The organism is Sphingomonas paludis, from assembly GCF_053502515.1.
Genome location: NZ_CP187558.1, coordinates 171,634 through 226,256 on the forward strand (window position 1 = coordinate 171,634; position 54,623 = coordinate 226,256).

60 protein-coding genes and 1 pseudogene (2 of these 61 only partly in view) are annotated in these 54,623 nt (G+C 66.0%); 31 read left to right on the forward strand and 30 right to left on the reverse strand.

What is annotated here, in order from left to right:
* From ACPVPU_RS00785 to ACPVPU_RS00810, 6 genes are all read right to left on the reverse strand, one after another.
* Positions 1–731, reverse strand: partial view of a lytic transglycosylase domain-containing protein gene (locus ACPVPU_RS00785; protein WP_448659010.1) — the 5' portion only. The gene continues 148 nt to the left of window position 1, outside the view; only the first 731 of its 879 coding nucleotides appear in the window; its start codon is at positions 729–731; the stop codon falls past the left edge of the window.
* Positions 732–802: 71 nt separating this feature from the next.
* The gene (locus ACPVPU_RS00790) at positions 803–1,138 is read right to left on the reverse strand and encodes a flagellar protein FlgN (protein ID WP_448659011.1); all 336 of its coding nucleotides are present in this window, start codon (positions 1,136–1,138) and stop codon (positions 803–805) included.
* Positions 1,135–1,422, reverse strand: coding sequence for a flagellar biosynthesis anti-sigma factor FlgM (locus tag ACPVPU_RS00795; protein WP_448659012.1), 288 nt, complete (start codon positions 1,420–1,422; stop codon positions 1,135–1,137). The genes ACPVPU_RS00790 and ACPVPU_RS00795 overlap by 4 nt, the downstream gene beginning before the upstream one ends.
* A gap of 68 nt (positions 1,423–1,490) precedes the next feature.
* Positions 1,491–2,051, reverse strand: coding sequence for a flagella basal body P-ring formation protein FlgA (locus ACPVPU_RS00800; protein WP_448659013.1), 561 nt, complete (start codon positions 2,049–2,051; stop codon positions 1,491–1,493).
* Between the two features lie 41 nt (positions 2,052–2,092).
* Positions 2,093–2,626 (reverse strand): flagellar motor protein MotB, encoded by a 534-nt coding sequence (locus tag ACPVPU_RS00805; protein ID WP_448659015.1) that lies wholly within the window; start codon positions 2,624–2,626, stop codon positions 2,093–2,095.
* Complete coding sequence (locus ACPVPU_RS00810; RefSeq protein WP_448659016.1) at positions 2,623–3,306, reverse strand: motility protein A; 684 nt, start codon at positions 3,304–3,306, stop codon at positions 2,623–2,625. Before ACPVPU_RS00810 ends, ACPVPU_RS00805 begins: the two co-directional genes overlap by 4 nt.
* Positions 3,307–3,508: 202 nt before the next feature.
* On the opposite strand from ACPVPU_RS00810, the gene flgB reads away from it, so the two are divergent.
* The 13 genes from flgB (at position 3,509) to ACPVPU_RS00875 (ending at position 14,198) form a co-directional block, all read left to right on the forward strand.
* Positions 3,509–3,862: a flagellar basal body rod protein FlgB gene (gene flgB, locus ACPVPU_RS00815; RefSeq protein WP_448659017.1), complete on the forward strand. Its 354-nt coding sequence runs from the start codon at positions 3,509–3,511 to the stop codon at positions 3,860–3,862.
* Positions 3,863–3,864: 2 nt separating this feature from the next.
* Complete coding sequence (gene flgC / locus ACPVPU_RS00820; protein WP_448659018.1) at positions 3,865–4,275, forward strand: flagellar basal body rod protein FlgC; 411 nt, start codon at positions 3,865–3,867, stop codon at positions 4,273–4,275.
* Positions 4,276–4,278: 3 nt separating this feature from the next.
* Entirely contained in the window at positions 4,279–4,965 is a 687-nt protein-coding gene (locus tag ACPVPU_RS00825; RefSeq protein ID WP_448659019.1) for a flagellar hook assembly protein FlgD, read from the forward strand.
* Positions 4,966–4,993: 28 nt separating this feature from the next.
* Positions 4,994–6,241 (forward strand): flagellar hook protein FlgE, encoded by a 1,248-nt coding sequence (locus ACPVPU_RS00830; protein ID WP_448659020.1) that lies wholly within the window; start codon positions 4,994–4,996, stop codon positions 6,239–6,241.
* A gap of 26 nt (positions 6,242–6,267) precedes the next feature.
* Complete coding sequence (flgF, locus tag ACPVPU_RS00835; RefSeq protein ID WP_448659021.1) at positions 6,268–7,014, forward strand: flagellar basal-body rod protein FlgF; 747 nt, start codon at positions 6,268–6,270, stop codon at positions 7,012–7,014.
* Between the two features lie 12 nt (positions 7,015–7,026).
* On the forward strand, positions 7,027–7,815 hold the full coding sequence (gene flgG / locus ACPVPU_RS00840; RefSeq protein WP_448659022.1) for a flagellar basal-body rod protein FlgG: 789 nt from the start codon (positions 7,027–7,029) through the stop codon (positions 7,813–7,815).
* A 7-nt stretch (positions 7,816–7,822) separates the two neighbouring features.
* Positions 7,823–8,503, forward strand: coding sequence for a flagellar basal body L-ring protein FlgH (locus ACPVPU_RS00845; protein ID WP_448660565.1), 681 nt, complete (start codon positions 7,823–7,825; stop codon positions 8,501–8,503).
* A 14-nt stretch (positions 8,504–8,517) separates the two neighbouring features.
* Positions 8,518–9,609, forward strand: a complete 1,092-nt coding sequence (locus ACPVPU_RS00850; RefSeq protein WP_448659023.1) for a flagellar basal body P-ring protein FlgI — start codon at positions 8,518–8,520, stop codon at positions 9,607–9,609.
* Complete coding sequence (locus tag ACPVPU_RS00855; protein ID WP_448659024.1) at positions 9,609–9,950, forward strand: rod-binding protein; 342 nt, start codon at positions 9,609–9,611, stop codon at positions 9,948–9,950. The genes ACPVPU_RS00850 and ACPVPU_RS00855 overlap by 1 nt, the downstream gene beginning before the upstream one ends.
* Positions 9,947–11,275, forward strand: a complete 1,329-nt coding sequence (gene flgK / locus ACPVPU_RS00860) for a flagellar hook-associated protein FlgK (RefSeq protein ID WP_448659025.1) — start codon at positions 9,947–9,949, stop codon at positions 11,273–11,275. The genes ACPVPU_RS00855 and flgK overlap by 4 nt, the downstream gene beginning before the upstream one ends.
* 5 nt (positions 11,276–11,280) lie before the next feature.
* Entirely contained in the window at positions 11,281–12,171 is an 891-nt protein-coding gene (flgL, locus tag ACPVPU_RS00865) for a flagellar hook-associated protein FlgL (RefSeq protein WP_448659026.1), read from the forward strand.
* A gap of 121 nt (positions 12,172–12,292) precedes the next feature.
* Positions 12,293–13,156: a flagellar motor stator protein MotA gene (motA, locus tag ACPVPU_RS00870; RefSeq protein WP_448659027.1), complete on the forward strand. Its 864-nt coding sequence runs from the start codon at positions 12,293–12,295 to the stop codon at positions 13,154–13,156.
* Positions 13,157–13,286: 130 nt separating this feature from the next.
* Positions 13,287–14,198, forward strand: a complete 912-nt coding sequence (locus ACPVPU_RS00875) for a flagellar motor protein MotB (protein WP_448659029.1) — start codon at positions 13,287–13,289, stop codon at positions 14,196–14,198.
* 3 nt (positions 14,199–14,201) lie between these two features.
* Here ACPVPU_RS00875 and ACPVPU_RS00880 read toward each other — a convergent pair whose 3' ends face one another.
* The 7 genes from ACPVPU_RS00880 to ACPVPU_RS00910 all read right to left on the reverse strand — a co-directional run bounded on the left by ACPVPU_RS00880 (position 14,202) and on the right by ACPVPU_RS00910 (position 25,877).
* Positions 14,202–16,940, reverse strand: a complete 2,739-nt coding sequence (locus tag ACPVPU_RS00880; RefSeq protein WP_448659030.1) for a TonB-dependent receptor — start codon at positions 16,938–16,940, stop codon at positions 14,202–14,204.
* Positions 16,941–17,120: 180 nt separating this feature from the next.
* On the reverse strand, positions 17,121–17,420 hold the full coding sequence (locus tag ACPVPU_RS00885) for a hypothetical protein (protein WP_448659031.1): 300 nt from the start codon (positions 17,418–17,420) through the stop codon (positions 17,121–17,123).
* 25 nt (positions 17,421–17,445) lie between these two features.
* A complete protein-coding gene (locus tag ACPVPU_RS00890) occupies positions 17,446–20,313 on the reverse strand; it encodes a M16 family metallopeptidase (RefSeq protein WP_448659032.1) in 2,868 nt (955 codons plus the stop codon).
* A gap of 26 nt (positions 20,314–20,339) precedes the next feature.
* Positions 20,340–21,320, reverse strand: coding sequence for a hypothetical protein (locus ACPVPU_RS00895; protein WP_448659033.1), 981 nt, complete (start codon positions 21,318–21,320; stop codon positions 20,340–20,342).
* Positions 21,317–22,147 carry a glycosyltransferase family 2 protein gene (locus ACPVPU_RS00900; protein WP_448659034.1) on the reverse strand — a complete coding sequence of 277 codons (831 nt, stop codon included), beginning with the start codon at positions 22,145–22,147 and terminating at the stop codon, positions 21,317–21,319. Before ACPVPU_RS00900 ends, ACPVPU_RS00895 begins: the two co-directional genes overlap by 4 nt.
* 25 nt (positions 22,148–22,172) lie before the next feature.
* The gene (locus ACPVPU_RS00905; RefSeq protein ID WP_448659035.1) at positions 22,173–24,467 is read right to left on the reverse strand and encodes a TonB-dependent receptor; all 2,295 of its coding nucleotides are present in this window, start codon (positions 24,465–24,467) and stop codon (positions 22,173–22,175) included.
* A gap of 192 nt (positions 24,468–24,659) precedes the next feature.
* On the reverse strand, positions 24,660–25,877 hold the full coding sequence (locus ACPVPU_RS00910; RefSeq protein WP_448659036.1) for an argininosuccinate synthase: 1,218 nt from the start codon (positions 25,875–25,877) through the stop codon (positions 24,660–24,662).
* 132 nt (positions 25,878–26,009) lie between these two features.
* Between ACPVPU_RS00910 and ACPVPU_RS00915 the strand changes: the two genes are divergently transcribed.
* A complete protein-coding gene (locus ACPVPU_RS00915) occupies positions 26,010–26,432 on the forward strand; it encodes a DUF1801 domain-containing protein (RefSeq protein WP_448659037.1) in 423 nt (140 codons plus the stop codon).
* 545 nt (positions 26,433–26,977) lie between these two features.
* On the opposite strand, the gene ACPVPU_RS00920 is transcribed toward ACPVPU_RS00915, so the two are convergent.
* The 4 genes and pseudogenes from ACPVPU_RS00920 to ACPVPU_RS00935 form a co-directional block, all read right to left on the reverse strand.
* Complete coding sequence (locus ACPVPU_RS00920) at positions 26,978–28,204, reverse strand: class I SAM-dependent methyltransferase (RefSeq protein ID WP_448659038.1); 1,227 nt, start codon at positions 28,202–28,204, stop codon at positions 26,978–26,980.
* 37 nt (positions 28,205–28,241) lie between these two features.
* Positions 28,242–29,012: a molybdopterin-dependent oxidoreductase gene (locus ACPVPU_RS00925; RefSeq protein WP_448659039.1), complete on the reverse strand. Its 771-nt coding sequence runs from the start codon at positions 29,010–29,012 to the stop codon at positions 28,242–28,244.
* A complete protein-coding gene (locus ACPVPU_RS00930; RefSeq protein ID WP_448660566.1) occupies positions 29,012–29,740 on the reverse strand; it encodes a cytochrome b/b6 domain-containing protein in 729 nt (242 codons plus the stop codon). Before ACPVPU_RS00930 ends, ACPVPU_RS00925 begins: the two co-directional genes overlap by 1 nt.
* A 57-nt stretch (positions 29,741–29,797) precedes the next feature.
* A pseudogene (locus ACPVPU_RS00935) lies at positions 29,798–30,094 on the reverse strand (4a-hydroxytetrahydrobiopterin dehydratase); the annotation flags it as partial.
* Positions 30,095–30,141: 47 nt separating this feature from the next.
* Here ACPVPU_RS00935 and ACPVPU_RS00940 point away from each other — a divergent pair.
* The 3 genes from ACPVPU_RS00940 (at position 30,142) to ACPVPU_RS00950 (ending at position 31,929) form a co-directional block, all read left to right on the forward strand.
* Entirely contained in the window at positions 30,142–30,555 is a 414-nt protein-coding gene (locus ACPVPU_RS00940) for a metallopeptidase family protein (protein ID WP_448659040.1), read from the forward strand.
* Positions 30,552–31,148: a heme ABC exporter ATP-binding protein CcmA gene (gene ccmA, locus ACPVPU_RS00945; RefSeq protein ID WP_448659041.1), complete on the forward strand. Its 597-nt coding sequence runs from the start codon at positions 30,552–30,554 to the stop codon at positions 31,146–31,148. Before ACPVPU_RS00940 ends, ccmA begins: the two co-directional genes overlap by 4 nt.
* A 142-nt stretch (positions 31,149–31,290) precedes the next feature.
* Entirely contained in the window at positions 31,291–31,929 is a 639-nt protein-coding gene (locus ACPVPU_RS00950; RefSeq protein WP_448659042.1) for a heme exporter protein CcmB, read from the forward strand.
* A 92-nt stretch (positions 31,930–32,021) separates the two neighbouring features.
* On the opposite strand, the gene ACPVPU_RS00955 is transcribed toward ACPVPU_RS00950, so the two are convergent.
* From ACPVPU_RS00955 to coxB, 9 genes are all read right to left on the reverse strand, one after another.
* On the reverse strand, positions 32,022–32,894 hold the full coding sequence (locus ACPVPU_RS00955; RefSeq protein WP_448659043.1) for a class I SAM-dependent methyltransferase: 873 nt from the start codon (positions 32,892–32,894) through the stop codon (positions 32,022–32,024).
* 47 nt (positions 32,895–32,941) lie between these two features.
* On the reverse strand, positions 32,942–34,339 hold the full coding sequence (gene thrC / locus ACPVPU_RS00960) for a threonine synthase (protein WP_448659044.1): 1,398 nt from the start codon (positions 34,337–34,339) through the stop codon (positions 32,942–32,944).
* Between the two features lie 13 nt (positions 34,340–34,352).
* Positions 34,353–34,979 carry an SURF1 family protein gene (locus ACPVPU_RS00965; RefSeq protein WP_448659045.1) on the reverse strand — a complete coding sequence of 209 codons (627 nt, stop codon included), beginning with the start codon at positions 34,977–34,979 and terminating at the stop codon, positions 34,353–34,355.
* A gap of 57 nt (positions 34,980–35,036) precedes the next feature.
* Positions 35,037–35,951 carry a cytochrome c oxidase subunit 3 gene (locus ACPVPU_RS00970; protein ID WP_448659046.1) on the reverse strand — a complete coding sequence of 305 codons (915 nt, stop codon included), beginning with the start codon at positions 35,949–35,951 and terminating at the stop codon, positions 35,037–35,039.
* Positions 35,952–36,112: 161 nt separating this feature from the next.
* Complete coding sequence (locus ACPVPU_RS00975) at positions 36,113–36,622, reverse strand: cytochrome c oxidase assembly protein (protein ID WP_448660568.1); 510 nt, start codon at positions 36,620–36,622, stop codon at positions 36,113–36,115.
* Positions 36,623–36,645: 23 nt separating this feature from the next.
* Entirely contained in the window at positions 36,646–36,783 is a 138-nt protein-coding gene (locus ACPVPU_RS00980; RefSeq protein ID WP_448659047.1) for a hypothetical protein, read from the reverse strand.
* On the reverse strand, positions 36,780–37,694 hold the full coding sequence (locus ACPVPU_RS00985) for a heme o synthase (protein WP_448659048.1): 915 nt from the start codon (positions 37,692–37,694) through the stop codon (positions 36,780–36,782). Before ACPVPU_RS00985 ends, ACPVPU_RS00980 begins: the two co-directional genes overlap by 4 nt.
* A gap of 289 nt (positions 37,695–37,983) precedes the next feature.
* Positions 37,984–39,666 carry a cytochrome c oxidase subunit I gene (ctaD, locus tag ACPVPU_RS00990; RefSeq protein ID WP_448659049.1) on the reverse strand — a complete coding sequence of 561 codons (1,683 nt, stop codon included), beginning with the start codon at positions 39,664–39,666 and terminating at the stop codon, positions 37,984–37,986.
* 3 nt (positions 39,667–39,669) lie between these two features.
* Positions 39,670–40,758: a cytochrome c oxidase subunit II gene (gene coxB / locus ACPVPU_RS00995; RefSeq protein ID WP_448659050.1), complete on the reverse strand. Its 1,089-nt coding sequence runs from the start codon at positions 40,756–40,758 to the stop codon at positions 39,670–39,672.
* 197 nt (positions 40,759–40,955) lie between these two features.
* On the opposite strand from coxB, the gene pyrE reads away from it, so the two are divergent.
* The 11 genes from pyrE to ACPVPU_RS01050 all read left to right on the forward strand — a co-directional run bounded on the left by pyrE (position 40,956) and on the right by ACPVPU_RS01050 (position 50,085).
* Positions 40,956–41,537 carry an orotate phosphoribosyltransferase gene (gene pyrE / locus ACPVPU_RS01000; RefSeq protein ID WP_448659051.1) on the forward strand — a complete coding sequence of 194 codons (582 nt, stop codon included), beginning with the start codon at positions 40,956–40,958 and terminating at the stop codon, positions 41,535–41,537.
* Positions 41,534–42,265 (forward strand): pyridoxine 5'-phosphate synthase, encoded by a 732-nt coding sequence (locus tag ACPVPU_RS01005; RefSeq protein ID WP_448659052.1) that lies wholly within the window; start codon positions 41,534–41,536, stop codon positions 42,263–42,265. Before pyrE ends, ACPVPU_RS01005 begins: the two co-directional genes overlap by 4 nt.
* Entirely contained in the window at positions 42,262–42,588 is a 327-nt protein-coding gene (locus tag ACPVPU_RS01010) for a hypothetical protein (protein WP_448659053.1), read from the forward strand. Before ACPVPU_RS01005 ends, ACPVPU_RS01010 begins: the two co-directional genes overlap by 4 nt.
* Complete coding sequence (gene acpS / locus ACPVPU_RS01015; protein WP_448659055.1) at positions 42,585–42,989, forward strand: holo-ACP synthase; 405 nt, start codon at positions 42,585–42,587, stop codon at positions 42,987–42,989. Before ACPVPU_RS01010 ends, acpS begins: the two co-directional genes overlap by 4 nt.
* A 13-nt stretch (positions 42,990–43,002) precedes the next feature.
* A complete protein-coding gene (gene lepB / locus ACPVPU_RS01020) occupies positions 43,003–43,875 on the forward strand; it encodes a signal peptidase I (RefSeq protein ID WP_448659056.1) in 873 nt (290 codons plus the stop codon).
* Positions 43,872–44,969 carry an AI-2E family transporter gene (locus tag ACPVPU_RS01025; RefSeq protein WP_448659057.1) on the forward strand — a complete coding sequence of 366 codons (1,098 nt, stop codon included), beginning with the start codon at positions 43,872–43,874 and terminating at the stop codon, positions 44,967–44,969. Before lepB ends, ACPVPU_RS01025 begins: the two co-directional genes overlap by 4 nt.
* Positions 44,966–45,598: a maleylacetoacetate isomerase gene (gene maiA, locus ACPVPU_RS01030; RefSeq protein ID WP_448659058.1), complete on the forward strand. Its 633-nt coding sequence runs from the start codon at positions 44,966–44,968 to the stop codon at positions 45,596–45,598. The genes ACPVPU_RS01025 and maiA overlap by 4 nt, the downstream gene beginning before the upstream one ends.
* Positions 45,599–45,656: 58 nt before the next feature.
* Entirely contained in the window at positions 45,657–46,580 is a 924-nt protein-coding gene (locus ACPVPU_RS01035) for a hypothetical protein (RefSeq protein WP_448659059.1), read from the forward strand.
* Positions 46,577–47,113, forward strand: a complete 537-nt coding sequence (locus ACPVPU_RS01040; protein ID WP_448659060.1) for a DUF2141 domain-containing protein — start codon at positions 46,577–46,579, stop codon at positions 47,111–47,113. Before ACPVPU_RS01035 ends, ACPVPU_RS01040 begins: the two co-directional genes overlap by 4 nt.
* A gap of 28 nt (positions 47,114–47,141) precedes the next feature.
* A complete protein-coding gene (locus ACPVPU_RS01045; protein WP_448659061.1) occupies positions 47,142–48,332 on the forward strand; it encodes a glycosyltransferase in 1,191 nt (396 codons plus the stop codon).
* A gap of 133 nt (positions 48,333–48,465) precedes the next feature.
* Positions 48,466–50,085, forward strand: a complete 1,620-nt coding sequence (locus ACPVPU_RS01050; RefSeq protein WP_448659062.1) for an alkaline phosphatase D family protein — start codon at positions 48,466–48,468, stop codon at positions 50,083–50,085.
* Here the strand turns inward: ACPVPU_RS01050 and ACPVPU_RS01055 are convergent.
* Both ACPVPU_RS01055 and ACPVPU_RS01060 read right to left on the reverse strand, forming a co-directional pair.
* The gene (locus tag ACPVPU_RS01055; RefSeq protein WP_448659063.1) at positions 50,082–50,453 is read right to left on the reverse strand and encodes a bleomycin resistance protein; all 372 of its coding nucleotides are present in this window, start codon (positions 50,451–50,453) and stop codon (positions 50,082–50,084) included. The genes ACPVPU_RS01050 and ACPVPU_RS01055 overlap by 4 nt on opposite strands.
* Complete coding sequence (locus ACPVPU_RS01060; protein ID WP_448659064.1) at positions 50,450–51,238, reverse strand: SDR family oxidoreductase; 789 nt, start codon at positions 51,236–51,238, stop codon at positions 50,450–50,452. The genes ACPVPU_RS01055 and ACPVPU_RS01060 overlap by 4 nt, the downstream gene beginning before the upstream one ends.
* Positions 51,239–51,400: 162 nt before the next feature.
* Here ACPVPU_RS01060 and ACPVPU_RS01065 point away from each other — a divergent pair, with 162 nt between their 5' ends.
* A complete protein-coding gene (locus ACPVPU_RS01065) occupies positions 51,401–52,183 on the forward strand; it encodes an ATP-binding cassette domain-containing protein (RefSeq protein WP_448660569.1) in 783 nt (260 codons plus the stop codon).
* On the forward strand, positions 52,180–53,730 hold the full coding sequence (locus tag ACPVPU_RS01070; RefSeq protein WP_448659065.1) for an ABC transporter permease/substrate-binding protein: 1,551 nt from the start codon (positions 52,180–52,182) through the stop codon (positions 53,728–53,730). The genes ACPVPU_RS01065 and ACPVPU_RS01070 overlap by 4 nt, the downstream gene beginning before the upstream one ends.
* Here ACPVPU_RS01070 and ACPVPU_RS01075 read toward each other — a convergent pair.
* Complete coding sequence (locus ACPVPU_RS01075) at positions 53,699–54,196, reverse strand: DUF427 domain-containing protein (protein WP_448659066.1); 498 nt, start codon at positions 54,194–54,196, stop codon at positions 53,699–53,701. The two genes, ACPVPU_RS01070 and ACPVPU_RS01075, sit on opposite strands and share 32 nt — an antisense overlap.
* Positions 54,193–54,546: a thiol-disulfide oxidoreductase DCC family protein gene (locus tag ACPVPU_RS01080; protein ID WP_448659067.1), complete on the reverse strand. Its 354-nt coding sequence runs from the start codon at positions 54,544–54,546 to the stop codon at positions 54,193–54,195. The genes ACPVPU_RS01075 and ACPVPU_RS01080 overlap by 4 nt, the downstream gene beginning before the upstream one ends.
* Positions 54,547–54,608: 62 nt before the next feature.
* Between ACPVPU_RS01080 and ACPVPU_RS01085 the strand changes: the two genes are divergently transcribed.
* Positions 54,609–54,623, forward strand: the 5' portion of a protein-coding gene (locus ACPVPU_RS01085) for an NAD(P)/FAD-dependent oxidoreductase (protein ID WP_448659068.1). Its footprint extends 924 nt past the window's final position; the window shows 15 of its 939 coding nt (coding positions 1–15); its start codon is at positions 54,609–54,611; its stop codon lies beyond the right edge, outside the window.

The window sequence follows — 54,623 nt, forward strand, 5'->3', positions numbered from 1 at the left end:
CAGGCCTTGTCCTGCCCTTCTGCGCCATTGCCCAGCAGCACCTCGACCCCCGGCTCCAGATTCTGGAACGGGTTGGCCGGTTGCGCACCGGGCGAACCAGCCGCCATCGCGCCCTTGTCGAGCTTTGCGGCGAAGCGCTGATAGATTTCGGAAAGGCTGCGGGGTTGGCCGCCGGGGGCATAAAAGATGCCGCGATTGGCACGTGCCGCGGCGGGGAACATCGCCGCGCCGCTGCGGTTGGGATTGGCCTGCATCGCGCCGAGAAACTGTTTCGCCCCGCCCAGGCCCAGGAAATGCGCCATATAGAGGTCAGTGCCGCTGGCCTCGCGCCCCAGCACGTTTTCCAGCGCCGCCTTGTTGTCGGATGCGTGTTCGGCAGCCATCAGCGATGCGACCTGCGGGTCGTTGCGCAGATTGAGGATCGCCCGGCGCGCGGCCGGGTCGGCAACCGTAAAGCGGCCCCCCGCCGTCTGGCCGATGGCATCCGCCGCCCAACCAAGGCCATGCGCGGCACCATGCTGCTTGACGACGCCCAGCCAGCTTTGCTCGATGAACTGATACAGGCCGGTGGCGCTCGACGTGCCCGCACGCGCATCGGCGCGCAGGCCGCTTTCGACCTGCGCCTGGCCCAGCAGATAATGGAAATCCATGCCCGTGCGCTGGCTGGCGAGCGCGATGGCGGAATGGACAGTGGATCGCGATGCGACGGGATTGATCAGATTGTTCGGCATCCGTCCTGCTCGATTGCTCCGTTACCCGGGCAATTCAGCAAGAGCCGTGCCAACTGGCCGGCTGACCGGACCTACCAGCCGTAAGCGGCGGCTACCCGGCCTGCGGCACCCGCCGGACGCAGCGACGTGCCGGCCTGACCGGCAAGATCCTGCAGGCGGCGGCGGACATTTGCCGCCATCAGGTTGACATAGATGCGCGCCGTTTCGTTCAGCCGGTGGGCCTGTTCGGCCAGCGCACGCAGTTCGGGATCGGGCGCAGCGCCATTGTCGTTCGCCGCCACCACATCGAGCGCGCTCAGCTTGGCGATCGTCGCGGCTTCCAGCGCGGCGACGTCGTTCGCCTTCAGCGCATCGATTTCAGCGTGCAGGCAGTCGATGACCTGACACAGGGCCTGTTTGCGGTTCATCGGATTTCAAGCCAGTCGAGGCGCAGCGCGATCAGGTGATCGGCGATCTTGTACGGCAGCACCGGATAATCGCCCCGTTCCAGCGCGCGCTTGATCTGCGACACGCGTTCGCTGCGAACCTCCGGCTTTTCCGCCGCCTCCTTGGCAAGGGTGCGGACGCCCGGCCGGGCGGCGGTCGCGGTTTCGGATGCGGCGGGATCGGGCTTGCGAAGCGGCCGTACAGCCTGCAGCGGCCCCGCCCGTTCGCTGGTCTGGATTGGCTTTACGCCGATCGGGTCCACCATGTCCACGCTCCGAATAAGCAACTGACAAACCGGGAAACGACGGCACGACGAAAACCTTTAGCAAAAAATTACCGGGACCATCCGGGAAGGGCGGCAAGGCCCGGTTCGACGGCGACCGCCTGGATCGGCGGCTTCTTTTCGTCGACACGGATCAGGACGCGCGCGCCCACCGCGGCATCGCCCATGGCAACGCCGTCGCGGCTGATCGCAAAGCCCGATGCAGTCGCCTGCACGCGGACGGGATCGCCGCGCTTGATGACCGGTTCGGCCTTGGCGACCGGTGCGGCCGCGACACCCGCTCCGGCTGCCATCGTTGCGACCTGCGGCAATGGCTGGGCGCGGTTCACCGGCACGAAGATGCGCCAGGCCGGCGCCATGCAGCGCACGATCACGGTATCGCGCGCGGGCGTGAACCATTCCAGCTGCGGCAGCTGGCACGGCGCCAGTTTCAGTCGCGGATCGACCGTCGTGCGTGCGCCGCCCTCCTGCCCGACAGGCACGCCCGTGAACTGGCCGACGGCAATATCCAGCAACTCGGTCGACTGCACTTCTCCCGGTCCGGCCGATGCCGGCACGGCGGCGACAGCCCATGCTGCGGCCAGAATGATGGGAAGGCGAAGGATCCGCATGGCGTTTCTCCTGCTGTGTTGTGACAAGGCGGAACGCGGCTTCATTGCGGCGTTCCGGCAAAACCGATGGTCATCTGCACCTGGGCGCGATCGGGGCGGCCGTCATGCGCGGCGATCCGCACCTGATCGGGGCGGACCGCGCCGGCATCCACCAGCGCGCGGGCCACGGCGACGGCACGGGCCTGCGCCAACACGGCGACGCTGCCCGTATCGGGATCGACGTCATCGCCGCCCGCCGCCGAACCGCTGAGCGTCAGGGTGACGCGCGGATCGGCCGCAGCAGCCCTGGCCCAATCCAGGGCCGGTCGAGCGCCATCCGGCAGCCAGTCGGCCCCGGCGACAAATCCGCTCACACGCGCCGTTTCCAGCGGCATCGGCGGCGCGGCGGGGATCGGCACGGGCTGATCCGCGGCAAATCCGGCCCGCAATCCTGCGGCCAGTCGTTCGCGGTCCTCCGCCTCGGTTGCCATGACCAGCACGAAAAAGCCGAGCAGCAAGAGCGACAGATCGGCCAGCGTGGTCAGCCAGACCGGCCGGCCCTGCGGTTCGCCAAGGACGTCCAGCTGCCCGGTCATGCGCGCTGCTCCGGCGCAAGGCGCAGCCGCGGCTGTTCGCGGCTGGCCAGCGACGCCAGCGGCCCGGCCAGTCTGGCGCGCTCCACCTGTTCGGCCCGCGCCAGCGTGCGCAATCGGCCCGAGATGGGCACGCCGACCAGCGTCGCGATCAGCGCGCCATACAGGGTGGTCAGCAGCGCAATCGCCATCGCGGCACCGATCGCACGGGGATCGCCCATGACGGTGAACATCTTGACCAGGCCGACCAGCGTGCCGATCATTCCCATTGCCGGGGCGATTTCGGCAACACTCGCCCAGACCGCGATTGCCGCCTGATGCCGTTCCACCCGGGCCGTATTGCGCTCGACCAGCAACCGCTCGACCGCAGCCGGTTCGCCCCTGTCCACGATGACGGCGATCGCAGCGGCGACATCATCATCCTCGATGACCGAACGGTCCAGCTGCATGATGCCATGCTTGCGGGCGATACGGCCCAGCGCATCGATCTGAACCAGCAGCGGATCGGCGCGAAACCGGCGGCGGCCCAGCACCCGAAGCGCCGCCACCGCCCGGCCCAGGTCGCCGGCACCATGACGCAACGCCAGCGCCAGCGCCGTGCCGCCAAGGACGATGGCGAGCGATGGCGCATCGAAATAGGGCGCAAGGGCAGCGACGGTCGCGGCAGGATAGGCAATGTCCATGCGCGTAACTGCTGCAAAAGCCGGGCCAACTGACCGGCATCGGCAAGGATGCTAGCCTCTGCGGTCATGTCCGGCAAAGCGGCGCCGCAACCGGCAAGATCTTGCCGCCGGACTTGCCGCTTTACCGCCTCCGTTACCTGATCCGGCAATTGGCACGGCGATTGCTTAGTGGTCGTCGGATACGATTTTCGTGGAGGCCCATATGGCTCAGGATCGGCTTTTCGGGGTGCATGGCGCGGCATTGGCCGTGCGGGCGCAGCGCATGAATGTGCTGGCGTCCAACATCGCCAACGCATCGACGCCTGGCTTCAAGGCCAAGGATATCGACTTTCGCAAGGCTTTGGCGGCGGTGGAACAGCCGGGGGGCAGTTCCGCCGCCGCCATGGCCAATGCGACTCTCTATCGGGTGCCGCTTCAGCCCTCGATGGACGGGAATACGGTGGACCTGTCCACCGAACAGACCGCCTTTGCGGAGAACGCCGTCGCCTATCAGACGACGCTCGCGTTCCTCAACGGCCGAATCGACACGATCAAGCGCGCGCTGAAGGGTGAATGACCATGGCTGACGCTCCCCTCAACATCTTTCAGGTATCCGGCAGGGCCATGTCGGCCCAGCTCGTGCGGATGAACACGACGGCGTCGAACATGGCGAATGCCGGTGCGATCGCCAGCTCGCCGGATGCCGCCTATCGCACGATGAAGCCGGTGTTCCGCACCCATTTCGACAAGGCGACCGGCATGGCCACCGTCGATGTCGAGCGAGTGGTAACCGCGGGCGAAGAACCCACCAAGCGCTACGATCCCGGCAACCCGCTGGCGGATGCCGACGGCAATGTCTGGGAAAGCGCGGTCCAGGAAACCCGCGAGCTGGTCGACATGCTGGAGGCCGCGCGCAGTTATCAGAACAATGTCGAGGTGATGCAGACGGCCAAGTCGCTGATCACCGAAACCCTCCGGCTGGGACGGTAAATCATGGCGACTTCATTCGACACAGCCCTTGCGGGCATGGGCATCAACCGCTCCGGAACCGGCAATGCCGCGCTGGCCAATGCCCAGGGCAAGTCCCAGATGGGTCAGCAGGATTTCCTGGCGCTGATGACGGCGCAGCTGCGCAACCAGGATCCGTTCGAGCCGGTCGACAACACCCAGATGGTCGCCCAGATGGCGCAATTCTCGTCGCTGGCCGGCCAGCAGGAGATGAATACGACGCTCAAGGCCATTGCCGACAAGCTGGGCGCGACCAGCCCGGCAGAGGCACTGAGCTGGGTCGGCCGCACGGTCCTGACCGAGGGATCGGTTGCGCTGGGCCGCACGGGCGGCGGGATCGACGGCGCTGTCGAACTCGACGGCGATGCCGCCAACGTCACCGTCACCATCGGCGATGCCGATGGCAATCCGATCCGCAGCGTCGATCTGGGCGCGCAAAAGGCCGGAACGATCGCTTTCGACTGGGACGGGCTGAATGCCGACGGCACCTCTGCCGGCGAAGGGCCGTTCACCGTCGCGGTCGAAGCGCGCGGTGCCAATGGTGCCGTGCCCGCCCGCACCCTGGTCTGGGCCCCCGTTTCCTCCGTTTCGCTGCCCGCCACCGGCGGGCCGATCCTAAACGTGGCGGGCATCGGTCAGGTGCCCGCATCCGCCATTCGCCGCGTCGGCTGAACCCCCTTAAGTCCAAGGAGCCTTATCCATGTCCTTCTATACCTCGCTGTCGGGCCTCAAGGCCGCGCAAACCGACATGTCGACCATTTCCCACAACCTGTCGAATGTGGCGACCAACGGCTTCAAGAAGAGCCGGGCGGAGTTTGCGGACGTGATGGCATCCAGCCTGGCGCTTTCGCCCAATCAGGCGATCGGGTCGGGCACGGTGACCAAGGCGATCCAGCAGCAGTTCGCGCAAGGCGCGCTCAGCCAGACCGGCTCATCGCTCGACATCGCCATCGCAGGCGACGGCTTTTTCGCGGTCAAGCCCGACCTGTCGGGCCAGCGGGTCAACTTCACGCGGAACGGCGGCTTCCTGGTCGATGCACAGCGCTTCGTCGTCGATGCGCAGGGCAGCCATCTGCAGGTGTTTCCGGTCGACGGATCGGGCACGGTCGTCGCGACCGGCCTGGACCAGACGGTCAGCCTGCGCCTGCCGGAAACCAGCGGGACGCCGGTGCCCACCAGCGGGGTGACGCTGGGGGTGACGCTGAACAGCGGGTCCAGCACGCCTGCCGGCACCTTCGATCGCTTTGACCCGGCAACCTATAACCAGTCGACCCAGACGACGGTCTATGACGCCGCGGGCAATCCGATGACCATGTCGAGCTATTTCGTGAAGACCAGCCCGACCACGTGGAACGTCCACAGCTTCGTCGGCGACACCGCGCTCGGCACGACGCCCGGCGCACCCGGCCCGGTCACGCTGACCTTTGACGCGACCGGCGACCTGGTGTCCCCGGTTGGACCGACCGCCTTTGCCCCCTTCACGCCGGCGGGGGCGGCCGGCGAACAGTCGATCAGCCTGACCATCGCCGACACCACCCGCCAGTCGGCCAGCGCGTTCAGCGTGACGCAGCGCACCCAGGACGGTGTCGCGGTCGGTCAGCTGGAAGGCGTCACCATCGATGCCGACGGCTTTGTCCGCGCCAGCTTCTCGAACGGCGAGAGCGAAGTGCTGGGCAAGGTGGCGCTGGCCAATTTCGCCAACCCCTCGGGCCTGCGCCAGATGGGCAACAGCTATTGGGCGGCATCCGGCCTGTCGGGCGAACCCAGTGTGGGCGAGGCGAACGGCAACGGCTTCGGGTCGCTGATGACCGGCATGATCGAGGGATCGAACGTCGACATCACCGAGGAACTGGTCGGTCTGATCGCGGCACAGCGCAATTTCCAGGCGAATGCCAAGGCGCTCGATACCGCCAGCCAGATTTCGCAGACCATCTTCAACATCAACTGATGATCCGGGTGGGGAGGGCATAAGCGATGGACCGTCTGATCTACACCGCGCTTTCCGGCTTGAAGAGCCGCATGGCCGCGCAGGCGACGATCGCCAACAACATCGCCAATGCCAACACCACCGGCTTTCGCGCCGACCGGGTGTCGTTCGAACAGGCCATGCTGAAGGGCGGCGGCCAGCTCGAATCGCGGCGCCCGGCGGCGGAGGAAGTCACCGATATCGACCGCAAGGCCGGTGCGATCTTTTCCACCGGCCGCGACCTCGACATCGCCGTTGCCAGCGACAGCTGGCTGGCGGTGCAGGCCGAGGACGGCACCGAGGCCTATACGCGGCGCGGCGACCTGCGTGTGTCGCAGACCGGCCTGCTGGAAACCGGTGAAGGACATCCGGTGCTGGGCGAAGGGGGGCCGATCACCGTGCCGCCCTATGAAGATATCGCCATCGCTGATGACGGGTCGATCACCGTCGTGCCGCTGGGCGCTGAAAAGGGCAGCCGGCCCGTCGAGATCGGGCGGCTGAAACTTGTCAGCGATCAGGGGTCGCAGACGGTCAAGGGCCTGGACGGGCTGATGCATGTCGAAGGCGGCGGTATCCTGCCCGCCGACCTGAAGGGCCGCGTAATGTCCCAATCCCTCGAGCAGTCGAACGTTAACCTGACCCAGGCACTGGTCGACATGATCGAGAACCAGCGCGCCTACGAAGTGCAAGCCAATCTCGTCAAGGAAGCGAAGGAAATGGACGAGAAGTCCGCCTCGCTGATGCGAATCCAGTAAGGAGCCAAGACCATGGGCAACGCCGCAATGCACATCGCCCGCACGGGCCTGGACGCCCAGGACATGCGGATGCGCGTCATTTCGAACAACCTGGCCAACGTCAACACGACGGGGTTCAAGCGCGACCGCGCAGCGTTCGAAACGCTCGCCTATCAGGTCGTGACCGCCGCCGGTTCGGCCAGCACCCAGCAGACGCAATATGCAACCGGCCTCAATCTGGGCACCGGCGTCCGCGTCCAGGGCACGGCCCGGATCGATACGCAGGGGTCGCTGGCCACCACCGGCAACGCGCTCGACATGGCGCTGGACGGCCAGGGCTATTTCCAGATCCAGATGCCCGACGGCACCTTTTCCTATAGCCGCGCCGGCAATTTCGCCCGCTCGCCCGAGGGACTGCTGGTCACCAGCGAGGGGTATCAGGTGATGCCCGGCATCACCGTGCCCGAGGGCGCGACCTCGATCACCATTGGCAGCGACGGCACCGTATCGGCGCAGATCGCCGGTCAGACCGAATCCAGCCAGCTTGGCCAGATCCTGGTCGCCAGCTTCGCCAATCCCGCCGGGCTTCAGGCCGGGGGCGACAATTACCTGATCGAGACCGCCGCCTCCGGCCCCGCCAATGTCGGCGTGCCGGGCGAGCTTGGACGGGGCACGATCCGCCAGGGGATGCTGGAGGGATCGAACGTCAACGTGGTCGAGGAACTGGTCAACATGATCGAGACGCAGCGCGCATACGAGGTCAATTCAAAGATGATCTCGGCCACCGACGAGATGCTGCAATATGTCAACCAGAACATCTGAGGCCGTGATGCGCACGCTCATCATCGCCCTGGCCAGCGCCGCGCTGATCCTGCCGGTTCAGGCAGAGGCAGGCATTTTCGGCAAGAAAAAGCCCAAGGAAGACTTCACCGCCGCCCTGCCATCGCCGACGCCACCGGCACCGCCGGTGGTAGCGAACGGCAGCATCTTTCAGCCCGATCACGGCTATGCCGCGCTCCACGAGGGCGCGCGCGCCGCAGCGGTGGGCGATCCCGTCACCATCGTGCTGGTCGAACGCACCACTGCCACCAAGTCGTCGGGCAGCCAGCTCGACAGCAACGGCAGCACGTCGCTAATCCCGCCGTCCACCGGGGCGCTGGCACTGTTCAGCCAGTCCGACGCGACGCTGGGCGGACGCCGGGCGTTCAAGGGCGAGGGGTCGGCCGAACAATCGAACGCATTGTCGGGCGAGATCAGCGTCACCGTCACCCATGTCTATCCCAACGGCACGATGCTGGTTCAAGGCGAAAAGCGGGTGACGCTCAATCGCGGCGACGAGTTCGTCCAGATCAAGGGCCTGATCCGCCGCGCGGACGTGGATGCGAACAACCGCGTCCTGTCCACCCGCGTCGCCGATGCCCGCATCGCCTATACCGGCAAGGGCGACGTCGCCCGCGCCAGTCGCCAGGGGTGGCTCAGCCGCTTCTTCCAGGTCATCAGCCCCTTCTGATGCGGAGCCCAATCATGCGCATTCTCCTGCTTCTTGTCGCCCTGATCGGCCTTGCCCTGCCCGCCCAAGCCGAGCGGGTGAAGGATTTGGGCCAGTTCCAGGGCATCCGCACCAACCAGCTGACCGGATACGGCATCGTCGTCGGCCTGCCGGGCACGGGCGACGACAATCTGGAATACACGATCCAGTCGGTGAAGGCCGCGACCAGCCGGTTCGGCCTGCAATTGCCGCCGGGCATCAATCCGGGCCTGAAGAACGCCGCCGTTGTGCTGATCACCGCCGACCTGCCCGCCTTTGCCAAGCCGGGCCAGCGGATCGACGTGACCGTCGCATCCATGGGCAAGGCGAAGTCGCTGCGCGGCGGCAGCCTGATCCTGACGCCCCTGATCGGTGCCGATGGCCAGATCTATGCGATGGCGCAGGGCACACTGGCCGTGTCCGGCCTTGGCGCGGAGGGGGCGGACGGATCGTCCGTCGTCGTCAACATCCCGTCGTCGGGCCGCATTCCGGAAGGGGCGACAGTCGAACGCACGGTGTCCACCGGTTTTGCCGACACGCCCGCCCTGACCTATAACCTGTCGCGCGCCGATTTCACCACCGCCCAGCGCGTCGCCGACGTCATCAACCTGCGCTTCGGCCAGGGACGCGCCGTTGCGATGGACGCCATTTCCGTCTCGGTCAGCGCACCGCCGGGGGCCGATGTGCGCGCCATGATGATTTCCGAAATCGAAAACCTACCGGTCGAGCCGGCGGAGGCAGCGGCAAAGGTCATCATCAATGCGCGGACCGGAACCGTCGTGATCAATTCCGCAGTGCGCGTCTCGCCCGTCGCGGTCAGCCATGGCAACATGACCGTGCGCGTCGACGAGGCACCGCGCATCAGCCAGCCGGCGCCGTTCAGCCAGGGCCAGACCGCCGTAGAACAGCAAAGCTCGGTGGGCATCAGCGAGGATGCCCGCCCGATGTTCCTGCTGGAGGCCGGACCGAAGCTGGCCGATATCGTCAAGGCAGTGAACGCTATCGGCGCGTCGCCCGGCGACCTGGTCGCCATCCTTCAGGCGCTGAAGGAAGCGGGTGCGCTCAAGGCCGATCTGGTGATCCTGTAATGACGCCGCTGTCCACCCCCACCCCGTCGGTTTCGTCGGGCGGCGTGTCGATCGACACCAGCCGCCTGGCGTCGCGCGGCAACCTGGACAAGGCCGGACAGCAGTTCGAATCGCTGTTCGTCGGCATGATGCTGGCCTCGATGCGCAAGGCAAAGCTGGCCGAGCCGCTGTTCGACAGCGAGGCAATGACCCAGTTCCGCGACCTGCAGGACCAGCAGCTCGCCAAGACGATGGCGACATCGACGCCGCTGGGCATCGGCCGGGCGATGACCGACTTTCTGGCCCGCAGCCAGCCGACCCTGGCTGAACCGGCACCGGATACCCAGGGCACCACGCCATGACCGACCTGCTGAACATCGGCGCCAGCGGCGTTCGCGCTTATCAGACGGCGCTCGGCACCACGTCCGAAAACATCGCCAATACGGGTACCGCCGGCTATGTCCGCCGCACGGCCAACCTGACCGAGGTGGGCGGCGCGCAGGGCATCGGGGGTGCCGGCGTCCTGTCGCTGGGTGTCCAGCGCATGGGCGACATGTTCCGCGACAACGACGTCCGGGTGGCGACGGCGGACCTGTCCCGCACCGAAGTGGGCATCGTCTGGCTGGAACGGCTGGATGCCGCGCTGGCCGGTCCGCAGATCGCCGAACGCATGGGCCAGTTCTTCAACGCCGCGACCCAGGCCGCCGCCGATCCCAGCGCATCGGCGCCGCGAATCGTCATGCTGGAACAGGCGGCAAGCATCGCCGACGCCTTTGCCGCCGCCGCCGATACGCTCGACCGCCTGGCGATCGAGGCCGATGTGGCGGGCAAGGGTGCGGCCGCAGACCTGGAATCGAGCGCCCATGCGCTTGCCCGGGTGAATGCCGCCCTTGGCCGGACCCAGCCCGGCAGCAACGGTCAGGCGCAGCTGCTGGACGAACGCGACCGGCTGATCGATGCGATGTCGGTGATGGTCGACCTGACGGTTTCGACTGACGATTTCGGCCGCGCGACGCTGCGCGTCGGTGGCAGCGCCGGTTCGCTGCTGGTGACCGGCGACCGGGTCGCCAGCGTCCAGTACGACCGCAGCGATACCGGCGCGGCGCAGTTCACCCTGTCCCATGCCGGCGTCACCTATGCCCTGCCGGCGGCGGCCGGTTCGATGGCAGGCATCGTCGAGGGGGCCGGCCGCATTGCCGATGCCCGCACCGAACTGAACCAGCTTGCCGCCCGCTTCACCGACGATATGAACGCGGTTCAGGGCCAGGGGCGCGATCTGGACGGCAATCCCGGCCAGCCGCTGTTCGCGGTCGATGCGGACGATCCCGCCAAGTTCGCGGTCGCAATCGTCAATCCACGCGCCATTGCCGCCGCAGGTGTCGGGGGCGGCCCGCGCGACAACGCCAATCTGCTGGCGCTGTCGGCACTGCGCACGACAGCCGGCTATGAAGGCCAGGCAACCGGGATGGTGGCGCGCAACGGCGCCGCACTGTCGGCGCGGCTGACCGTGGCCGAGGCCCAGGCGTCGATCAAGGACCAGTCGGTCGCCGCCCGGTCCGAGGCATCGGGTGTGGACCTGGACCGCGAGGCCGTGGACCTGATCCGCTTTCAACAGGCCTATCAGGCGTCGAGCCGCGTCATTCAGGTGGCGCGCGACACCATCGATGCCATCCTCCAGATCCGGTAAGCGCCATGTCCATCGCCACCGCCACCTTCTATGACCGGTCGACCGCGCTGATGCTGCGGATGAGCGACCGGGCGGACCAGCTGCAGACGCAGATCGCGACGGGCAAGAAGCTGGTCAGCGCATCCGACGACGCGGCTGGGTATCAGCGACTGGCGACGATCAAGCGGCAGGAAGCCGACGCGACGGCGACCACGGCCAATCTGGCGCTGGCCGGCGGGCTGCTGGCGCAGACCGATACCGTGCTCGGCAATGTCGATGCACGGCTGCAACGGGCGAGCGAACTTGCCGTCCAGGCTAATAGCGGCATCCTGTCCACCAGCGACCGTGCAGCGATCGCCATCGAACTGGATACAATCCGCGACGAACTGGTCAGCATCGCCAACACCCGCGATTCCCGGGGCCAGCCACTGTTCGGCGGCGCGAGCGAGGGGGATGCCTTTATCCGTTCCGCCGATGGTTCGGTCGATTATGCGGGCAGCGCGGCCGTCAGCGTGCCCGTGGGCGATCAGCGCCAGGTACAGGCCACCGAAAGCGGTGCCGATGTGTTCATGCCCGCCGGCGGAACCGATATCTTCGCGGCGCTCGCAACCCTTTCGACGGCGGTGCGCGCCGGCGATTCGGCGGCCATCGGCAGCGCCAACGACGATATTCAGGCGGCGATGGATCATGTGTCCGGGGTTCGGGCGTCCGTAGGCGCTCGTGCGATCCGGGTCGACCTGGAAACGGAGCGCCGCACGGCGGAGGCGGCAGACCGGGAGATTGCCCGTTCGGCCATTGAGGATGTCGACGTGACCGAGACGGTCACCGAGCTGCAAAAGACACTGACGATCCTTCAGGCGACGCAATCCAGCTTTACCCGCCTGTCCCAGCTCAGCCTGTTCGATCAGCTACGGTGATCCTTCGCGCACCTACCTTGTCCGTTGGTAACCATTTTTCAGTGCCTGTTCGTGCAAACAGGACCCAATTGTCCGTCCTTCGTGTCGAAGGGCTGTTCTCAACCGGGGGTTTTGCCAGACCATGTTTCCGCTGATCGGTCTTGTCGTGCTGATCGCCATGGTGTTCGGCGGCTTCGCCATCACTGGCGGCGCGCTGGGTCCGGTGCTTCATGCCCTGCCGCACGAGATGCTGATCATCGGCGGTGCCGCGGTGGGCGCGCTCATCATCGGCAATTCGATGAAGGAGCTGAAGGCGCTGGGCGGCGGCGTGGTGAAGGTGTTCAAGGGGCCGAAATACAAGAAGCAGGATTATCTGGACACGATCTTCCTCGTGTCGAAACTGATGAAGCTGTTGCGGACCGAGGGACCGATCGCGCTTGAGCCGCATGTCGAAGATCCGAAATCCTCCGCCATCTTTGCCGAATATCCGCGTCTGCTCGCCGATCATACGCTGATCAACCTGATCGCAGACACGCTGCGGCTGGTCGTCGTTTCCTCCGGCACGCTGGATGTCCATGCGGTCGAGGAGGTGATGGACAATTCGATCAAGACCCACCACCACGAGGTCCAGGGGCCGCAGACCACCCTGCAGGGCCTGGCCGATGCGCTGCCTGCACTCGGAATCGTCGCCGCCGTGCTGGGCGTGGTGAAGACCATGGGTTCGATCGACAAGCCGCCCAGCATCCTGGGCGCGATGATCGGATCGGCGCTGGTCGGCACGTTCCTGGGCGTGCTGCTCGCGTACGGCATCGTCGGGCCGCTGGCGACCCGGCTGCAACAGGTGATCGACGCCGATGCCGCCATCTATCATGTGGTCAAGCAGATCATCATCGCCTCGCTCCACGGCCATCCCCAGCCGCTGGTGATCGAAGCCGCGCGCAGCGGCATCGCGCACGCCAACCAGCCGGGATTCGGCGAAGTGTTCGACGGATTGCGGGGGCGTTAATGGTTGATCGGCTCACGCCGATGAGCGGCTCCGGCCCGCTCCCCCGCCCGGCCACCCAGCCAGGCTACTCTTGTGGGTGGCCGGGCGGGGGAGCGGGCCGGCGCCGCCGTGCGCCGAGAGGCGCCGCATAATGCCCGCCGCCCGCGCGCCGCACGGCAACAACCAGCCGCCGAAGATCATCATCGTCAAGAAAATCATCGCCGATGGCCATGGCGGCCATCATGGCGGCGCGTGGAAGGTCGCCTATGCCGATTTCGTGACGGCGATGATGGCGTTCTTCCTGCTGATGTGGCTGCTCGGCGCGACCAATGAAAAGCAGCGCAAGGCGCTGGCCGACTATTTCTCGCCGACGCTCATTGAAAAGAAGCAGAACAGCGCCGGTTCCGACGGCCTGCTGGGTGGCAGTGCGCTGAACGAACCCGACAATTATCCCAATCGCGCGGGACAGACGGGTACCCGGTCGATGACGATCCCCATCGATTCGACCGGCGGCGCTCAGGTCGGATCGGGCGACAAGGGCACGCTGAAGGCCAAGCGGGCACTGGCGGCCGAGGACGAAAAGAATTTCCAGCGGATGAAGTCGCGGGTCGAAGCGCAGATCAAGGCGAACCCGAAGCTGGCCAAGCTCGGCAAGCATGTCCGCTTCGTCAAGACGCGGGACGGGATGCGCATCGACCTGATCGACGATGCCGATTATTCGATGTTCGACCTGGGCACGACCGCCTTTGCCGGCGATGCATCCACCCTGATCGGGCTGGTGGCCGGATCGATCGCAGAAGTCGACAACCCCATCATGATCCGCGGCCATACCGACAGCCTGCCGTTCGGCGACCCGCGCGCGATGAACAACTGGATGCTGTCATCGGGCCGGGCAGAGGCGACGCGTCGCCGGTTGCTGGCCGGCGGCGTCAAGGAAGCGTCGTTCGAGCGGATCGAAGGCGTCGCCGACCGCGAGCCGCTGATCCGCGAAAACCCGTCCGATCCGCGTAACCGCCGGGTCGCGGTTACTTTGCTCTATCGCCGGGGCAATTTCGGCGAATAAGGGTCAGAACAGCAATTTCCTGAAGCTGACCCGCACGCTCCTGCCAAGCGCATCGACATAGCCCGGTTGATAATTGAGCGGCACGATCCCGTTCGCATCCGTCACCTGCTGGCGCGTGTTGAACAGGTTGTTGATGCCCAGCGTCACCCGCGATCCGCGCAGCCAGGGATTGGCCCTGACCCAGGATCGCTGAGCGCCCAGATCGGCAAAGAACCGCAGATCGACCGTCGCCAGTTCGGAAAAGTCCAGCTGGTTGCCCCCGGTCGGGCCGCCGTCGACGCTGGTGCCGCTGCGATAATCGGCGTTCAGCCGCACGCCGATGCCGTCGCGCGAATAGCCGGTACGCACCTCCACGACATGGCGCGGCTGGCCGCCATTATTGCCGGTCGCCCCGCCGTTCAGCAGATCGATCGGCGCGAGGCCGTCGCGGATCAGGATCGACTGCTCCAGATACAGCGTGTGATAGGCGCTGAACTGGAACCGGCCGCTGAAATCCGGTCGGCCGCCGCCGCCCCCGAAACGCCCAAAACCACCGCCGGGGCCGCCGCCCGGGCGACCTGCGCCCGGCCCGCGCGGCCGTTCAGGCAGCGGCTGGCCGGATGCTTCCGCCGCCTCGCGCTCCGCCTGACGCGCGGCGCGCGCCGCTTCGATCCGCCGCTGGGCATCCGACGTGATCCGCTTGGAAAAATTGACGCCCCAGCGAAGTTCCGCCCGCTCCTCGCGCTCGAAATTGATCGGGCGATTGTCGATGCTGATCAACCGCCCCTCGTCATCGCGGACGAACCGATCCGGAAATGCCGCCTGGATCGCGGCGGTCGCGGCCGGAAAGCCAGCGATCGGGTTTCGCGTGACGCTCGACACATAATCGGCGCTGATCGTCAGATCCTCGTCCGACCAGGGCTTCAGCGTCAGCCCGGCCTTCACCACGTCGCGATTGTCGCGGACAAGGGCGGCGTTGCCGCCATCGATCCGGGTGACGAGCGCGGTTTCGCCTCGGATGAAATCGAACACTGTCACATTGGGCGTGGTGATGACCGGATCGCCGAACTGCGCCTGGCTCGGCGCGCCTTCCTCATGCGTCGCGGACAGCAGCAACCGCACGGGGCGGACAGGGGTCCAGTTCAAGCCATAGCCAAGCGTGGTCAGCGTGCCCGCATCCGAAAGTCGCTCCACCTCCACATCGCCATTGACGGACAGGTCGCCCAGGAACGGCAGCACGCCGTTCGACTGGTCCGCGATCGGCAGGCTCAGGCTGGTGCGGATGTTGGCGATGTCGCGCCCCCGCTCCGTCAGCCGCACCACACCGTCGCGTTCCGACCGCCCAGCAAAGCCGTTCGCGGCCGCCCGTACCCGTACCGACAGATTGCTGCGCCCCGCCGGCAGGGTAAAGGGCGACCCGGCGACGAGTCCGTCGACCGATGCCGACCGGCTTTCGCTGCGCGCCTGTTCTGTGCTGCGTCCGAACGGCCCGAGCGCATCCAGCGGGCCGAACGGGCTGAACGATCCGTCATCCGCCAGGATCTGGGCCTGCAGAGCTTCGGCATCGGCGGACCGGTCGGTCATGGTGCGGGTCAGGGTACGGTCGGCATTCAGATTGGCCGACCAGCGCCAGCCACCGGGAATGTCGCCATTCATCGAGATGGTTGCGCTGGTCGTCAGGCTGTTGGCCTGCCGCATCAACGGGTCGCCGGGCAGAATGCGGTACAGGCGCACCTCATCGGCAAAGGGGGAGTATCGATTGGCAGCGGGCAGCGTCAGGGTCGCGGTCGGCAGGCCGAGCAGCGACAGGCTGTCGCTCGCCTCCACCCGCAGGCTGGCCGTTGTCGATACGTCGCCGAACAGGGTCCGGTTGAGCACTGCATTGCCCGAATATCGCGTGGTTTCGGGCCGCAGCGTCCGGAACGGCGTCTGGTCCGTCCGGTTGGGTGCGTTGGCACCGGGAAGGAACGCCTCCAGCGATGGAATACCGCCCAGTCCGGTCGGGATCGCCGCGACCGCCACCGGCGTGCCCGCCAGGCCGCTCAACGCCGGATCGACCTCGGTCAGACCCGCGCCGGGGCCGACATTGCCGATGCGGTCGAACGGCACGTCGCCGTCCGCCAGCACGATCCCGCGCTCCGCCTCGGTCAAGCGACTGTCGCGCTCGATCTCGAACTCGACGTTCACCCGCCCCCGATCGTTCAGCCGCAGGGTGCCCAGTTCCGCTTCCAGATTGCTCGTGCCGCTTTCCGTCGGCACCCGCCCTTCCAACTCGCCCGTCCAGGACCTGAACCGGGGCCGCAGCACGAAATTCACGACGCGCTGGTCGGCGCGGTAGCCATAGGCAAGGGCCGCTTCTTCGGGCAGCACATCGACGCGCAGGATCGCTTCGGTCGGAATGTCCCGGATTTCGCCGAAACCGCCGATCCGCCGTCCGTTCAGCAGCACCACCGGCCCGCCGCCGCCGCGCCCCCGGCCCGACCGGGTCTGCGGGGTGAGTTCCTCCAGCAATTCGGTGATCGAGCTGACGCCGTAAGCACGGATATCGGCGGGCGAAAGCCGAAGTTCGGGCGCGACGTCGCTGGCCACCTGTCCCGGTGGACGCTGGCCGGTGACGACGATGGCATCGTCGCCCGCGTCGCCCGGATCGACGGGCGCTCCGCCGGCATCCGTCGGGGGCGTCGGTGGCGCGACCTGAGCCGACACTGCCGCAGGGGCCGTGGATACCAACAACAACAGGGTCAGGCGGGCGGTGGATCGCATCGGGGTTCCGGTGTTGGGAAAAGGGGGGGTGCCGTCGCCCTAACCGGCAAATGTCGCAAAACTATACCGGCCTTCGTCACCATGTTGCCGGATCGGCACGCCCGGCGACCAAAAGGAAAACGGCCCGCCCCTCCTCGAACGGAGGGGCGGGCCGCAATCCCGTCCCGCATGATCCTGGGATCAGGCGCGGGTGCCGCTCATCGGAAAGCTGCCGAACACCCCGGCACCGACCGTGCCGGCAATGGTATCGCCGCTCACGGTCGCTTCGCAGTCCAGCGTCATCGGCATCGGCACCACGATGTCGACCTTCCACGACAGCGTATCACCATTTACCCGGCCGTCCTTGATCTCGGTCGTGCCCAATGCACCCGAATAGGTGCCGGTAAAGCTGTCGCCGTTGCTGGCCACGGTCAGCGTCGCTTCCTGATCGCCCATCGGCGACTTGGTTACGGTCTTCCAGCTTCCATCGACGTTTGCCATGACATCCTCTTCCCTTTTTCTGCCTTTACTGGCTGGCCGCCGTCTTGCCCTGCGGCAGGGCGGTCAACTCGGCCATCGGCTTGACCTCGACCGGCAGGCCAAGCGAGTCAAGCTGCGGCTTGACCACCTTGGCATCGCCGACAACGACCCAGACGAACTTGTTCGGGTCCAAAGTCGAGCGTGCCGCAGCGTCAAGTTCAGCCGCGGTCAGGGCGCGATATTTTTGCGCGATCGTCGCATAATAATCGTCCGGCCGGCCCAGCTCGTCATTCTGGATCATGGCACCCAGCACTTGGCTGGCGCGCTCGAAATTGCCCGCCAATTCGCGCGTCTGGCCGTTGATCGTCCGTTCGAACTCGTCCTTCTGCACGCCGTTGGTGGTCAGGAACTCCTGAACCTCGCGCTTCATCGATTCGATAGCCGGGCCGGTCTTGTCCGCCTGCACCGGCGCGCTGATCGCATAGGTCACGACGCTGTCCAGCCGGTTGAACCGGCCGCCCACGCCGTAGGACCAGCTCTTTTCCTCGCGCAGGTCCATGTTCAGCCGCGACAGGAACGTGCCGCCCAGCACCTCGTTCGCGGTCAGGGCGGGCAACAGTTCGGACTTGGGATCCAGCTGGGTCAGCTGCCCGCCCAGGATCAGCGACTGGGGCGATTGCGGCCGATCGACCAGCAGGATGCGGGGGCTGGCCTGAACCGCGGTTCCGATCGCCTTCACCCCGGCCGTTCCCGTGCCCTGCCAATTGGCCATTGCCCGGTTCAATTCGGCCTGGACCTCAGCCAGCGGACGATCGCTGACGACATAGATCTTGGCCTTTTCCGGCCGCATCCATGCCTGATGGAACGCCGCCAGATCGGCGGACTGCAGGCTGGCGACCACCGCCGGATCGCCGGTCGCCGCTGCCAGCTTGGCATAGGCGGACTGCTCCCCATAGAGCAGCTTGGGCAATGCACGATTGCCCAGGCCCTGGGGGCTGGACAGTTCCTGCTTGATCCGCGCCAGCTGCTGCGCGCGCACCCGGTCCACCTCTGCCGGGGCAAAGGCCGGATTGCGCACGACATCGGCGAACAGCGCCACCGATCCGGCCAGATTGGCGCTGGGGGTATAGAGCGAGACGGCGGTCGCATCGGCGCTGCCATTGGTGCTGATCCGCGCGCCCAGCCGCTCCTGCGCCTCGGCCAGCTGGACGGAGTTCAGCGTCTTGGTGCCCTCGTCCATCACCGCCAGCATCAGCGCCTGCGTCCCCAGCTTGTCGGCCGGGTCGGCGACGGCACCCGCATCGAACTGCATGACCACCTGCGTGATCGGCAGAGCGGAGCGCTGCGCATAGATCAGCTCGATGCCGTTGCTCAGCTTCGCGCGCTCGACCTTGGGGAAATCCAGCTCGCGCACTTCGCCAACCGCCGGCAATGCGCCGCGCGTGCCCTTGACCGGCTCGTCCGCCGCTGCGGGGGTGGCGGGCTTCTGGGCAGTCTGCGCTTCGGCATAGGCGGGGCGCTCGCCGGGCGACGTCACGATGGTCAGCGCAGGCTTGCCGACCCATTTGTTCATCGCCGCCTTGACCGTGGCCGGGGTCGCTGCCGCCAGCCGCTGCAGCTGGACCCGGTAATAGGCGGGGTTGTCGGAATAGAGCGCGCCCTCGGCCAGAGCCACCGCCTTGCCGCCGAAACCGCCCACGGCCTCCAACCCGGCCAGGCGGCCCGACACCGTGCTGGTGGCCACGCGCGCCACCTCGTCCGCCGTCGGCCCTTCGGCCAGCAGCTTGGTCACCACCTCGTCCATCCGCTTTTCGACGGCAGCCGGATCGACGCCCGGGCGCACATCGGCGCTGACGGAGAAGAAGCCGACCTGGGCGAAGGGCGAGGCGCCCGCGCTGACGCTGACCGCCAGCTTGTCGTCACGCACCAGCACATTGTCTAGCCGCGAGGAGGCAAGGCCGCCGAGCACGCTGCCGCCGATCTGCAACAGCGTCGATTCCGGATCGTTCAGGCCGGGGATCGCCCAGTACCGGCTGATCCGCGTGGTTGCGACCCGGTCCTTCATCTCGACCCGCTTCGGCTCGCTCAGTGTCACGACCGGCGCCTCGGGCAGCCGGGTTTCCGCGCCGCGCTGGATCGCGCCGAAATATTTCTCGACCAGCGGCCGCGCTTCGGCCGCGTTCACATCGCCGGCCAGCACCAAGACCGCATTGTTCGGGCCGTAATTGTCGGTGAACCACTGCTTCACGTCGCTCAGGCTGGCCGCGTCCAGATCGGCCATCGAACCGATCGTCGAATGGGCATAGGGATGCCCTTCGGGGAACAGGCCCTTCAGCACCTCGTAAAAGGTCAAGCCATAGGGGTTGTTGTCGCCCTGGCGCTTTTCGTTCTGGACGACGCCGCGCTGGATATCCAGCTTCTGCTGGGTCACCGCACCAAGCAGATAGCCCATGCGATCGCTTTCCAGGAATAGCGCCATGTCCAGCGCCGGGCGGGGCACGGTCTGGAAATAGTTGGTGCGGTCGAAAAAGGTGGTGCCGTTCAGGTCGGTGGCGCCGATCTGCTGCAGCGGCTCGAAATAGTCGCCGGGGGCGTTTTCCGACCCGTTGAACATCAGGTGCTCGAACAGATGGGCAAAGCCGGTCTTGCCCTTCGGCTCGTGCTTCGACCCGACATCGTACCAGATGCTGACCGCGACCACGGGAGCCTTGCGATCTTCGTGAACGATCACGCGCAGCCCGTTGGGCAGGGTGAATTCTTCATAGGGAATGTCGATCGAACGAACCAGATCGCCGAGCGGCGCGGCAGCCGGCTTTGCAGCCTGGGCAGTCGCCTGGGCATGGGCGGCGGACGGGGCAAACGGAACGGCGAGCGCAATCGCCATGGCAGTCATGCTGGTGCTGATGGTACGCATGGATAGTTCCCGTATCTGCGTGGAGTTCAGGTCGGCCGGTCGGCCTCTTGCCCGGTGTGTTCCCGGACCATGACACCATCATTGCGCCCGAAACCGGTGATGGCAAGCGTCAATAGATTGGCCAGTTGCTTGATGAGCGCGGTGGCGACCATCAGCGCGGACAAGGTGGCTGCATCGACCCCCGAACCGCCCACCAGTTCAAGGCTGACTGCAAGATAGAGGATCTCGCGATTGGGGACCAAAGGCAGCTGGTTGATCACCGCCTGCGCGGTCACGAACAACAGCCACGTTTCCATCGGCACCATCGGCAGCACGACCCACCATTGCAGCACCTGCAGCGCCAGCACGCCCCAGGCCCGACCCAGATGGATCAGGAAAATGCGGATCGCCCGTGCCCCGTCGATCCAGAACACCGCCCGGCGAAACAGCACGGCCAGCACCGCCACCGCCCCTGCGACCAGGGCAAGCGCGACGAACAGCGCCGTCTGGCCGCCGACGATCCGTTCCACCAGCGCCTGCTGGCCCAGGCCGACCAGCGCAGCGACCAAAAGGATGGTGGTCAGCGTCGCGCCCATGCCGGACAGGATCGAGCTGTCCTTCAACCCGGCAATCGCCCGGCGCGTCGGAATGCCGAGCGTTGCGCTGGCCCACACGAAGAACCAGGCATCGCCCGAATAGCCAATGACGACCGCATTCAGCGCCCGTTTCCGCAGCACCGCGGCCAGCGGCACCGCTTTGCCCCAGATCATCTGGAAGATGCGCTGTTCGGTCAGCGGCAACAGCATGAAGCTGAGCCCGTAGATCAGGTAGAAGAACGGGTTGGTCGGCAACCGGGTCAGGATATCCCGCCAGCCGAGTTCGGTCAGCTTCCAGCCGACATAGCCCAGGATCGCGGCCATCCACAGCCAGTGGAGCGGGCGGGCATAGGGCCGCCCCCTGGCGATCAAGCGGTCGAACCAGCCGCTGGCTGCATCGGGTTCCGTCAGCAGCGGCGCCGGCGCCGTCATCCCTGGCGGTCCCAGTTGCGTTGGCGAAGCACCGTATCGCGCTGACCGCGCGCGGCGAACCGCCCGGCAAGAAAGGTGTAGAAGAACCAGTCCTTCGCCGCGTTCGGCGTGAAATGGTACATCAGCCGTTCGAACAGCGTCCAGCGAACCCCGCGCCGGTCGTCGCGCCGAGACGAACTGATGCACCACAGGTCGGCATCATAGGCCTGCCGGCCCAGCTTGAGCACGCGGTGGGCCAGCTCGTGATCCTTCAGAACATAGGGCCAGCGCGCGGGATCATATCCGCCGGCGCGACGGAGCGCCTCCGTGCGGAACAGCTGGGCTGCGCCGCTGGTATGGTTCTGGCGCGGCCAGATGGCGGCGGCGGTCAGCCGGTGGCGACGGGCTCGCGTCGCGTGATCCGGATCGCCGTCGTCCGGTTTCAGCCACGCGCCCAGCATCACCCGGCCCGGCCCGCCCGCGTCGAACAGCGTCCCTGCGCGGCGGAGATAGTGCGGCGGATAGACGGTGTCCGCATCGCAGACCGCGACCAGTTCGGTCGTCACCGAATCGATCCCGCGGCGAAGCGCATGGACCTGCCCCGGCGTCGGTTCGTCCAGGAACAGCACGTCGGCGCCGGCAATCCGCGCCTGTTCGCGGGCAGCATCGATGCAGCCATCGGTCGATCCGTTGTCAACCACGATGATCCGCACGGGCTCCTCCTGCGCGATCAGCGAGGCGAGCGTCGCGGGCAGATAATTTGCCTCGTTGAAGACAGGGATGACGGCGGACCAGCGCATGGTGCGGCCCTTGCCGAGCGGCGCTGGCGCGTCAAGGGGAGGCACCATGGGCGCCTCCCCCGTCCGGCGTGGGTCAGAACCCGGTCTTGAGCGTCACGAACACCTGACGCGGCGCGCCGATCAGCAGCGTCTGGTTGTCGCCGCGATTGCCGAAGCCGTTCGACCCGATCGTCGCGACATAATCCTCGTCAAACAGGTTGGTGGCATTCAGCTGCAGCTCGACCTGACGGCCGGCTGCCACCTCGACCCGTGCACCCAGCGTGGCATCGGCGATCAGACGGCCATCGACCGACTGGTCGTTCTCATAGGTGAAGTAGCGCTTGCTCATATAGTTGCCGCCCAGCCGGCCGAAGAAGATGTCGCCGGAATAGACGATTTCGGCGCTGGCGATGTGGCGGGGGGCATCGACCACGGTGCGCCCTTCCGTCGCGGCGACCACGGCACCGGCGGCGTTGACCACATCGTCCCGATAGGTCGATTCGTTATAGGCATAGCTGCCCTGGATGCTCAGCCCGCCGCCCAGGCGATATTCGCCCGTCGCCTCGATACCCAGCGACCGGACGTCGCCCACATTGCGCAGGATGGCCGGATTGCCGACGATGCCGGCGCCGTTGGCAAAAGCGATCAGCCGATCCCGGAAGTTGACGTAATAGGCACCCACCGATCCGGAAAAGGCAGCCGAGCGGAAGCGCCCGCCAAGCTCGAACGTGTCCGACTGTTCCGGCTTCAGGTCGCCCAGCGCCGCGAAACCGGCAGGCGTGGTTGCGAACGGCCCGCTTGTCGCCGACGAAGTGAAGGCGCGCGTCACCTGCGTGAAACCGCCGAACACTTCCAGATCGTCGGACAGGGCGATGCTGACCCCGCCATGCGGCTGGAACCAGTCCTTCACCTCGAACGCGCCGCTGGCCAGTGCACCGGCGACGATCGGATCGGCGCTGTTTTCGACCTTGTACCCCTTCCATCCCAGATTGACGGTGACGGCACCGAAGCTCAGCTTGTTCTGGACGAAATACTGCAGGGTTTCGGTGTCGTAATTGTAATCCCACTGGGTGAAGAACGGATTCGCCTGGAACGACAGGCTGTCCCGGCCCGGACGGTTGCGGCTTGCGAGGCCGTAGAAGCGGCGGGCCTGGCGGAAATCGTTCTTTTCGTACCAGCCGCCGACCGTCAGGTCGTACACCCCGCCGATCGTGCCGCCGATCGATCCGAACACGCCCTTGCGATCAATGTCATATTCGGTCGTGCGGATCGAAATCGGTATGCCGCCGGGCGTGGCGACATAGGGGGTGAACCAGATGCCCTGCCCCTTGTTGTCGTGCAGATAGCCCTTGACGCTGACCCGGATGGGCGCGGCGTCGCTGGTTTCCAGGCCGAACGAAGCAAGCAGATCGTCGCGCAGGCCGGCTGCGTCGAAATAGGCGTCGTCGGGATTGGCGAACGGCGCAGGATAGGCCGTGCCGGCTGCCGGATTGGTCGGCGCAGCGCCGGTATAGCCGGTGTTCGCGCCGATATCGGCAACCAGTACCGCCAGTTCATAATCGTCCGAGATATTGTCCCAGTTCGACCCCAGCCGTCGGATCATGTCCAGCGACATGTCCTGATAGTCGTTTTCGCGCCGCGCCGAATAGCTTAGCGTTCCGACCGCGCGCAGGTCGCCGAACAGCGGGGCGACCAGCTTGCCCGAAAACTGGTCCTGCCGCTGCGAACCGAACCCCTTCCACTTGTCGGTATCCAGTCGCGCATAGCTGCCATAAAAGGCGATTCCCGACCCGCCGATGTCGCCGGTGTCGAGCCGGGCGAAGACGCGGTAGGTGTTTTCGTCGCCATAGGTGGTGGCGGCACGCACGCCACGCTCGCTGGTGGGGTCGTCGGAGAAGAACTCGATCGTGCCGCCCAGATTGTTGGTCGCCTGCGTCCCGATCGACCCCGCACCCTGGCTGACCCGGGTCAGGGCGATGTTGTCGGCGATGATCGCGCGGCTGATGTGCAGGCCGTTGGTGTTGCCATAGCTGCCGTCGCCAAGCGGAATGCCGTCCAGCGTGAAGCCGATCTGGTTCTGGTTGAAGCCGCGGATCGACACGCGCTGCGACCATTCATAGGCGCCGAACGCGTCCGCCGACTGGAAATTGACGCCGGGGAGGCGGGCAATGGCTTTCAGCGGGCTGGTACCGGGCGACAGGATCGTGATGTCTTCATTGTCCAGTTCCTGAACTTGGCGGGTGTCGCCGCGGCCCAGCACCACGATATCGCCCTCTTCTTCCATCGTTTCGGACGGAGCCGGCTCGTCGGCCATCGGCTGAGCCAGGGCAGTGGACAAGGGCAGGATAAGCGCGCTCGTGACGAGCAGGCTGGCAACAATGCGGCGCATGGTGAATTTCCCCCGGGCCGACCGTGAATCGGTGGCCTTCGTGAAGCGCCGCTAGAGTTGCTGCATTGCAGCTTGATGCCAGTTCCGTTTCAGTTTCGAAACGGGAAAATGACAGAGTGATGAATGGCCGAAGTCCGCCGAAAACCATGGTCTTTCGGCCATCATTGTGGCATTTCCGCCACGCGACCGGGTTCAGCGGTCCCGGCGACCCAGCAACCGAAGGCGCAGCGCATTCAGCTTGATGAAGCCCGCCGCGTCGCGCTGGTCATAGGCCCCCTGATCGTCCTCGAACGTCACCATCCGCTCGCTATACAGTGAATGGGGCGACTTGCGCCCGACGACATAGGCATTGCCCTTGTAGAGCTTCAGGCGGACCGTGCCGGCCACCTTTTCCTGGCTGTAATCGATCGCCGCCTGCAGCATCTCGCGCTCCGGCGCGAACCAGAAGCCGTTATAGATCAGCTCGGCATAGCGCGGGGCCAGTTCGTCCTTCAGATGCGCGGCACCGCGATCGAGCGTGATCTGCTCGATGCCGCGATGGGCGAGGTGATAGATGGTGCCGCCCGGCGTTTCGTACATGCCGCGCGACTTCATGCCGACGAACCGGTTTTCCACCAGATCGAGCCGACCGATTCCATGCTTGCGGCCCAGTTCGTTCAGCGCGGTCAGCAGCGTGGCCGGCGACATCGCCTGACCGTTCAGGGCAACGCCGTCGCCCCGCTCGAAATCGATGGTGATATATTCGGGCGTGTCGGGCGCATCCTCCGGATCGACGGTGCGCGAATAGACATAGTCCGGCACCTCGTCCCACGGATCCTCCAGCACCTTCCCCTCGGACGAGGTGTGGAGCAGGTTGGCATCGGTCGAAAACGGGCTTTCGCCGCGCTTGTCCTTGGGCACCGGAATCTGGTGCGCTTCGGCAAAGGCGATCAGCGCGGTGCGGCTGGTCAGGTCCCATTCGCGCCACGGCGCGATCACCTTGATGTCCGGGTTGAGCGCATAGGCGGACAGCTCGAACCGCACCTGGTCATTGCCCTTGCCCGTCGCGCCGTGGCTGACGGCGTCCGCGCCGACCTCTGCTGCAATCTCGATCAGCCGCTTGGAAATCAGCGGCCGCGCGATCGACGTGCCGAGCAGATACTGCCCCTCATAGAGCGCATTGGCGCGCATCATGGGAAAGACGAAATCGCGGACGAATTCCTCGCGCAGATCGTCGATATAGATGTGTTCGGGCTTCACCCCCATCAGCTCGGCCTTGGCGCGCGCCGGGCCAAGCTCCTCGCCCTGGCCCAGATCGGCGGTGAAGGTGACGACTTCGCAGTTATAGGTCTGCTGCAGCCATTTCAGGATCACGCTGGTGTCCAGACCGCCGGAAAAGGCCAGGACGATGCGGTTGATCTTGTCGGACATGGGCGCGGCTCCGATGAATGCAGGGCATGAGGAATCGCCGCGCGCCTTATGACCCATTGCCCGCCCGCGCAAGCTAAGGGCTTGCAGCGACTCGCCGAACGGGCGCAGCCTTGCCGCGAGGGGGGAGATGCGATGAGCGCGAACAAGACCGTGGCGACCGACGCAGCCGTTACAGCATTTCTGGAGTCGGTGCCCGATGCCGCCCGCCGCGCGGACGCGATTGCCGCGACGGACCTGATGCAACAGGCGACGGGCCAGCCGCCCGTCATGTGGGGACCGTCGATCATCGGCTTCGGACGATACCGCTATCGCTATGCCAGCGGGCGAGAGGGAGAGATGTGCCGCGTGGGCTTTTCCCCGCGCAAGGCGGAGCTGGTCTTCTATGTCGGTGCCGGGCGACCCGAACAGGCCGACGCGCTGACCCGGCTGGGCAAGCACAAGACCGGCAAGGGCTGTCTTTACATCAAGAAGCTGTCGGACGTGGACGCAGGCGTGCTCGAAGCGATCGTTCGCACCTGCTATGACACACCGGCCGAGGGCGAAGTTGCCGACTAGGCCGCAGGCTCATGTAAAGCGGCCTGCCGGCTTTCGCCCCATTCCGGTCATCTGTAAAATGCTGTAATTGGCTCCGAATGGTGCAAGCCCCCTCGAAATCAGAGCGTATGGAAATCCGCAAATCGGTGGGGAATCGAGCGATCCCCGGACCCGAAACTGCTGTCCGTCCTCGCGGGCCAGATTACTTGGTCGCGCACGCGTGCTTCGATTGCCGAAAATCATGGAAGATTGCAGAGGAAAGCACGGCCACATGTCCCCAGTGCGGCGGGGCTCTGCATTGGATGGGGCGAGCGTTTAAGGCGCCCAAGAAGTCCGACATTGAGCAATGGAAGAAGGTTGAGCTGCTGTGGGGAGCTGGTTTCAGGTTTATCCCGCATACGGGCTGGAGAGACGTCGAGCCTTATCCGGAGCGACTTCGCGAGGTTGCAGCCTTTATCGAATGCAATCGTGAGCATCCATTTAGGGTGAAGAGCTAGCTGGAGGAAACCACCCAATTTCGGCCCTCCACCCGTTTGGCCAAAAGCGGTCGTTGATTGGTTCGCAAGCTACCCGCGCAGCGCCGCCTCGGCTTCGGCCATGTAATCCCGCGTGATCGGCAGCGCCTCGCGCGAGCGGGCGAACTGGACCTGATAATTGACCAGCCCGCCGTGCCGGAAACTGACGCAACTGCCCGCCAGATAATAGAGCCACATGCGGTAGAACCGCTCGTCATACAGCGCGACGATCCGGTCCTTCGCCGCCACCGCCCGGTCGTACCAGTGCTGCAGCGTATAGGCATAATGCAGCCGCAGCACCTCGACATCCGTCACGAACATCTTGTTCCCCTCGTTCGCGCGCAGGATTTCGGACAGGGCAGGAATATAGCCGCCGGGAAAGATGTATTTCGCGGTGAAATGGTCGGTCACGCCCGGCCCGCCCGCGCGGCCGATCGTGTGGAGCAGCATTACGCCATGCTCCGGCATCAACGCGCGGCATTTGGCCATGAAGGTCCGATATTGCGGCGTACCGACATGTTCGAACATGCCGACCGAGACGATCCGGTCGAACGTGCCGGTCACCGCGCGGTAATCGATCAGCTCGAACGTCACCTTGTCCGCCACGCCCGCCGCCGCCGCCCGCTCGCGCGCGATCTTCAGCTGTTCCTCGCTCAGCGTGATGCCATGTACCGTCGCGCCGGTCTTGGCATGGATATACAGCGCCATGCCGCCCCAGCCGCAGCCGATATCCAGCACGCGCATCCCCGGCTCTATCGCCAGCTTGGCGACGATATGCGCCTTCTTGTCGGCCTGCGCCTGTTCCAGGCTGTTCGCCGGATCGGTGAAATAGGCCATCGAATATTGCCGGTCGGCATCGAGGAACAGGTCGTAGAGCCGCGCCGACAGGTCGTAATGATGCGCGACGTTCCGTTTCGACACCTGTGCCGCGTTGTGGCGCTTGACGCTCTGGATCAGCCGGTCACGCGCCCGCGCCACCCGCCCGGCCAGCAGCGTCGTCTTGCTCTCCTCCCACCGGCTGTTGCCGGTGATCAGGTCGAGCAGGCCCATCAGGTCGTCGCCCTCGATGGTCAGGCGGCCGTCCATCCACGCCTCTGCCGCGCCCAGGCTGGGGTCGGCGGCGATCTGCCGCGCCACGCGGTCGTCGGCAAAGCGCATGGTGACCGGGCGAAAGGCGGGATCCGCGGCGCCGAAAACGGTGGTGCTGCCGTCCGGCTTGATCAGGGTAAGGACACCGCGTTTGACCGCGCGCGACAGGAACAGATCGATCAGGGCCATGGCGCGCTAGATTGCGCCGCAGTGCGGCAATTTCATGTCAGAGCGCGGCATACCATTCATATCCGGCCGCATCTTCCCAGAAGCCGCCCTTGCCGCGATAGACCTGATCCAGGCTGGCGACCGCCTCCACCCGCATGACGAACTTGGCCTGCTTGTACCCCAGATGCCGCTCGGCACGCAGCCGCACCGGCGCGCCATGCCCGACGGACAGGGCATTGCCATTGAGCGCGACGGCCAGGATCGTCTGCGGATGGAATGCGTCGATCAGGTCGACCGATTCATAATAGCGCCATGCCCCGCCGCGATAATTATCCGCGCAGTGAAACACGATGAACCGGGCCGAGGGCGCGAGCTTCGCGGCATTGAGGATCAGGCCGAGTTGCGGCCCCGTCCAAGTGCCGATCGCGCTCCAGCCCTCGACACAGTTGTGCAGCGTGGTCTGGGTCCTGAGCGGCATCTGGCGAAGCTGGGGCAGCGACAGGCTGAGCGGATTGGCGACCAGCCCGTCCACAACCAGCCGCCAATCGGCAAAATTGTTCGCCACCATCGCGTTGTATTCGGCGGTGTTCGGATTGGCGGTGCCGTTCACCCGGAACACGGGCGATCGTTCGTCCAGCCGAAAGGTCGGGGCCAGGCTGTCCTTCGCCGCCAGCGACCGCTGCAAGGCGCGGTGCCAATCGTCGCCGCGATAGAGGAACTTGCGGAACGCCTCATTCTCGCCCAGCGCGTCGCATCCGGTGAGCAGGCCGCCCGCACCCAGCGTCAGCCCGGTCAGCGCCCGGCGGCGGGACAGCAGCAACCGGCTCATCAATGGCCTCCCTTCGGTGCGTGCCACCATCCGGTGATCATCGACCGCACCTCGCGGATCGGCCCGGCCAGGATGACCAGCGTCAGATGGACGATGATGAACAAGGCAATCGCCATCGCCGCGATGAAATGGATGGACCGCGCCGATTGTCGCCCCCCGAAAATCTCGTTCAGGAACGGCCAGGCGCTGACCATGCCCGGCGACATGGCGAGGCCGGTAAAGATGATCAGCGGCAGGGCGCCGAACAGGATGCTGGCATAGGCGATTTTTTGCAGCACGTTGAATGCGATCGGATTTGCGGAATCGTGAAAGCGCAGCGCCAGATGCTCCTTCACATCGTGCAATAGATGCGACGGCGCAACTTCCGCCGCGCGGATGCGCAGGTCGCGCGCGAAATGCCGGTTGATCAGGCTGAACAGCATGAAGCCCAGCAGCGCAAAGCCCAGGATCAGCGCAAAGGTGAAATGCCAGCGCCGCGCCAGCGCCAGATTATAGGTGGACGGAATGGTCAGCCATCCCGGCACGCGCCCGCCCTCGAACACCCAGGAAACACGGAACCAGGGCTGGTCGAAATTGGCCCCGTAATCGCCCCAATAGAGCATCGGATGGGCATTCAGGATCATCAGGCCCGACCCCAGCATCACGAAGATCGTGACCGCATTGATCCAGTGCCAGATCCGCGTGGGCAGGCGGTGCTTGTACAACCGGGTCGGGCGCGCGTCGCTCATGCCGGCGGGTTCGCTGCCATCGGCCGGATGGTTACGCGCCGCGGCTGCCATGGCGATTTATTCCACCAGCCGGTCGATTGCCTGCGCCATGTCGATGTCGCGGGCGGAAAGCCCCCCGGCATCGTGCGTGGTCAGCAGGATTTCGACGCGGTTGTAGACATTCGACCATTCGGGGTGATGATCCGCCTTTTCGGCGAGCAGCGCGACTTGGGTCATGAACCCGAATGCCTGGCTGAAATCGTCGAATGTGAATTCGCGGACGATGGCGTCGCGGCCCTCGTCGAAATCCCAGTCGGGCAGGCCGTCCAGCGCATCCGTCCGTTCCGCCTCGCTCAACGCCTCGATCATCGATTCATCCCGCTGCTTGCCGCGCTCGTCCCGTCCGGCCTATGGCGAAAACCATGGACGAGCAAGCCGCCCGCGACTGGATCGCCCCGACCCCGGCACAGATGGAGGCAATGGCGCGGCGGGTGCTGGCCACCATCCCGGAACCCTTTGCCGCGCATCTGGCCGATGTCGTGCTGATCGTCGATGAATTTGCCGATGACGAAACGCTGGCCGGCTTTGGCATGACCGATCCGTTCGAGCTGACCGGTCTGTATCATGGCCGTCCGATCGGCGAGAAATCGGTATGGGAATCAGCCGCGATGCCCGACCGCATTTACCTGTATCGCCAGTCGCTGCTAGCCGAATGGTGCGAAACGGGCGTCTCGCTGGGCAACCTGATCCGTCATGTCGTCATTCACGAGGTCGGCCATCATTTCGGACTGTCCGACGACGATATGCACGCGCTGGAGGATGCGGCGGGCGAATGAGCGACCCGGCCCGCCTTGCCGCCACGGGCCTTGCCTGCCGGCGCGGCGGACGACTGTTGTTCACGGGCGTCGCCTTCGACCTGTCGCCGGGTCAGGCGCTGCGCGTCACCGGGCCGAATGGCGCGGGCAAATCCAGCCTGATCCGCGTGCTGGCCGGGCTGCTCCCGGCCTATGCCGGCTCCATCGAGCGGCACGGCGACGCCGCGATGATGAACGAATCGCTGGCGATGGACGAGGATCTGCCACTGGCGGAGGCGCTGCGCTTCTGGTGCGGGATGGACGGACGCGGCGAAGAAAAGCGACGTGCCGGGGATGCGCTGCACGATACCGGGATGGCCGATCTGGCGGGCATTCCCGTTCGCCTGTTGTCCACGGGACAGCGGCGGCGGGCGGCTTTGGCGCGGGTGGTGGCGAGCGGCGCGCCGGTCTGGCTGCTCGACGAACCGGCCAATGGCCTGGACGCGCGCGCCGTCGCCCGGCTGGAAAGCCTAATCGAGCGGCACCGAGCGGGCGGCGGCATTGCCGTGGTGGCGACGCACCAGCCGCTCGCCCTTCCCGGTGCAATCGAACTGTCAATCGAGGCAGCGTCGTGAGCGGCACGTTCTTGTTAAAGCCCCTCCCCTTCAGGGGAGGGGTTGGGGTGGGGTGGAAGGGCGGACAGTCCGTGGTCCAGCCATCCCCCACCCCAACCCCTCCCCCAAGGGGGAGGGGCTATGAGCCCATCGGGGTGGAAGCATGATCCTCCCCCTCATCACCCGCGAGGTGCGGCGCGGCTATGCGGGCGGCGGCGCAGGCCTTGTCGTCGCCTTTTTCCTGCTGGCGGTGATCCTGTTCCCGCTCGCCATCGGGCCGGACCGCGATCTGCTCGCCCAAATCGGCGGCGGGGTGATCTGGGCCGCCGCCCTGCTTGCCGCACTCCTGCCCGTCGAGCGGCTGGTCGCGCCGGACATGGATAGCGGGGTTGCCGATCAACTGGCCCTGCGCGGCACGTCGATGAGCCTGTTCGCCGCGTGCAAGATCGCCGGCCACTGGCTGGCCTTTGCCCCGCCGATCGCCTTGGGCGCGGTGATCGGCGCTGGCCTGCTCAACCTGTCCGGCCCGGTGCTGGTGCAGGTGATGCTGGGCCTGGCCATCGGCACGCCGGGGCTGGCGGCGCTGGCCGTGGCAACCGGCGCGCTGGTCGCTGGCCTGCGCGGGGCAGGCGCGGTCGCCGGGCTGATGATGTTGCCGCTGGCCATCCCGATCCTGATCTTTGGCGCGGGAATGCTGTCTGGCGGCGCGGGCGCGGTGCAACTCCTCGCCGCGACCAGCCTGGCCATCACCGCCGCCGCGCCATTCGTGGCGGGGGCCGCCATGCGGATGGGGCGTTCTTAGCTATCCGTGCTCCTGCGAAAGCAGGCGCCTAGAGCGGAAGAGCGCATCGCATGATGCTCTGGGTTCCTGCTTTCGCAGGAACACGGATGCCCTCAATCCCGGCTCCACCGCGCAAAGATCGCCGTCGGCAGGGTCAGCCCCCGCGCCTCTTCGCGCACGCCCAGTTCGCCCGCTTCCACCCGGCCGCCCTTGCCCGCAAACGCCTGTGCCATCAATTCGCCGATCGCCAGCGCCGACATCCGCACGGCGTAAACGGTCAGGAACACCGCCCGCGATTCCCCGTCGATCAGTTCCGCGACATCGCGGATCAGGCCGGGCAGCCCTTCCTCCAGTTTCCACAGTTCGTTGTTCGGCCCGCGGCCCCATTTCGGCGGATCGAGCAGGATTGCGTCATAGCGCCGCCCCCGACGCACCTCGCGCGCGGCGAACTTGGTCGCATCCTCGACCAGCCAGCGCACGGGCTTGTCTGCCATGCCCGATAGGGCGGCATTGGCGCGCGCCGCCTCCACCGATTTCTTGGACGCATCGACATGGACGCAGTGTGCACCCGCCGCCGCCAGCGCCAGCGTGCCTACCCCGGTATAGCCGAACAGGTTCAGGAACTGGGGATCGTGCTTGCCCGACACCTGCTCGCGGAGCCAGGTCCAGACCGGGGCCATGTCCGGGAAGAACCCGAGATGCCGGAACGGCGTCGGCGCTGCGGTGAACCTGACTTCCTGCCAGGCCAGCGGCCATCCGCGTTCATTGACCGGCCGGTCGAACCGCCAGCGCCCGCCGCCATCCTCGTCCGCACCCGGCACGAACTCGCCATGCGCGGCCCAGTCCGCGCTTGCCGGTGCCCACAGCGCCTGCGGCTCCGGCCGGACGAAGCGATAGTCGCCATAGCGTTCCAGCTTGCGGCCATGGCCGCTGTCGATCAGGCCATAGTCGCGCCACGGCTCGCCGGTCAGGGTGATGAGGGTCATTGGCACCCCTTAAGCCCTGACGTGCTCCTGCGAAAGCAGGAGCGCGGTCATGCCCTTGCCACCGCCCGCTCGGCGATGAAGCCGATCACCGCATCGAAGGTCGCAGGCAGGACATCGTATCGCTCCTCGCGCTCGAACAGGTCGCCCACGCGCGACGGCAGGGTCGGTCGAAGGCCGGTTGCCCGCTCAACGGCATCGCGGAACTTGGCGGGGTGCGCGGTCGCCAGCGTCACCATCGGCACGTCGTCGCTGGCATGGGCCTGCGCGGCGGCCAGGCCGATCGCAGTGTGAGGATCGATCAGCTCGTCCGCGCCCTCATGCGCCCAGCGCAGCGCCTGTGCCATGCCGTCCGCATCGACCCGTGCGCTAGTGAACAGCCCGGCAGCCCCCTCGCGCTGGGCATTGGTCAGGCGCATGGCGCGGCTCGATTCGAACCCCCGCATCTGCGCCGCCATTGCCGATCCGTCGCGCCCGCCCAGATCGAACAGCAGCCGTTCGAAATTGCTGCTCACCTGAATATCCATCGACGGCGTGGCTGTCGCGGTCACCGTGCCGCTGGAATAATCGCCGGTCGACAGCGCGCGGTGCAGGATGTCGTTGACGTTGGTGGCCACGACCAGCTTTGCCACCGGCAGGCCCATACGCGCCGCGACATAGCCGGCGAACACATCGCCGAAATTGCCCGTCGGCACGGAAAAGGCGACCGACCGTTCCGGCGCGCCCAGCCGGACGGCGGCATAGAAATAATAGACCACCTGCGCCATCAGCCGCGCCCAATTGATCGAATTGACCGCCGACAACTGGAACCGCCCGGAAAAGCCGGAGTCGTTGAACATCGCCTTCACCAGCGCCTGGGCGGTGTCGAAATCGCCCTGGATCGCGATGTTGTGGACATTGGGCGACAGCACCGTCGTCATCTGGCGCCGCTGCACGTCGCTGACCCGGCCCTCGGGATGCAGCATGAAGATGTCGATGCCGGCACGCCCGGCCACCGCGTCGATCGCCGCCGATCCAGTGTCGCCGCTGGTCGCCCCGACGATGGTCAAGTGCTGGTCGGTGCCCGTCAGAAAACGTTCGAACAGCAACCCCAGCAGTTGCAGTGCCACGTCCTTGAACGCCAGGGTCGGGCCGTGAAACAATTCCAGCAACCAGTGTTGGTGATCCAGCTGAACCAGCGGGGTGACGGCGCGGTGCGAAAACCGGCCATAGGCCTGGGTACACAATGCGCGCAGCTCGTCTTCGGACAACGCATCGCCGATGAACGGCATCATCACGCGCACGGCGGTTTCGGCATAATCCAGCCCGGCCATCGCCGCGATGGCTTCGCGCGACAGGGTCGGCCAGGCCTCCGGCAGATACAGCCCGCCATCGCTTGCCAGCCCCGCCAGCGTCACGTCCCGGAAATTCAGGACGGGCGCATTCCCCCTGCTGCTTACATACCGCATGATGGGCGGGCGATTAGACGCCGGGTGGCGGCGGAGCAAGCTTTGTTGCGCGCTTTCTGAGCGTCAGGACATAAATGATCGCTGCAACGGCTGCGAAAAAGAACCATTGCCCGGCATAGGCCAGATGGTTGTTGGGCACATTCGCCGGATCGGGACGCGGGCTGGCAGCCAAGCCGGGCGCTGGCGCATCCGAAATCAGCATCAGCGCACGGGCGCGCCCCTGCCCCCCCAGCCAGTCGGCCAGCACCGATTGTTCGCTGGGCGCTTCGGTGATCGTGCCCGTCACGTCGCCGCCGCGCCACTGCGCCTTGACGTTGGGATCGCGCGCAGTGCCCATGTCGACGGGGACCAGCGCGCCTTCGGCGCCGGTCCGACATTGGGCGATATGTCGGTACCCCCCCTTGCCAGCGCCGCGCACGTCCCAGCGCACGACCTCCAGGCAGAACAGGCTGGCCCGGCGGAACAGCGCTTGCGGATCGGCATGGCGGGGAAATGCCATCACTGGCTGATCGATGTTGGCGGCATAGCGGGCCAGCAACGCCCGCTTTTCGTTCATCCGGTCGAGCTGCCACACGCCAAGCCCGATCATCGTGGCAATGGCGGCGGCAACGATGATGGTCGGGATGACGGGCAGCTTCATTCGCTCATCCCACCGGATGCGAAGAGGGCGGGCAAATCCATGCCCGCCCCCTGATCCTCAGCCGTGAACCGGCGCGCCCCAGCCGCCCCATACATAGACGACGACGAACAGGAACAGCCAAACGACGTCGACGAAATGCCAGTACCAGGCGGCCGCTTCGAAACCGAAATGCTGGCGGGGGGTAAAATCGCCGCGATACAGCCGCGCCAGGCAGACGATCAGGAAGATCGTGCCGACCAGCACGTGAAAGCCGTGGAAGCCGGTTGCCATGTAGAAGGCGGAGCTGAAGTTCGATCCGCCGAACCCGAACGGTGCGTGCGCATATTCATAGGCCTGCACCGCCGAGAAGATCGCGCCCAGGATGATGGTCAGCCACAGGCCCTTCTTGGCCGAATCCTTGTCGCCGACGCCGATCAAGCCCCAAAGGCCCTTCATCTCGCCGCCGCGCTCATTGTGGATGATGCCGTGATGGGCCCAGGTAACAGTGGTGCCAGACAAGAGCAGGATCATGGTGTTGAGCAGGGGAAAGCCCCACGCATCCACCACTTCCAGCCCCTTGGGCGGCCACTGCATCAGCGCCGCTGCGCCTTCCTGGCCCAGCAGATTGGTGACGGCGCCCTCGGCGTCGATTTCCAGTGGCACCGGGAACAGCGAATAATCGAACCAGGCCCAGAACCATCCGACGAAGAACATGACTTCGGATGCGATGAACAGGATCATGCCATAGCGCAGGTGCAGCTGGACGACGGGCGTGTGATCGCCCGAATTCGCTTCGCGCACCACATCGGCCCACCAGAAATACATGGTGGCCAGCACGCCCGCGAGACCGGCGAGGAACAGCCAGCCGCCGCCGACCACTTCATGCATCCACATGATGCCGCCAGAGGCCATCGCAAGTGCGGACATCGACCCCATGAACGGCCACAGGCTGGGGGGCAGAATGTGATAATCGTGGTTCTTGGCTCCGGCCATGATCCGTCCCTGAACAATGAGATTTCACCCGACGCCTTAAGCGGCGGGGTGCGGAGCGTCAACGGTCGGAACGGGGTGGCGGCGACTGAACCGAACCACCTGGGTTCGCGGGAGCGCAGGAATAATGGACCGGGGCACGCGAACCGGCTGCAACCGCCCGGTCAGCCCGCCGGCTGGCCATCCTTGGACGGATAGAAGGTATAGCTGAGCGTGATCGTCTCGATATCCTTGGTATCGGGATCGGTACGCAGCCGGGGATCGACAAAGTAGATCACGGGCATCCGGATCGATTCGCCGGGCTTCAGCGTCTGCTGCGTGAAACAGAAACATTCGATCTTGGTGAAATATTTCCCTGCCTGGGCAGGCGTTACGTTAAAGGTAGCGGTGCCGGCCGTGGGAACGGCGGCGGTATTGCGCGCAGTGAAAAACGCCATGTCGCGCGCGCCGATATCGATTTCGACGGAACCCAGTTCGGGCTTGAACTGCCAGGGCAGTGCCGGACTGATGTTGCTGTCGAACTTGACGATCACCTTCTGCCCGGTCGCGCCGGGAGCCGCGTCGCCCCGATTGGTGGTACCGTTCAGCCCCGTGACCTGACAGAACATCTGGTACAGCGGCACGCTGGCAAAGCCGAGGCCAGTCATCCCCGCCACGCCCAGCGCAGCCAGCATCGCTGTCCGCAGCTTGGCGTCGATCACTGGAACCCCGCCTTGATCTTGGCGATGGTGATGCCGAACATCAGCACGCAAAAGGCGATCAGCAACAGCGCGGTCACCCGCGAACGCGACTTTTGCCGCTGGCGGATCAGTTTTTCCTGGTCGGGCGTCATCATAGATACCGGTCGAAAACGAGCGCCCCGAACAGGGCGAACAGATACAGGATCGAATATTTGAACAACCGCTTTTCGGGCTGCATCGCGTCGTCGGTACCGGAGGTGCGGAATGCGACCGGCACCGTCAAACCGGCAAAGATTGCCGTCAGCACGATCGCTGACCAGCCATAGATCGCCCCGGTGAGCCCCAGCGGCCACGGCGCGATGGCGACCGCCGCCATGGGAATGGTGTACAATCCGATCTGGTGCCGGGTCACCCGCTCGCCTGCCACGACAGGCAGCATCGGCACATTTGCGTTGGCGTAATCCAGCTTCACGAAGAGCGCCAGCGCCCAGAAATGCGGCGGGGTCCACATGAAAATCAACAGGAACAGCAGGAACGGCAGCGCCGTCACCTCGCCGGTCGCCGCAGCCCAGCCGATCAGCGGGGGAAACGCGCCAGCAGCCCCGCCGATGACAATATTCTGCGGCGTACGCGGCTTCAGCCAGATGGTGTAGATATAGACGTAGAACAGGATGGAGATCAGCAGCCAGGCAGCAGCGACCAGGTTGATCGCCAGGCCCATCAGGATCACCGACCCGGCCCCGACGCCGACGCCGAAATGCAGCGCGGACTGCTTGTCCATGCGCCCGGCAGGCAGTGGCCGCTTGGCCGTCCGCTTCATCTTGGCGTCCAGTTCGGCTTCGTACCACTGGTTCAGCGCACCCGCCGCACCTGCCGCCAGCGCGATGCACAGGATGGCAGTGAAGGCGAGGACCGGCGGCAACTGCACCGGAGCGGCAAGCATGCCGCATAGGCCGGTATAGACCACCAGCGTCATGACGCGCGGTTTGGTCAGCGCCAGGAAATCGCGCCAGTCGGCGGGAATGGCGACGGTCGCTGCGGGGGTGGCGGGGGTCTGGGTCATCATTGTTCTCGCCCGCCCTATATAGGCGCGATTACGGCGAAGGAAGGGCGCTGCGCTGTTCGGCGTGCCCGGATCGGCCCGCTCGCGCACATCCATCGCCAGTGCAATTAGCAATGCGGCCCCGGCAACAGGTCAGCAGACCGACCTGCCGCCTGTGCGACGCGTCCTTGCCCCGCCCCTTCGCCGAGGATCAGGCCGACCGCTCTCGTACGAATGCGTCCGATCGCTGATAACGAAACGCCCCGGAGTTTCCCCCGGGGCGTTCGTTCATTCCCGTCCGACGGCTCGTCGATCAGTGCGCCTTGGCGTCCTCGATCACCGGCAGGGTTTCGAACTGGTGGAACGGCGGCGGGCTGGACAGCGTCCATTCCAGCGTCGTGGCACCTTCGCCCCACGGATTGCCCTCGGCCTTGCGACCGGCGGCGAGCGACCAGATGATGTTGATGAAGAAGATCGCCATGCCGACGGCCATGATGATGTAGCCATATCCGGCAACCTGGTTCCAATAGGTCATGGCGTCCGGATAGTCGGGATAGCGGCGCGGCATGGACTGGGCGCCCAGGAAGTGCATCGGGAAGAACAGGACGTTCACACCGATGAAGAACACCCAGAAATGCAGCTGGCCGAGCAGTTCCGAATACATCTTGCCCGACATTTTGGGGAACCAGTAATAGAAGCCCGCGAACAGGCCGAACACGGCACCCAGCGACAGCACATAGTGGAAGTGCGCGACGACATAATAGGTGTCGTGCAGGATGTCGTCGACGCCGCCATTGGCCAGCACGACGCCGGTCACGCCGCCGACCGTGAACATGAAGATGAAGCCGATCGCCCAGACCATCGGGGTCTTGAAGCTGATCGATCCGCCCCACATCGTGGCGATCCAGCTGAAGATCTTGATGCCGGTCGGCACCGCGATCACCATCGTCGCCAGTGTGAAGTACATCTTGGTGTTCACGCTCAGGCCGGTCGTGAACATGTGGTGCGCCCACACGACGAAGCCGACGACGCCAATGGCGACCATGGCATAGGCCATGCCGAGATAGCCGAACACCGGCTTGCGGCTGAAAGTCGAGATGATCTGGCTGACGATGCCGAAGCCCGGCAGGATCATAATGTACACTTCGGGATGGCCGAAGAACCAGAACAGATGCTGGTACAGCACCGGATCGCCGCCACCGGCGGGATCGAAGAAGGTCGTGCCGAAGTTACGGTCCGTCAGCAGCATGGTGATCGCGGCGGCCAGCACCGGCAGCGCCAGCAGCAGCAGGAACGCGGTCACCAGGATCGACCACACGAACAGCGGCATCCGGTGGAGCGTCATGCCCGGCGCACGCATGTTGAAGATGGTCGTGATGAAGTTGACCGCGCCCAGGATCGAGCTGGCGCCGGACAGGTGCAGCGACAGGATCGCCATGTCGACCGCCGGCCCCTGGTGCCCGGTCGTCGACAGGGTGGGATAGACGGTCCAGCCGGTGCCCGCACCCGCGCCCACAAAGGGCGATGCCAGCAGCAGCAGGAAGCTGGGGACCAGCAGCCAGAAAGAGATGTTGTTCATGCGCGGGAACGCCATGTCCGGCGCGCCGATCATGATGGGCACGAACCAGTTGCCGAAGCCGCCGATCATCGCCGGCATCACCATGAAGAACACCATGATCAGACCGTGCGCGGTGATCAGCACGTTCCAGGTGTTCAGCGACGCATCAAGGCTCGGCTCGCCACCGGCAAACCATTTGGTGAATTCGGGCAGATACTGGATGCCCGGTTCGGCCAGTTCCATGCGCATCATGCCGGAAAAGGCGCCGCCGATGATCCCCGCGATGATGGCGAAGATCAGGTAGAGCGTGCCGATGTCCTTGTGATTGGTCGACATGAACCAGCGGGCGAAAAAGCCCGGCAGGTGGTCGGCATCGTGATGATCATGGCCATGGCCATGGGCGTCGAAGGCGCTGGGGTTCAGTGCGGTGTCGGTCATGGCTTAATTGCCCTGATTGCCGGCGGCCCAATCGGCCGCGCTGTCGTTGGTGAGGGCGGCTGCATCGGCCGCATTGACGGTGGCAGCGGCCGGATCGGCCGTGGCGAGCGTGGCAGCAGCCGCGCCGACGGTCGGCATCGTGCCGCCCTTTGCCGCGATCCACTGGGCGAACTCGGCCGGCGGCACCGCTTCGACGGTGATCGGCATGAAGCCGTGGCGCGAACCGCACAATTCGGAACACTGACCGAAATACACGCCTTCCTTGTCGATCGTGAACGTCGTTTCGTTCAGGCGGCCGGGGATGGCGTCCAGCTTGACCCAGGCGGCGGGCAGCGCCCAGCTGTGGATCACGTCGTTCGCGGTGGTGATCAGCCGGATCGGCACGCCGACGGGCAGCACGACGCGGTTGTCGGTCGCCAGCAGGCGGGGGCCGTCGCGGTCGGTGCGGAACCGCTCGCCCTGGCCGACCTCGCCCTGCTCCTTCAGCATGTTGGCGGTCAGCGACACACCGCCATGATCGGGGTATTCATAGGACCAGTACCACTGGTTGCCGATCGCCTTCAGCGTCACGGCATTCGCCGGGGCCGGAGCGTACTGATTGGCGAGCAGCTTCAGCGAGGGGATACCGATCGCCACCAGGATCAGGGCGGGGACCAGCGTCCACACGAACTCGATCACCGTATTGTGCGAATTGGTCGACGGCACCGGGTTGGCGGCGCGGCGATAGCGCAGGATGACCCAGAAGATCAGGCCCAGGACGAACAGCGAGATCAGCGTGATGATCGGCATCAGCATGACGTTGTGCAGCCACAGGCCCTCGCGCCCGGTCGGCGAAACCTGATCCTGCAGGCTGATCCCGTTCGGCACGGGCTGGCCCACGCCGGCCACCGGCGCGCGCTTGAACGAGCCATCCGGGTTAAGGGTGGGATCGGCAGGCTTGGCCGGATCCTGAGCGGCAGCGTCCGTCGGGACGACGGCGGCGGGCACCGCCCCACCGTCGACCGGGGCGGCTTGTTGCGCCAGGGCCATGCCCGGCCCGGCCAGTCCAAGCAGGGCGGCGAGCATGAAGGATTTGGGTCCAAACAGATGCATCGTCGTCGTTTGTCCGTTTCTGATCCGCGCGCTACGGCCCGAACGGGCCACGCGCTAACCCGGGAAAATACCCGTTGCTGGGCCTATACGCTGGCAATTCCCGCGCCTCAAGCATTGATCGGGGCATTTTTTGGCAAACGTTGCGGGCGGGCATTGCCGGACCTAAGGAGGAGCCCAGTGATGTCGGGGGACCGTTGATGACCGAAGACGATGTTCTGGCCGAGTTCCGGGCCGCAGAGGCCCTGCTGGAGGGGCATTTCATCCTGTCGTCGGGCCTGCGCAGCCCCCGATACCTGCAATGCGCGCGGGTGCTGATGAACCCGGCCCGGGGTGCCAGACTGGCGAATGCGCTGGTCGAGCGACTTCCCGAATCGGTTCGTTCGGCCGTCCGCGCGGTCGTCTCTCCGGCGATGGGCGGCGTGATCGCCGGGCATGAAATGGGACGCGCGCTGGGCGTCGACGCCATGTTTCTGGAACGCCCCGACGGCGTGTTTCACCTGCGGCGCGGATTTCGCCTGGAACCCGGCACACCGGTGCTGATGATGGAGGATGTCGTCACCACCGGCCTGTCCTCTCGCGAGGCGATCAAGGCGATCCACGAGGCGGGGGGCAAGGTGATCGCCGCCGCATCGCTGGTCGACCGGTCCGGCGGCACCGCCGATCTGGGCGTGCCCTTTTACCCGCTGATCCGCCTGGACGTACCGACCTACGCGCCGGATGCCCTACCGCCCGAACTGGCAGCCATCCCCGCAATCAAGCCGGGGAGCCGGGCGGCATGAGCACCCCGCATCTGCGCCTTGGCGTCAACATCGATCACGTCGCCACCGTCCGAAACGCCCGGGGCAGCGGCTTTCCCGATCCGGTGCGGGCTGCGCTGCTGGCGGCGGAGGCCGGGGCGGACGGCATCACCGCGCATCTGCGCGAGGATCGCCGCCACATCACCGATGACGACATCGCCCGGCTGTCGGATGGCCTGCCCATCCCACTGAACCTGGAAATGGCGATGACGGACGAGATGCTGGCCATTGCGCTGCGCCACCGTCCGCACGCCGCCTGTATCGTGCCCGAAAAGCGCGAGGAGCGGACGACCGAGGGCGGGCTTGACGCGGCGGGGCTGCACAACCGGCTGGCGCATTTCTGCGAAGCGCTCACCGATGCCGGCATCCGGGTCAGCCTGTTCGTCGAACCCGATCCCCGCCAGATCGAGGCGGCGCTGCGGCTGAAGGTGCCGGTGGTGGAACTCCATACCGGCCTCTATTGCGACCTGGAGGGCGAGGCACAGACCGCCGAACTGCGCCGCATCAGCGACGCCGCCGCGCTCGCCGCCAAGAACGGGATCGAGGTCCATGCCGGGCACGGGCTGACGTTCGACAATGTCGTCCCCATTGCCGCCATCCCGCAGCTGCGCGAGCTGAACATCGGCCATTTCCTGATCGGAGAGGCGATCTTCGACGGGCTGGGCCCCGTGGTACATCGGATGCGCGCGCTGATGGATCAGGCGCGGTGAATTCGTCCGTGGGGCAATTCGGCGCACGCTACTGGTGGATCGTGGCGTTTATGGCCCTGACAATCGCCACAAGTTGGATCGTGGCGCTGTTATGGTTCGGCGCGATGGCGTATTTCGAGCCACTGGAACCACTGGATCGCGTGATGTTGGTCCTGTGGGGTGTCGTGACGCCCGGATGGGCAACGGGCCAAGCGATCTGGGCAATTGCCATCAGGCGAACCGATCGATCCGGCTCGGAACGACATTTCGTTTATGCCCTAATGGCTGTGCCTTTCGTCGTCCTGGGGTATTGCATTCTGGGTGGCTGGATTTCGATGCCATGATCCTCGGCCTCGGTTCGGACCTGTGCAATATCGAGCGCATCCAGCAGTCGATCGACCGGTATGGCGAGCGCTTCCTCAACCGCTGCTTCACCGACGTCGAACGGGCAAAGGCGGCACGGCGGCCCTTCACCATGGCGGGCACGCTCGCCAAGCGGTTCGCGGCCAAGGAGGCGTTTTCCAAGGCAGTGGGGACCGGATTCAGGCACGGCGTGTTCCTGCGCGACATCGGCGTCGTCAATGCGGCATCGGGTGCGCCCACCCTGGCGCTGACCGGCGGGGCAAAGGCGCGGCTTGACGCGATGACGCCGCCGGGCCACGCAGTCCGCGTGCATTTGACGATGACCGACGATCATCCTTGGGCGCAGGCCTTTGTCGTGATCGAGGCGGTCCCGCTGAGCTGAAGTAAGGACGATTATGGCCGCCGATCCATTGGCGTTGACGAGAAAGGCTGCTGCCACGGACGCGCGCGGCACCGATTGGTGGGGCGAGGCAAAGGGGCTGTTCTGGCTGATCCTGGCGGTACTCGGCTTTCACAGCCTGATCGCCAAGCCATTCTATATCCCGTCGGAATCCATGATGCCCGTGCTGATGAAGGGCGACCGGCTGGTGGTGACCAAATATCCCTATGGCTATTCGTTCGTCAGCCCGACCTTTCACATCCTGCCCTTCATTCCCGGGCGGATCTTCGGCAGCCTGCCGGAACGCGGCGACATCGTGATCGCCACCCCGCCCCAGTCCGGCACGGATTACATCAAGCGGGTGATCGGCCTGCCCGGCGACCGGATCGAGGTGAATAACGGCGTCGTTTCGATCAACAATGTGCCGGTCAAGCGCGTGCGTGCGCCGGACCGCATCGTGCCGGTCGACGCGAACGCCCAGTGCGATCCCGCGCAATATCCCGGCGCTCGATTCACGGCGGCGGATGGACGCGATTATTGTCGGTTGCCCATTTACCGCGAAACCCTGCCCAATGGCCGCAGCTTTGACACGATCGATATCGAGTTCCGCCCCCGCGCCGACAATTTCGGGCCGGAAATCGTGCCGGAGGGTCATGTGTTCCTGATGGGCGACAATCGCGACAATTCCGCCGACAGCCGCTTTTCCGTGGCGGAGGCCGGGCTGGGCGGCGCGGTACCGTGGGAAAATATCGGCGGACGGGCCGAATTCATCACCTTCAGCTTCGATGGTGAGGGGACGTGGAACCCGCTGACCTGGTGGGGATCGCTGCGATCCGGCCGGGCGGGCCATTCGCTGCGCCCCGATCAGGATGACGGCGCCCGCCAATGAGCAAGATGGAGGAACTGGTCGATCAAGGGCCAGGTCCCAATGAATTGCGCGATCCGTTCATCCGGCGCGAGGTGCGCCGAGCCAGCGTCTGGGCCGGGGTGGGCATCGCCATCGCGCTCGTCGTCCTGCTGATCCAGCCGCTGCTCATCATCTTTGCGGCACTGGTCTTTGCATCGATGCTAGACGGCGGGGTCCGCCTGCTGGGCCGCGTACTGCCGATTTGGCGCGGAGTCCGGCTGCTGATCGTGCTTGCTGCGGGCATCGGGTTCCTTGCCTGGGTATTCTATACCGCCGGGGTGCAGATCACGGCGCAGGCGGAACAGTTGCGGGTCGTTCTGGAAATCCAGGGCAACCGGTTGATCGCCTGGGCCAACGCCACCGGTATCCTGCCCGACCGGCCGGACCTGTCCAGCCTGGCGCAGCAGGCGGCGGGATCGATCGGCCGGCTGACCAGTGCGGTCGGATCGCTGGTCGGTGCGGTGACGACGATGCTGCTCATCTTCATCATCGGCCTGTTCGTGGCGATGGACCCGCGAATCTATGAACGCGGCCTGGCCTGGGTCGTCCCCAGTCGCGGGCGGCGCGACTTTGCCATCACGCTGGACCGCATGGCATGGACGATGCGCCGATTGCTGGCCGGCCGGCTGATCGGCATGGCGTTCGAGGGCGTGGTGACGTGGATCGCATTGTCCTTGACCGGGGTGCCGATGGCGCTGGTGCTCGGCATCCTGACCGGACTATTGGCCTTCATCCCCAATATCGGGGCGCTAATTTCCGGCATCTTGATGGTCGCGGTCGGCTTTTCGGCGGGCCAGGAACAGGGGGTGGCCGCGATCATCATCTATTTCGCGGTCCAGAATTTCGACGGCTATGTCGTCATTCCGATGATCGCCAAGCACACCGTGGATATGCCGCCGGCGCTGACCGTGTCGTCGCAGGTGCTGGCATCGACCCTGTTCGGCGTCCTGGGCCTTGCCCTGGCCGATCCGCTGGTCGCCATGCTGAAGGTCGCGCTGGAGCGCGAATCCGAGCGTGAGGCGGAAAGCGCGTCGCTGGAGGCGGCGCTGGTCGGCGCCCAGGCGGAGGCCGGATGATGCTGGTCCTGTACGATTATTTCCGGTCGTCCGCCGCCTATCGCGTGCGCATCGCGCTCAACCTGAAGGGCTGCGATCATGTGCGGAAGCCCGTCTCGCTGATCGACGACGACCATCATGGCGCGGCATACCGGGCGATCAACCCGCAGGGCCTGGTTCCCGCGCTGGATACCGGCCAGGGCGTGGTGACGCAGAGCCTGGCGATCATCGACTGGCTGGATGCGACGCAGGACGGACCGCGCCTGATCCCCGCCGATCCGATGCTGCGGGCGCAGGCGCTGGCGATGGTGCAACTGATCGGTTGCGACATCCATCCGCTGAACAATCTGCGGGTGCTGCGCTATCTCGACCGGCAGCTGGGCCTGGACAAGCCGGTTCGCGACGCATGGTATGCCCACTGGATCCACGAAGGATTCGCAGCATTGGAGGCGATGGCGGGCGATGCGGCCTTTCTGGGCGGAGAGGTGCCTGGCATCGCCGATATCTATCTGGTGCCGCAGGTTGCCAATGCCCGTCGGTTCGACGTTGATCTGGCTCCCTATCCCCGGCTGACGGCCATCGATTCGCGCGCCTGCGCCCTCCCCGCCTTTGCCGCTGCCCATCCGGATCGGGTGCGGCCCGGGCTTTGAGCGATTTGCCGCCCCCGGCCAAAGCGGCTATGCGCCCGGCCCGGCAAGGAGTGATGGCATGGATGTGCGGACGGTCGACCCGGCCCCGGTGAGCCCGGCCGATCTGGGCGGGCTGGAACCGATGGCGCGTGCCGATTCGCGCTGGCCGAAATGGATCGGCATCGTGGTGTCGATCCTGATGGCGGGCGGCCTGGCGCTGGAGTTGTTCGAGGGCGGACTGGGCGGATTCGGCGCGCAGGTGCCCCGCAATCCGCTATTCTATGTCTGTTTCGCGGTATCCTACATGGCGTCGCCGATGGGCGATTTCGTCATTTTCCGTCGGCTATGGGGGCTGCCGCTGGCCGGGCTCGGCGCGTTGCTGCGCAAGCGGATCGCCAACGACGTCGCCATCGGCTATTCGGGCGACCTGTATTTCTATGCCTGGGCGCGTCAGCGGATGCGCATGGTGACGTCGCCCTTTGGCGACGTGAAGGATGTGACGATCCTGTCGGGCGTCACCGGCAACATCGTCACCCTGATGATGCTGGCGTTCGTGCTGCCCTATGGCGCGAACCTGATTCCCGATCAGGATTTCCGCAACATCGCGCTGTCGGCGGTCGTCATGTTCATGCTGTCGGTGCCGTTCGTCCTGTTTTCGCGGCGCGTCTTTGCCCTGCCCTATCCGGCGCTGTGGGCGATCAGCGGCGTGCACCTGCTGCGCATCCTGATCGACAGCGTGTTCCTGAGCCTTGCCTGGCACCTGGCGATGCCGGACGTGCCGCTGATGGAATGGGCATTTCTGGTGGCGGGGCGGCTGCTGGTGTTCCGCCTGCCGCTTGTGCCGAACAAAGACCTTCTTTTCGCCACCTTCGCCATTATTTTTATAGGTCAGCAGGAAGCGCTGAGCGATCTCGTGGCCTTTGGGGCCGCGCTGACGCTGATGGTGCATATCGGACTGGCCGTGATGTTCGCGCTGTCCGCAGTGACGAGGAAAGTGGAATGACCCTGTTTGCCAGACATGGCCTTGCGGCGCTTGGGCTTGCCGCGTCGGCCGCGCTGATGGCGGGAACCGCAGCCGCCGCTCCGTCCCCGCTGGGTTCGGATGCGTCCGCCTGTGTCAACGGCGAAACCGCCATCCAGGTGAATATCGCGGGGCTGAAGGACCGCACCGGCCGGCTGAAGCTGGAATTGTGGCCCGCCAATGACGAGGATTTCCTGAAGGACGACAAGGTGCTGCGCGCCGAGGGCAAGTTCTTTCGCCGCGTCTGGGCGGACATGCCCGCATCCGGCCAGGTCAGCATGTGCATCAAGGCGCCGGCTCCCGGTCGCTATGCCCTGCTGTTCACGCATGACCGCGACGGCAAGAACAAGTTCAATTTCTGGCGCGACGGCGCAGGGTTCGTCAGCGACCAGAAACTGGGCCGCAGCAAGCCCAAGCTGGCTCAGGCGACCGTAACCGTTGGCAGGGGAACGACGGTGGTCACCATCAGGGCACAATATATGCGGGGCTTGTCGGGCTTCGGCCCGGTCGCCTGACGAAAGGGGCCGGGCACTCGCCCCCGCCATGCGCGTCGTCGACGTCAATGAATATTATTCGCCCACCGGCGGCGGCGTGCGCACCTATCTCGATCGCAAGATGGAGATCATGGCCGAGCTTGGCCATGAATTGTTCGTGATCGCCCCCGGCCGCGAAAGCTGGGTCGAGGAGCGCCCCGGCGGCGGCCGCATCTATTGGGTCAAGGCACCGCGCCTGATCTTTGACACCAATTACGGCATCTTCGTCTCCGGCCGGGAAATCCGCGCGCTGCTCGACCGGTTGAAGCCCGATGTCGTCGAAACCAGTTCGCCATGGCGACCGGCCTGGATCGTCGGCGGATGGCAGGGCGATGCGCTGAAGGTGTTCTTTGCCCATAACGACAATGTCGGCGCTTATCCCATGCGCTGGTTCGAAGGATGGGCCAGCCCCAACCGCATCGAGCGCGCGTTCCAGTGGTACACCGACTATATGGGCCGGTTCCTGGCCAAGTTCGACGCGTTCGTCAGCAACGGCCCTGCCCTTGCCAAGCGGCATGAGCGGCGGGGGCTGACGGTGCATCATTCGGCGGCGCTGGGCATCCAGCCGGGCATTTTTTCGCCCGATCACCGGGACGAGGGCCTGCGCGAGCAATTGCTGGCGCAGCTTGGCCTGCCCCGGGACGCGCATCTCCTGCTCGGACTGGGTCGCCATCACCCCGAAAAGCGCTGGCCGATGATCTTTGATGCGGTCGAGCGCGCGGGTTCGATCATGCCCGTGGGCCTGATCCAGATCGGTGCCGGCGTGGACAGCCGTTCGGTACAGCGACGGGTGAAGGACAGCCCGCATATCAAGCTGTTCCGGCCAATCTACGACCGGGCGCGGCTGGCCAGGATCATGGCGAGCTGCGATGCGCTGATCCACGGGTCGGATGCCGAGCCGTTCGGACTGGTGGGACTGGAGGCGATTGCGTCGGGTCTGCCGCTGATCGCCCCGGATGAGGGGGGCTTTGCCGAAATCGCCAATCCCCTGATCGCCGAGCAATATCAGGCGCGCGATGCCCGTTCGGCAGCGGCGGCCATCAAACGGCTGTTCGAACGCGAACCCGCCATTCTGCGCGCCGCCACTCGACGCGCGGCCGCCCAGGTCCTATCCGACCACGAACATGCCGAGCAACTGGTCGCTTATTACCAGTCGCTGCTGGATGCGCGGGGCGACCGGCGGGCTGCTGCGACCGGCTGACGGGGAATCCTCTCCCAAATGTCTGATCCGTTCGTGTCGAGCCACGTTTGACGGGTCGACGGGTCGGTCCTGTCACCGTGGCGACATGAAGCCGGTGCAGGGCGGGGACATAGTCTTTCCGGGGAACGCCGCCATGACCCTTCGTCTCGATCGCCGCCATCTGCTCGTCACCGCAACGCTGGGCGCGGGTGCGCTCGCCCTGCCGCGCATCGCGTGGGCGCAGGCAGCCCAGCTCGGCTTTACCCACAGCGTCGCCAGCGGCGAGCCGGGCCAGACGCACATGCTGTTCTGGACCCGATATGTCCCGTCGGGCGGCGGCACCGTCAAGCTGAAGGTCGAGGTGTCGGAGAGCGCCGATTTCGCGCGCATCGTCGGCGGGGCCGAAGTCACCACCGGCCCCTGGCGCGACCATACGGTCAAGGCGGTGGTGATGGGCCTGACCCCCGGCACCCGCTATCATTACCGCTTCGTCGCGCCCGACGGGAGTTTCTCGCCCACGGGGCGCACCCGCACCCTGCCGGACGGCGACGTGCGCGATTACGGGATCGGCATCTTTTCCTGCTCGAACATGGGGTTCGGCTATTTCACCGCCTATGGCCATGCCGCCGCCCGCGACGACATCGACCTGACCGTCCATCTGGGCGATTATTATTACGAGTATCAAAAGGGCAATTATCCGTCCGATGCCCAGGCGATCGCATCGCGCGTGCCGCAGCCGCTGAACGAGATCGTCTCGCTGACCGATTACCGGCTGCGCATCGCCAGCTATCGTGCCGACCCCGACCTGATGGCGCTGCACGCTGCCAAGCCGATGATCCTGCAATGGGACGACCACGAATCGACCAATGACAGCTGGGAAGGCGGGGCGCAGAATCACCAGGAGAATGAAGGCGACTGGCAGGTGCGCAAGGCGACCGCGATGCAGGCGTACCGGGAATGGCTGCCCGTATCCGACGCGCCCTGGGCCAGTTATCAGATCGGCAACCTGGCGACTTTGTTCCGCACCGAGACCCGCGTGCTGGCCCGGACCCAGGAAAAGGACATCGCCCCGCTGTTCAGGGCGGCCGATCCGATGCGGGCGCTGGCCGAGTTCCGCGACGGCGCGTGGCAGGATGCGTCCGCCACCATGATGGGCCTGCCGCAAGAGGCGTGGCTGGCCGATGCCATGGCGGCGTCCGTGCGGGCGGGCACGCGCTGGCAGGTCGTCGGCTTCGGTACGATCATGGGCGAGACGCGCTCCCCCGCCAGCGCGATCGAGTGGATCGCAAAGGATGCGCCCGATTATGTCCGCCAATATGTAATGGCGGGGATCATGGCATCGAAGGCCGGGCTGCCGCTCAACTTCGACGCGTGGGGCGGCTATCCGGCGGCACGGGCCCGGTTCCTGAAATCGGCGCAGGGCATGGGCGCGAACCTGATCGTCATCGCGGGCGACAGCCATAATGGCTGGGCATACGACCTGGCGCAGGACGGCAAGCCCGCCGGCGTGGAGTTCGCCGGCCATTCCGTCACCTCGCCTGGTTATGAAAGCGCGCTGGCCGTCGATCCAAAGGTTGTGGCCCGGGCGCTGGTCGACACCAACCCGGAGCTGAAATGGTGCGATACCAGCCGCCGCGGATATATGAAGATGACGTTGAATCCAGATCAGGTCCGCAACGACTGGATCATGATGGACACCATCCGCGAGCGAAAACTGACGGGGCAGGTCGGCCATAGCGCCACCGTGATGCGCGGCCGGGGCGTCATGGCCTAATCGGCCGGATTGCGGATCAGCCGCAACAGGCTGCCATCGGGATCGAGCAGATAGCCGATGGTCAGGCCCGATGCGGCATCCGGCCTGGGCGGGTGCAGGCGGGGAAAGCCGGTGCGTGCATCCGGCACCCCCGCCGCCAGCGCCGCCGCGCAGATCGGTTCGATCTCGTCCAGGCGCAGGCATGCGCCGAAACTGCTCGTCGCGGGATCCAGATCGGGCCAGGGAAAGAATTCCAGCGTCACGCCGCCCCGCTCTAGGACCATCCAGCCCCGGTCCCGCCACGCGACTTCGAACCCGAGCGGCGCATAAAAGGCGATGGTCGCGTCGAAATCCCGCGACGGCAGGTTGGGGGTCGCCCGATCGGTCACAGCGATCCCCGCGCCTGCTTGCGGAGCTTGCCCGGCATCCAGCGCGCGGCGAACCGCATCCGCTCCGCCGTCTTGCCCACGACCGTGTGCACCGCATCGCCGTGCACGGCGCGCCACGCCGCCTCTGCCACCGCCTCGACCGGGGTCAGTTCCAGCCCGGCCGATAGCACGGCTTCGCGGATGTTCCGGTTCGATCCCGCCGGGTGCTGATCCAGCAGCGGCGTTTCGATGAAGCTGGGCATCAATGAGCGGACCTTGATTCCGGCGCGATGCCATTCGCCGTCCAGCGCCTCGGTCAGCCCGCGAACCGCGAACTTGGTGCCGGAATAGACCGCCGTGCCCGCCGTGCCGTAAATCCCGGCTGCCGATGCGGTGTTCAACAGGCAGGATCCGGGCGTACGCGCCAGATGCCGGAACCCCGCATGTGCGCCGTTGACGACCCCGGTGAAATTGACGTCGATCAGTCGGTGCAGGTCGGCCAGCGGCGTTTCGTGAAACGGGCCGCCGACGGGAATGCCGGCATTGTTGAACAGCACATTCAGCCGACCGTCGGATGGCGCGGTGAATTCGGCAAGGGCGGCCCGCCATTGATCGGGATCGCGGACGTCCATCGCATGGGCGGTCGCCACATTGGCGGGAAACGTGGTGAGCGCTGCGCCCAGCGCCGCTTCGTTCACATCGGCCAGGCCGATGCGCCATCCCCGCTCGGCAAAGTATCGGCCCGTCGCCAGGCCGATCCCCGACGCGCCGCCAGTGATGAAGATCGAACGGCGTGCATCCGCCATGGCTGGCCTCCCCCTGTTCATGGTTCACCTCTGGATGCCTCAGCTGCGGAGCGGTTACCAGCCATTTTCGAGGATCGGGTATGGAAATGGTCAGGAGCCATGGCGATCGTCGAACGCACGGCTTTTGACCTTCGCGTCACTTTTCCCCACACTCCGCCGGACATGCCGCCCGCCCCTCGATCCGCCGGACCCGCCATTACGCTGAATGGCATCACCAAGAGCCATGCTGGCGTGGCGGCGGTCGACGATGTTTCGCTGTCGGTCGCGGGCGGCAGCTTCGTGGCGCTGGTCGGTGCGAGCGGATCGGGCAAGTCGACACTGCTCAAGACGATCAACCGGCTCGTCGTGCCCGATACAGGGTCGGTCACGATCGACGGCCAGGATAGCGCGGCCCAGCCGTTGCCGATGCTGCGTCGGGGCATCGGCTATGTATTTCAGCATATCGGCCTGTTTCCGCACCTGAGCGTCGGCGAGAACATCGCGATGGCGTTGCGGCTGGCGGGCGAGCGGCGGACGGAGGCGCGGGTCGCCGAATTGCTGGCTCTGGTCGACCTGCCGGCCGATTTCGCCGCCCGGCCGGCCACGGCGCTGTCGGGCGGACAGGCACAGCGGGTGGGCATCGCCCGTGCGCTGGCGGCCAGCCCGCGCATCCTGTTGATGGACGAGCCGTTCGGCGCGCTCGATCCCGTCACCCGCGATACGCTTGGTCGGGCGATCCGGGCGCTGCACGACCGGTTGGGGCTGACCACGATCCTGGTCACGCATGACATGGCCGAGGCGCTGCTGCTGGCGGACCGGGTGCTGGTGATGCAGGCCGGACGGATCGTCGGGGACGGAACGCCCGCCGATCTGATCGCGGGCCGTGCCGGGGCGGCGGCGGACGCGCTGGTCGCGGTGCCCCGCGACCAGGCGCACCGGCTGGCCGAACTGGAGCGGGGGGCATGACGGGTGCCTTCGCCCGCGTGCCGGAACTGGCGGCCCAGCATCTGATCCTGGCCGGATCGGCATTGCTGCTTGGGCTGATCCTCAGCGTGCCACTGGCGGTGGCGGCCGCACGTCGACCTTGGGCGGCGCGGATTGCGCTGGGGCTTGCCAGCCTCGTTCAGACCATCCCGGCGCTGGCGCTTTTGGCACTTTTCTATCCAGTGCTGCTCAGCCTTTCCGGACTGGTCGGCGGCGGCGTGCCCGCGCTGGGCTTCCTGCCTGCCCTGCTCGCGCTGACCCTCTATGCCGTGCTGCCGATCCTCAGGAACATCGTCACCGGTCTGAACGGCCTTGACCCGGCAGTGATCGAGGCGGCGGACGGCATGGGCATGACCGGATGGCAGAAACTGTGGCTGGTGGAGGCACCGCTGGTCGCGCCCATCGCCATGGCGGGCATCCGCACCGCCGCCGTCTGGACGATCGGTGCGGCGACCCTTTCCACCACGGTCGGCCAGCCAAGCCTGGGTGACCTGATCTTTGCGGGGCTGCAGACGCAGAACTGGGCGCTGGTGCTGGCGGGATGCATGGCCTCGGCGGGGCTGGCGCTGGCGGCGGACGGGCTGCTGGGGTTGATCGAGCGGGGGTTGAAGGCCCGGCGGCGCTGGATGGTCTGGGGCGGACTGGCGGCGATGCTGGGCGCAGTGCTGCTGGCGCTGGCCCCTGCCCTGCTGCCCGCAGCCCAGGGCCGGGTGGTGACGATCGGAGCAAAGGGGTTTTCGGAGCAGTTCATTCTCGCCCGGCTGATCGGACGGCGGCTGGAGGCGGCGGGATACCGCGTCCGCTACCGGGAAGGACTTGGCTCCGCCGTGGTGTTCGCGGCGCTGAAATCCGGGGAGATCGACCTGTATGTCGATTATTCCGGCACAATCTGGACCAACGAGATGCGGCGCAGCGACGTGCCGTCGCGCGAAGCCATCGTCCGGGGGGTCGGCCAATGGGCGGCGAAGGAACATTCGGTCACGCTGCTCGGATCGCTGGGCTTCGAAAATGCCTATGCCTTTGCCATGCGCCGGGCTGAGGCAGAGCGGCTGGGGATCGACAGCCTGGACGACCTGGTTCCCGCCTCGCCCGGCCTGTCCTTCGCCACCGATGTCGAGTTTCTGGAGCGGCCCGAATGGGCGGCGATTCAGCGCGCCTATCCAATCCGGTTCAAATCGGCCACGCCGTATAACCCAAGCTTCATGTACCGCGCCATCGGGAGTGGTCAGGCGGATGTCATTTCCGCCTTTTCCTCGGACGGGCGCATCGCGGCGCAGGACCTGAAGGTACTGGCCGATCCGCGCCAAGCCATTCCGGGCTATGACGCGATCCTGATGCTTGCCCCCGGCCGGGCGGAGGATGCGGCGCTCGTCGCGGCGGTCCGGCCGCTGATCGGGGCCATTCCGGTGGAGGCGATGCGCGAGGCCAACTGGATGGTCGACCGCGATGCCGACAAGCGCAGCCCGGATCAGGCGGCGGCTTGGCTGGACGAACAACTCACCAGAACTGGGTCCCCGGCGGCCCCTTGAACGGTCCCGCCACATGGCGGGTGATCCAGCCGCCATAAAAGCCGCCCGGCTGAGGCGTCACCTGTTCCCCGTCCACCAGCACTTCGTCGAACGGCGAAGGGTAAAGGGCGATATGGTCCTTCATTGCGGCAAAGGCGGGGGTGGGGCTGGGATAGCTCCAGCCCACGCCCTCCATCCGTTCGCTGCCGACAACCACGTCCCAATAGCGCGCCTGCCCCTTCCATTCGCATAGCGAGCGACGCGGATTGGGGGTCAGCAGGCCCGGCGCGAAGGCATCGGGCGGCAGGTAGTAACTGGGCGGATGGCTGGTTTCCAGCACCTGAAACCCGCCGCGGGTGTCCGCCACCCGATGCCCGCGATGGCAGATCAGGATGTGGCGCGTGTTGGGCCGCAGCACCGCAGGGCGCGGATAGTCCCAGACGCTTTCCTGGCCCGGCAAGGGCGGATCGGGGTCCGGCCACCTCATCTGGCGGCCGCCCAACGCTGCAGCCGGGGCCGGATGCGCAGGAAGCGGCGATAGAGCCAGTCCAGCCCCGCCAGCACCAGCGGCACCCGCGCCATTTCGCCCAGCGGACGCAAGAGCGGGATCGCCCGCCACATCGCGGCAAAGGCGGCGGCTCCGGACAGTATCCGCTCCCCCTCCCGCGCATGGAAGCGGGCGAGCAGGTCTGCCCGGTCGACCGGACAATCGGCGGGCGCATCGCCGCTGACATCGAGAAAATCGATCCGCCCGCGCCGGTCCAGCCGCCGCATCAGCGAGATTTCCCGCGTGCAGAGCGGACAAGCCCCATCGAACCAGACTGTCACCTGTGCCATGGGCAACCATATAGGTGGCGATGAGTGCCGGGATAAGCTGGACCAAAGGACGAAGGAGCATCATGCGGATTGCGATC

Bases quoted from the DNA above. Each gene is read 5' to 3' on its own strand.
- ACPVPU_RS00800 (WP_448659013.1), bottom strand. From the start codon at position 2,051: ATGCGGATCCTTCGCCTTCCCATCATTCTGGCCGCAGCATGGGCTGTC.
- ACPVPU_RS00810 (WP_448659016.1), bottom strand. From the start codon at position 3,306: ATGGACATTGCCTATCCTGCCGCGACCGTCGCTGCCCTTGCGCCCTAT.
- motA (WP_448659027.1), top strand. From the start codon at position 12,293: ATGTTTCCGCTGATCGGTCTTGTCGTGCTGATCGCCATGGTGTTCGGC.
- thrC (WP_448659044.1), bottom strand. From the start codon at position 34,339: ATGCGGTATGTAAGCAGCAGGGGGAATGCGCCCGTCCTGAATTTCCGG.
- ACPVPU_RS01080 (WP_448659067.1), bottom strand. From the start codon at position 54,546: ATGGCACAGGTGACAGTCTGGTTCGATGGGGCTTGTCCGCTCTGCACG.
- ACPVPU_RS01035 (WP_448659059.1), top strand. From the start codon at position 45,657: ATGGATGTGCGGACGGTCGACCCGGCCCCGGTGAGCCCGGCCGATCTG.
- ACPVPU_RS00830 (WP_448659020.1), top strand. From the start codon at position 4,994: ATGTCCTTCTATACCTCGCTGTCGGGCCTCAAGGCCGCGCAAACCGAC.
- ccmA (WP_448659041.1), top strand. From the start codon at position 30,552: ATGAGCGACCCGGCCCGCCTTGCCGCCACGGGCCTTGCCTGCCGGCGC.
- ACPVPU_RS00900 (WP_448659034.1), bottom strand. From the start codon at position 22,147: ATGGTGCCTCCCCTTGACGCGCCAGCGCCGCTCGGCAAGGGCCGCACC.
- ACPVPU_RS01040 (WP_448659060.1), top strand. From the start codon at position 46,577: ATGACCCTGTTTGCCAGACATGGCCTTGCGGCGCTTGGGCTTGCCGCG.
- ACPVPU_RS00950 (WP_448659042.1), top strand. From the start codon at position 31,291: ATGATCCTCCCCCTCATCACCCGCGAGGTGCGGCGCGGCTATGCGGGC.
- ACPVPU_RS01005 (WP_448659052.1), top strand. From the start codon at position 41,534: ATGAGCACCCCGCATCTGCGCCTTGGCGTCAACATCGATCACGTCGCC.
- ACPVPU_RS00980 (WP_448659047.1), bottom strand. From the start codon at position 36,783: ATGATGACGCCCGACCAGGAAAAACTGATCCGCCAGCGGCAAAAGTCG.
- ACPVPU_RS00825 (WP_448659019.1), top strand. From the start codon at position 4,279: ATGGCGACTTCATTCGACACAGCCCTTGCGGGCATGGGCATCAACCGC.
- ACPVPU_RS00875 (WP_448659029.1), top strand. From the start codon at position 13,287: ATGCCCGCCGCCCGCGCGCCGCACGGCAACAACCAGCCGCCGAAGATC.
- ACPVPU_RS00880 (WP_448659030.1), bottom strand. From the start codon at position 16,940: ATGCGATCCACCGCCCGCCTGACCCTGTTGTTGTTGGTATCCACGGCC.
- maiA (WP_448659058.1), top strand. From the start codon at position 44,966: ATGATGCTGGTCCTGTACGATTATTTCCGGTCGTCCGCCGCCTATCGC.
- ACPVPU_RS00970 (WP_448659046.1), bottom strand. From the start codon at position 35,951: ATGGCCGGAGCCAAGAACCACGATTATCACATTCTGCCCCCCAGCCTG.
- ACPVPU_RS01075 (WP_448659066.1), bottom strand. From the start codon at position 54,196: ATGAGGTGGCCGGACCCCGATCCGCCCTTGCCGGGCCAGGAAAGCGTC.
- acpS (WP_448659055.1), top strand. From the start codon at position 42,585: ATGATCCTCGGCCTCGGTTCGGACCTGTGCAATATCGAGCGCATCCAG.
- flgL (WP_448659026.1), top strand. From the start codon at position 11,281: ATGTCCATCGCCACCGCCACCTTCTATGACCGGTCGACCGCGCTGATG.
- lepB (WP_448659056.1), top strand. From the start codon at position 43,003: ATGGCCGCCGATCCATTGGCGTTGACGAGAAAGGCTGCTGCCACGGAC.
- ACPVPU_RS00985 (WP_448659048.1), bottom strand. From the start codon at position 37,694: ATGATGACCCAGACCCCCGCCACCCCCGCAGCGACCGTCGCCATTCCC.
- ACPVPU_RS00885 (WP_448659031.1), bottom strand. From the start codon at position 17,420: ATGGCAAACGTCGATGGAAGCTGGAAGACCGTAACCAAGTCGCCGATG.
- ACPVPU_RS00940 (WP_448659040.1), top strand. From the start codon at position 30,142: ATGGACGAGCAAGCCGCCCGCGACTGGATCGCCCCGACCCCGGCACAG.
- ACPVPU_RS01050 (WP_448659062.1), top strand. From the start codon at position 48,466: ATGACCCTTCGTCTCGATCGCCGCCATCTGCTCGTCACCGCAACGCTG.
- ACPVPU_RS01065 (WP_448660569.1), top strand. From the start codon at position 51,401: ATGCCGCCCGCCCCTCGATCCGCCGGACCCGCCATTACGCTGAATGGC.
- ACPVPU_RS00845 (WP_448660565.1), top strand. From the start codon at position 7,823: ATGCGCACGCTCATCATCGCCCTGGCCAGCGCCGCGCTGATCCTGCCG.
- ACPVPU_RS00975 (WP_448660568.1), bottom strand. From the start codon at position 36,622: ATGCTGGCTGCGCTGGGCGTGGCGGGGATGACTGGCCTCGGCTTTGCC.
- ACPVPU_RS00905 (WP_448659035.1), bottom strand. From the start codon at position 24,467: ATGCGCCGCATTGTTGCCAGCCTGCTCGTCACGAGCGCGCTTATCCTG.
- ACPVPU_RS00955 (WP_448659043.1), bottom strand. From the start codon at position 32,894: ATGACCCTCATCACCCTGACCGGCGAGCCGTGGCGCGACTATGGCCTG.
- ctaD (WP_448659049.1), bottom strand. From the start codon at position 39,666: ATGACCGACACCGCACTGAACCCCAGCGCCTTCGACGCCCATGGCCAT.
- ACPVPU_RS00930 (WP_448660566.1), bottom strand. From the start codon at position 29,740: ATGAGCGACGCGCGCCCGACCCGGTTGTACAAGCACCGCCTGCCCACG.
- ACPVPU_RS00925 (WP_448659039.1), bottom strand. From the start codon at position 29,012: ATGAGCCGGTTGCTGCTGTCCCGCCGCCGGGCGCTGACCGGGCTGACG.
- ACPVPU_RS01025 (WP_448659057.1), top strand. From the start codon at position 43,872: ATGAGCAAGATGGAGGAACTGGTCGATCAAGGGCCAGGTCCCAATGAA.
- flgB (WP_448659017.1), top strand. From the start codon at position 3,509: ATGGCTCAGGATCGGCTTTTCGGGGTGCATGGCGCGGCATTGGCCGTG.
- coxB (WP_448659050.1), bottom strand. From the start codon at position 40,758: ATGCATCTGTTTGGACCCAAATCCTTCATGCTCGCCGCCCTGCTTGGA.
- ACPVPU_RS01070 (WP_448659065.1), top strand. From the start codon at position 52,180: ATGACGGGTGCCTTCGCCCGCGTGCCGGAACTGGCGGCCCAGCATCTG.
- ACPVPU_RS00965 (WP_448659045.1), bottom strand. From the start codon at position 34,979: ATGAAGCTGCCCGTCATCCCGACCATCATCGTTGCCGCCGCCATTGCC.
- ACPVPU_RS01060 (WP_448659064.1), bottom strand. From the start codon at position 51,238: ATGGCGGATGCACGCCGTTCGATCTTCATCACTGGCGGCGCGTCGGGG.
- flgG (WP_448659022.1), top strand. From the start codon at position 7,027: ATGGGCAACGCCGCAATGCACATCGCCCGCACGGGCCTGGACGCCCAG.
- ACPVPU_RS00850 (WP_448659023.1), top strand. From the start codon at position 8,518: ATGCGCATTCTCCTGCTTCTTGTCGCCCTGATCGGCCTTGCCCTGCCC.
- ACPVPU_RS00890 (WP_448659032.1), bottom strand. From the start codon at position 20,313: ATGCGTACCATCAGCACCAGCATGACTGCCATGGCGATTGCGCTCGCC.
- ACPVPU_RS00895 (WP_448659033.1), bottom strand. From the start codon at position 21,320: ATGACGGCGCCGGCGCCGCTGCTGACGGAACCCGATGCAGCCAGCGGC.
- ACPVPU_RS00910 (WP_448659036.1), bottom strand. From the start codon at position 25,877: ATGTCCGACAAGATCAACCGCATCGTCCTGGCCTTTTCCGGCGGTCTG.
- ACPVPU_RS00795 (WP_448659012.1), bottom strand. From the start codon at position 1,422: ATGGTGGACCCGATCGGCGTAAAGCCAATCCAGACCAGCGAACGGGCG.
- ACPVPU_RS00805 (WP_448659015.1), bottom strand. From the start codon at position 2,626: ATGACCGGGCAGCTGGACGTCCTTGGCGAACCGCAGGGCCGGCCGGTC.
- ACPVPU_RS00790 (WP_448659011.1), bottom strand. From the start codon at position 1,138: ATGAACCGCAAACAGGCCCTGTGTCAGGTCATCGACTGCCTGCACGCT.
- flgK (WP_448659025.1), top strand. From the start codon at position 9,947: ATGACCGACCTGCTGAACATCGGCGCCAGCGGCGTTCGCGCTTATCAG.
- pyrE (WP_448659051.1), top strand. From the start codon at position 40,956: ATGACCGAAGACGATGTTCTGGCCGAGTTCCGGGCCGCAGAGGCCCTG.
- ACPVPU_RS01045 (WP_448659061.1), top strand. From the start codon at position 47,142: ATGCGCGTCGTCGACGTCAATGAATATTATTCGCCCACCGGCGGCGGC.
- ACPVPU_RS00855 (WP_448659024.1), top strand. From the start codon at position 9,609: ATGACGCCGCTGTCCACCCCCACCCCGTCGGTTTCGTCGGGCGGCGTG.
- ACPVPU_RS00920 (WP_448659038.1), bottom strand. From the start codon at position 28,204: ATGGCCCTGATCGATCTGTTCCTGTCGCGCGCGGTCAAACGCGGTGTC.
- flgC (WP_448659018.1), top strand. From the start codon at position 3,865: ATGGCTGACGCTCCCCTCAACATCTTTCAGGTATCCGGCAGGGCCATG.
- ACPVPU_RS00915 (WP_448659037.1), top strand. From the start codon at position 26,010: ATGAGCGCGAACAAGACCGTGGCGACCGACGCAGCCGTTACAGCATTT.
- flgF (WP_448659021.1), top strand. From the start codon at position 6,268: ATGGACCGTCTGATCTACACCGCGCTTTCCGGCTTGAAGAGCCGCATG.